Below are 57,671 nucleotides of genomic sequence, written 5' to 3'. Positions count from 1 at the left end.
ATGGGCAGACACCCTGAAGGACCCCGAGCGGCTGCGCCGCTTCCGCTCCTTCGTCAACGCCCCGGACCAGAAGGACGACTCCATCACCTTCGTCCCGGACGAGCGCGGCCAGATGCGCCCCGCAACCCCGGAGGAGAAGGGGAAAGTCCTGATCGGGGCCTCCATCCCGGTCCGGTCCGGCAACGGGAACGAGGCATAAGAATGCAGCTCACCATCGACCTCACCGGCCGCGACGTCCTGGTCGCCGGCTCGGACCACGCCGCGCGGCAGGCGGTGCGCCGCTACGAGGCCGCGGGCGCCGTCGTCCACCGCCTCAGCACCCCGCAGGGTGCCGGCCATAGCGGCCCCCTGCCCGAGCGCCCTTTCCTGGTGGCAGCGGTCGACGACGGCCAGCCGGGCTGGGATGCCCTGCTGGACAGGTTCCGCGCAGCGGGCATCCCCGTGGCAGCGGAACCTGCCGCCGGCCCCGTCGGCCACGTCACCCTGGTGGGCGGCGGCCCGGGAACCACCGAACTGCTCACTGTCGGTGCCGTCAAGGCGCTGCGCGATGCCGATGTCGTCTTTTACGACCGGCTGGCCCCGTGCCAGGACCTGCCGGCGCTGACCTCCGCCGAACTGGTGGACGTGGGCAAGAAGCCCGGGCACCACAAGGTCAGCCAAACCGACATCGAAAAGCTGATGGTGGAAAGTGCCCTCGCGGGCAACAACGTGGTCCGGCTCAAAGGCGGCGATCCATACGTCTTTGGCCGCGGCGGCGAGGAAGTTGCCTCCTGCGTGGCGGCGGGCGTCCCGGTGCGCGTCATCTCCGGCGTCACCAGCGCCATTTCCGTCCCCGCGGCTGCCGGCATCCCGGTCACACACCGTGAAGTCAGCCACATGTTCACCGTGGTCTCGGGCCACGCGCCCCTGACCGAAAAAGAGCACCGGCACCTGGCCGGCCTGGGCGGAACCATCGTTGTCCTGATGGGCATCGGCACCCTGCACCAGCTCGCAGCCGGCCTCCGCCGGGCAGGGATGCGCACCGACATGCCCATGGCCGTGGTGGAACGGGGCTACCGTCCCGGGCAGCGCACCACGATCGCCGACCTCGGCACCATCACCACCGCAGCCGCCGGCTGCAGCAACCCGGCTGTGCTGGTCATCGGTGAGGTGGTGCGGGTGGCGGAAGCCAACCGCGGGCACGCTGAGGCCGCCGCCGACCTCGACAGGCTGGCGGCCTCGCTGCTGGGCTCGTGAAAGGATTGACCTCCATGAATGCACTTGCACCGGCCGAAACACCACGGGTCGAAGAGACCTCAGACGCAACAGAAGCGCCGCTGGAGGGTTTCCGAATCGGTGTCACCTCGGACAGGCGGTCGCAGGACCTGATCGAGGCCCTTGAACGCCGCGGCGCTGAAGTGCTGCACGCCCCCGCCCTGAAAATCGCCCCGGTGCAGGAGGACATGCGCCTCATCGAGGACACCCGGGCCATCATCGCCGCCAAGCCGGATCTCTGCATCGCCACCACCGCCTACGGCATGCGCCGCTGGTGCGAGGCCGCAGATTCCTTCGGCATCGGCGATGAACTGCTGGAAACCCTGGGCGCCTGCCGGATGTTCGTCCGGGGCCCCAAAGCCCGCGGCGCCGTACGCGCGGCCGGCCTTGCCGACGTCGGAATCAGCAGCGACGAAACCACCGCCACACTGGTGGACATGCTGCTGGCTGAGGGCGTCCGCGGCAAAACCGTCGCCGTGCAGCTGCACGGCTACACCGACGTCCGGCAGCTGGAACGCCTGCGCATGTCCGGCGCCAACGTCCTGACGGTCACCCCGTACCGCTGGGTGAAGCCCGACGGCGAGGACAAGCTTCCCCGCCTCATCGAGGCTGTGGTTGGCGGAAACCTTGACGTACTCACCTTTACCAGCGCACCCGCCGTCGACGCCCTGTGGAGCACTGCGCACGAGATGGGTGTCTACAAGCAGCTGATCGCGAGCCTGAAGACCAATGTCACCACGGCCGTAGTGGGTCCGGTCACGGCACAGCCCCTGCTGGACGCCGGCATCACGCCACTGGTTCCGGAACGCTTCCGGATGGGCGCCCTGATCCGGCTGGTATGCGAGCACCTCGCGCTGAACCATGTCCGGCGGCTGGACACGAGGTCCGGCAACATCGAGCTGCGCGGCCGCAGCCTCCGGATCGACGGCCAGCCCGTGGAACTGGCACCGGCCCCGCTGCTGCTGCTCCGCGCGCTGTTGGGTGCCGGCGGCGCGGTCCTGTCCCGCGAATCCCTGTCCGACCTGCTGGAGCTGCGCGGTTCCGTCCACGCACTGGACATGACCGTCAGCCGGCTCCGCTCCTCGCTGCCGGACGGCCGCCTGGTGGAGACGGTGGTGAAGCGCGGGTACCGCATCCGCGTCTAGTGTGCCGCGGATCACCCTTGAGGGGGCCAGGGCACTCCCATTGTGTCCGTCCGCGACCGGATGAGAGGCACGTCACGGGTTCTGTTACCGGCCGGTAAACACTGGCGAACACGGGCCCGTTAAACGGCAACTGACGGGAAACACCCCGGAAAAAGCAGCACCCTACGCTGGGTTCCATCACGAACGTCCGGCCGCTCCGGCCGCCAGCGAAAGGGCCAGCACATGTCCGCTCCGGCACCCTCCACGTCCACCGCCCCTGCCACCCGCATCGTCATTGCGGGGGCGGGACCTGCCGCGCAGGCGCTGGTCAGCCAGCTTGACCGTGCCCGGTTCACCGGCAGCATCACCGTGCTGAGCAACCGGGACGATGCTCCCGGGGAACTGCTGGAGCTGGCGCTGCTCCCCCAGGTCTCGGTCCGGTTCGGCCAGCCTGCCAGCCACATCGACCCGGTGAACCAGACCGTCGCGACGGCGGACGGCATGGAATTCGGTTACGACCAGCTGGTCATCGCCACGGGATCAGCACCGGAGGCCAGCCCGGTGGAGGGCGCCGGCAAGTGCTTGAGCTACTCCACCATTGACGATGCCGCCCGCATCGGCGAGGCCGTCAGCGAAGTCACCAGGGAGCTGGGCCGGCGCCCGCTCGGGATCCTGGTGGGCACGGGCGCCGCCGCGGGCCAGGCCGAAGCCGTGCTCCGCGCCCGGGGTGTGCGCCCCATCCGCACCACCGCCAGGCCGGCGGCCGTCATGCCCGGGGCTTCAGCCAGCGGTCTCGCCGCCTCCGGGGTGGTCTTCGAGGACGGCAGCAGCATGTATGGCGACCTTGTGGTGCTTGCCGAGGAGCGCGTCTCCCGGGACGGGCTCGCCGCCAGCGCCGGCCTGCAGACGGCTGCCACGGGCGGCATTGTCATCACTGAGGACTTCCGCACCTCGGTTCCCGGGATCTGGGCCATCGGCGATGCGGCAGCGTTCGACGGCGTCCGGCTGGGGCTGCTCGTGGCAGCGGCTTCTGCGGCGGGCGCCTGCGCCACCCAGCTCCTGACGGCTGCTGCCCCGCCCGCTTCCTCCGCTCCGTCCGTCCTGCCGGTGGCTGCCTGACCAGCTCCCGGCCCAATAACCAGCCCGGACAGGGCGGAAACTGGCCCTCCCCACCCGCTCCCTGGCCTCGCAAGCTCGGCCAGGGAGCCCTGCGCGAACGGGCCCACGTTCCCGTTCGTCCGGCTGTGGCAAGATGGTTCCGAAACGAGTCAGGGGCGTCACCAACGCCCCTGCCCCACCGGCCCCTGCGAGAGGACCATCATGAGCAAGGAAGCCACCCCTTCCGTTGAAACAGCCGCTACCGGAGCCCCGGGACCAGGCAGCATCGCGTCATTCATCGACCACACGCTGTTGAAGCCCGAGGCGGGCGAGGCTGACATCCTCAAAGTCTGCGCCGAGGCGGCCGAATACCACTTCAAATCCGTGTGCGTGAACCCCGTCTGGGTCAAGACCGTGAAGAAGGCACTCAAGGGCTCTGGCGTACTCACCTGTTCCGTGGTGGGTTTCCCGCTGGGCGCCACGCCCACCGACGTCAAGGCCTTCGAGGCCCGCGGCGCGGTGCTGGACGGCGCGGACGAGGTGGACATGGTCATCAACATCGCGGCCGCCCGCGCCGGTGACAAGGGTGCGCTGGTGGAGGACATTACATCGGTGGCGGAGGCCGTCCACGCCAGCGGCGCCATCCTGAAAGTGATCATCGAAACGGCGCTGCTGGACGATCCGCAGAAGGTTCTCGCGTGTGAGGCCGCGGTGGAGGCGGGCGCCGACTTCGTCAAGACCTCCACCGGCTTCAACGGCGGGGGCGCCACGGCGGAGGACATCGCCCTGATGCGCCGGACCGTGGGCCCCGGGCTTGGTGTCAAGGCCTCCGGCGGCGTGCGTTCCCTGGAGGACGCGCAGGCTATGATTGCAGCAGGTGCAACACGTATTGGTGCCAGCTCCGGCATCGCCATTGTCAAGGGTGAACAGGGTTCATCCTCCTACTGACAGCTTCCGGAGCCGCCACAGATTGAGGCCCGCGCGGCCAAGGAGGAATGAATGTCCAGCAAGATCACGGCTTCCAGCCAGGGCCCGGCGTCCCACGAAGGGGCTATCCAGACCCCCCAGAACGAGAACAAGCTCGGCACCAGCATCGTCCTGTTTGTGGTCATGATGGCCCTGTTCCTCGGCGCGATCTACTCGCTGTCCTTCCTTACGCTCGGCAACCCGTGGCCCATGGCTGTGTGCATCCTGCTCTTCGGCCTGACCTACTGGATCCCGCAGACCATCCTGGGCCGTTCCGACTCCGCAGGCGAGCACTAACCCCAAATAAGTAGCGCCAAGTGTCGTTTTGAGCTTCAGAAGGACACTCAGCGCAATCCCGGCTGGGATCCCCAAACGGGAAGAGACCCCTTGGACGCTGTCCAGGGGGTCTCTTGCGTACCTTAGAACCAGAGGCTGGCCCACGCTTCGGCGGCCGCGGCCACGCGGGTCCAGTGGGTCTGGGCTATGGACCAGCCGGCCACGCACAGCCCCACCATCGCGTAGGCGCTGACAGGGATCAGCAGGAGCCATTCCCGCTTTGACCCTGCCCGGCCCAGCAGCGGCACGGACAGCGCGCCATTGGGCCGCCAGACGTTGCGCAGCAGCGGCAGCCGGCGCAGCACCTTGGGCGGCCGGATCACCAGCGGCCAGAGCAGGGGCACCCCGCCCACGGTCACGAGGTCGCCGATGATGTGGACGGTCACGCCGATCAGCATGGACATGGGCAGCCAGGTCCACTGGTCCGGGGCGTACCAGGTGACGAGCCCGGCCATCACCAGCCCGAAGATCCAGTTGGTCAGGAACCCGGACTTCGGGAAAAGCTTGAGCGCCTTGGCCGCGATGTTGATCATGAACATGCACAGCAGCCCGGCCCCCACGGACAGCAGCCCCCACTGGGTCTGTACCTGGACCTGCCCGGCCAGCGTCGCCAGCAGCACAAAGAAAGCAGCCCCGAGGACGGAGTGCGTGCCCTGCCGGTGCCCGCCGCTGGCATTTTCAATCCCGACGGCGATCACATTGGACAGCGGCGGGAGGGAGTTCGCTACGGTGCTGTGCCGGTGGTCCCAGTCGCACACCAGGGCGGTGCCCGCCGTCGCCATTCCGCCGATCAGGATTCCGGTGGCGTCCAGGGGGTACCAGCCCAGGGTGTACGGCCCCGTTGAGGCAACGGCTACCCACGCCGCGGCTCCCGACGCGGCGTGATGTCCTCCCATCAAGTCCTAACTCACCGCCAGCGGGGCATCGGAGAAGATGTTGCGGATGACGCCGTTGGCCCACTCCAGGATCTCGGCGTCCTGCAGGTCCCTGCCGCCGATCTTCGCCGTTTTCGGCTTGGGGATCAGCACGGCATCGAGGGCAGGCTTGGACTGGGATCCCGGGTACATCCGGTTCAGCCGCATCACCTTGGACTCGGGCAGGGTGGCGGGCGAGAACTTGATGAAGTTGCCTTGCAGCGCCACATCGGAAAGGCCGGCTTCCCGGGCTCCCACCCGGAAGCGGGCCACGGCCACCAGGTTCTGGGCGGGCAGGGGCGGCTCGCCGTACCTGTCCACCAGTTCGGCCAGGACTTCGTCGATGGCCTCGTTGGTGAGGGCTGCCGCCAGCTTGCGGTAAGCCTCCAGGCGAAGCCGCTCCCCCGGCACGTAATCGTGCGGGAGGTGCGCGTTCACGGGCAGTTCGATCTTCATCTCGGCGGCCTTCTCCTCGGCCTCGCCGCGGTAGTCGGCCACCGCCTCGCCCACCAGGCGGATGTACAGGTCGAAGCCCACGCCCTGGATATGCCCGGACTGTTCGCCGCCGAGCAGATTGCCGGCGCCACGGATTTCGAGGTCCTTCATGGCCAGCTGCATGCCGGCGCCCAGCTCGTTGTGCGTGGCCACAGCCTTAAGCCGCTCCAGCGCCACCTCACCCAGCGGTTTCTCGGACGGGTACAGGAAGTAGGCGTACGCCCGCTCGCGGCCGCGGCCCACACGCCCGCGCAGCTGGTGGAGCTGCGACAGGCCGTATTTGTCCGCGCCGTCCACGATCAGGGTGTTGGCGTTGGAGATGTCCAGGCCGGTTTCGATGATGGTGGTGCACACCAGCACGTCGAAGCGTTTCTCCCAGAAGTCCACGATGATCTGCTCCAGGCGGCTCTCGGACATCTGCCCGTGGGCCACCTCCACCCGTGCCTCCGGGACCAGTTCGCGGATCTTGGCCGCGGTGCGCTCAATGGTGGATACCCGATTGTGGACCAGGAACACCTGGCCTTCGCGCATCAGCTCACGCCGGATCGCGGCCGAGGTCTGCTTGTCGGTGTAAGGCCCCACGTAGGTCAGGACGGGGTGGCGCTCCTCCGGCGGGGTGGCCAGGGTGGAGGTTTCCCGGATGCCGGTGAGTGACATCTCCAGGGTGCGCGGAATCGGCGTGGCACTCATGGCCAGCACGTCCACGTTGGTGCGCATCTTCTTGAGCGCTTCCTTGTGCTCCACGCCGAAGCGCTGCTCCTCGTCCACGATCACCAGGCCCAGGTCCTTGAACTCAAAGTCCTTGGACAGCAGCCGGTGGGTGCCGATCACCACGTCCACGGTGCCGTTCTTGACACCCTCCTGGGTTTCCTTCGCCTCCTTGGCCGCCTGGAAGCGGGACAGGGGCTTCACGCGCAGGGGGAAGCCGGAGAACCGCTCTGTGAACGTCTCGTAGTGCTGCTGGGCCAGCAGGGTGGTGGGCACCAGCACCGCCACCTGTTTGCCGTCCTGGACGGCCTTGAACGCGGCGCGCACTGCGATCTCCGTCTTGCCGTACCCCACGTCGCCGGAGACCAGCCGGTCCATGGGGATCTCCCGCTCCATGTCCGCCTTGACCTCGTTGATGGTGGTCAGCTGGTCCGGTGTCTCAACGTACGGGAACGCTTCTTCCAGCTCGCGCTGCCAGGGGGTATCGGGGCCGAAGGCGTGCCCGCGGGAAGCCATCCGGGCCGAATACAGCCGGATCAGCTCGCCGGCGATCTCCTTGACTGCCTTCCGGGCCTTGGACTTGGTGCTGGCCCAGTCCGCGCCGCCCATCTTGCTCAGCACCGGGGTGTCGCCGCCCACGTACCGGGTCACCTGGTCCAGCTGGTCCGTGGGGACGAACAGCCGGTCACCCGGGGCACCGCGCTTGGACGGCGCGTACTCCAGGACCAGGTACTCGCGCACCCCGTCACCTCCGCCGGCAACCTTGCGCTGGATCAGCTCCACGAACTTGCCGATGCCGTGCTGTTCGTGGACCACGTGATCGCCCGCCACCAGCTGCAGCGGGTCCACTGCGTTACGCCGCTTGGAGGGCATCCGGCGCATGTCCTTGGTGGACCCGGCGGAGGTCCGGCCCAGCAGGTCCGCTTCGGTGAGCAGGCCCAGCTTCAGCCCGTCCAGGACAAAACCGCGTCCGACGGCGGCAGTGGTGACCTCGATGATGCCTGCCTGGGGCTCGTGGTCCAGGCTGTCCACCCTGGCGCAGGGGATGTCCGCGTCGTGGAACAGTTCTGCCAGCCGCTGGGCGGGCCCGGGACCCTCGGTGGCCACAACGATCCGCCACTGGTCACGGACATGGGAGCCGATGAAGTCCATCATTTCCGCCACGTCGCCCTGGTAGCCGCGGGGCTCGCGGGCGTGCAGGTTCAGGACGTCGATGTCCGGCAGCAGTTCCTCGTCCTGCGCCAACGAGGTAATGGACCACCACGACACACCATGCTCCAGGGCTGAGGTCCGGGTTTCCGTCAGTGAACGGAAACTGGCGGAATGGAGGGCGGCGCTGGCCTGCGAGCTGAGGTCCAGCGGGGCCGTCCCGCCGTCGGAGGCGGTGGACCAGGCCGCTTCGAGGAATTCCTCGTTGGTGGCGGCGAGGTCGTGGGCGCGGGTGCGGACCTTCTCGGGTTCGATAATCACCGAGATGGAACCTGCGGGGAGCTGGTCCACAAACGGGACCATGGCGTCCACCAGCACCGGTGCCAGGGACTCCATGCCCTCCACCGCGATGCCGCCGGCGATCTTTTCCAGCATGTCCGCTGCGGCGGGCAGCTGGGACTTCAACGTCGCTGCCCGTGACATCACGGACGGGGTGATGAGGATTTCCCGGCAGGGCGGTGCGTGCAGTTCGGTGGGATGGTGCAGCCCGGGCGAGGACAGCGAGCGCTGGTCCGCCACCGCGAACCAGCGCATCTGGTCCACTTCGTCGCCGAAGAACTCCACCCGGATGGGGTGGTCCTCGGTGGGCGGGAAGACGTCGATGATGCCGCCGCGGACGGCGAACTCGCCGCGGTGGGTCACCATGTCCACCCGGGCGTACGCGGCTTCGGCCAGGCTCCGCACCACGTCGGTGAACGGCTTCTCCTGGCCCACCTTCAGGGTGACGGGGACCAGCTCGCCCAATCCGGCCACAACGGGCTGGACCACGGCGCGGACGGGTGCCACCACCACGCGGAGGGGCCCCGTCGTCGAACTTTCCGGATGCGCGAGCCGTCGCAGGACGGACAGCCGCCGCCCCACGGTGTCCGAGCGCGGCGAGAGCCGCTCATGCGGGAGTGTCTCCCAGCTGGGGAACTCAGCCACCGCATCAGCCGGCAGGTACGCACGCAGCGCGGCGGTGAGGTCCTCCGCTTCCCGCCCGGTGGCGGTGACGGCCAGGACCACGCCCGGCCCGGCACCGTCTGATGCTCCGGCGGCGGCAGCCACGCCGTCGGCCATCTCGGCGAGCAGCACCGGCCGGAGGCCCGCGGGGGCACTGATCTGGTAGTCCTGGCCCCGAACGGCGAAGCCGCGGGCAGCCTCGGCGTGGACCCGGGCGAAGGTCCCGTCCGCGGCGAGGGCGCGGCGCAGTCCCTCCAGTGAAGGGCCTACGCTGGACTTGCCGGTGCTGGATTTACCGGTGCCGGACTTTCCAGTGCTGGATGGGCCGGCGGTGGACGGGCCGGGAAGGCTCATGGCAGAAGCTCCTGTGGTGTTACGGAAAAGCAGGCAACGCGAAAACCCGAAATTCGCTGCGAATCCCGGGTCATCCCAGCCTACCCCCAGCCGGCGACATGGCAGCCGTCCACAACGGCGGCCGCTCCGAACCCCTGCAGAGGGCAAAGGAAACAGGACGAGAGGGCACAGCATGAGCGGAACCAGCGGCACGCCGCATTCACCGAAGACCGTCCTGGTAACGGGAGCCACGGGCTATATCGGCGGCCGGCTGGTGCCCAGGCTCCTCGACGAGGGCCATACCGTCAAAGTCCTGGTGCGCTCCCCCGGCAAGATCGCCGGTGTCCCCTGGCGGGACAGGGTGGAGGTGGTGGAGAGCAGCCTGGACGACGGCGGGGCGTTGCGGGCGGCGCTGGCCGGCGTCGACGTTTTCTACTACCTGGTGCATTCCATGGCCGCCGGGGCAGGGTTCGAGGCCAAGGAGAAAGCCATGGCCCGGACCGCTGCCGATGCGGCCGCGGATGCCGGCGTGGACAGGATTGTCTACCTCGGCGGCCTCCACCCCAAGGGTGTGGAGCTTTCCACCCACATGCGTTCCCGGGAGGCTGTGGGCCAGGTGTTCCTGGACAGCCCGGTGGACGCGGTAGTGTTCCAGGCCGGCGTGGTGATCGGCTCGGGCTCGGCATCCTTCGAGATGATCCGCCACCTCGCCGAAACGCTGCCGCTGATGCCCGCTCCCAGCTGGGTCAGGAACCGCATCGAAGCCATCGCCGTGCGCGATGTGCTCTACTACCTCGTCTCCGCGGCGTTACTGGACAGCCCGCTCAACCGCACGTTCGACGTCGGCTGCCGCCAGGTCCTCACATACGCCGGCATGATGCAGGAGTACGCCGCGGAAGCCGGCCTGCCGTACCGGCCGGTGCTGGCCCTGCCGGTACCGGCCCCCAAGCTGGCCGGTATGTGGGTGGCCTTGACCACGCCCATCCCGCTGTCCATGGCAGTTCCGCTGGTCCAGTCCCTCCAGCACGACGCCGTCTCCAATGAGCATGACATCGACCGGTACATCCCGGAGCCCGACGGCGGCCTGACTGCCTACCGCACGGCTGTGGCCCTGGCCCTCGGCAAGGAGCGCGACGGCCAGGTGGAGACCACGTGGGCCAACGCCGGTGTGGCCGCCGATCCCCTGCCCAGCGACCCCGACTGGGCCGGGCACAAGGTGTACATCGATGAACGGACCTTCCACGGCGACGTCGATCCTGCGCACGTGTGGACGGTCATCGAGGGCGTAGGAGGGCGGAACGGCTGGTACTCCCTGCCGCTGGCCTGGCAGGTGCGCGGCTGGCTGGACAAGCTGACCGGCGGCGCGGGCCTCCTGCGGGGACGCCGGCATCCGCACACGCTGGCCAGCGGCGAGGTGGTGGACTGGTGGCGGGTGGAGCGGATCGACCACGGGAAACTGCTGCGGCTCCGGGCCGAGATGCGGGCCCCGGGACGTGCGTGGCTGGAGTTGTCCGTGGAGCCGGACGGCAGCGGCAGCCGCTACCGGCAGCGGGCCATTTTCTTCCCCAAAGGACTCAGCGGCCGGCTCTACTGGCTGGCGGTCCTGCCGTTCCACAGCCTGATCTTCCCGGCCATGGCCAGGAACATCACCGGCGCGGCACGGAAGCTGGCGGATGCGGAGCCCGGTGCCCGGACCCCGTAGGATGTTTGGAGCCTAATCCGACCCCCACGTCCCAGGAGGACCCATGGCCCTGAGCGCAACCACCACCCTTCCGCACTCCGTCCCCAGCGTTGCAGCTGTCCTGGTGAACGAGGACTTCCAGCGCCACGTCAGCCAGCTCGTCGGTGGCAGCCTCGAATCCTTCACCGTCGACGGCGACGTTGCCGGCGCGTTCAGCGCCACGTCCGTGCGCACCCTGCCCACCACCCGCCTGCCGGAAATCGCCCGCAAGTTCGTGGGCGAGCACTTGAAGGTCACCCAGGTGGAGAACTGGGACGCTCCCGCCGCTGACGGTTCGCGGCAGAGCAACATCTCGCTGAAGATCGCCGGCGCCCCCGTGGACGTCACTGCTGTCCAGCGGCTGGTGGCGGCCGACGGCGGCACCCGCGTGGAGCTCGAGGGTGCGGTTACGTCCTCGGTTCCGTTCCTGGGCGGCAAGATCGCCGATGCCGCCGAGCCCATGGTGGCCAAGGCATTGAACCTGCAGGCTGCGCAGGCACAGGCCTGGCTGGAAAGCCACTAGTCGCGTGGAACTGCCCGTCTTTGCCGCGCTTGTCCTGATCATCGCCGGCATCTGGTCACTGGTGGTCTGGCCGCAGTTCCTGCGCCGGGTTATGAAGGATCCGCGCGCCCGGGACAGCGCCGGCAAGGCCACCAGGTTCCTCACCGTGCATGTGGTGCTGGTGAGCATCTCGATGGTGCTTGGCGCGGCCACGGCAGTGATCGGAATTCTGGGGCTTCTTAGCTAGCGTCCGGCACAAAGAAACGTCCGGCCCTCTTCCCGCTGGGACGAGGGCCGGACGTTTTCTGCGTTGTTGGCTGGTGCGGTCAGGCCGCCTGGTTGAGCGCGTCCTCCGCGGCAACCCAGGAAATCATGGCGCACTTGACCCGCGCCGCATACCTGGCCACGCCCTCAAAGGCCGCTGCGTCGCCCAGCAGGTCCGGGTCTGCCTGGATCTTCCCCCGGGACCTCAGGACTTCCCGGAAGCTGTCAATCACCTCGTGAAGTTCCGCCACCGTCATTCCTTCCGCCAGGTCGGTCAGGACTGAGGCGGAGGCCATGGAGATGGAGCATCCCGCACCGTCCCAGGCAATCTGCGCCACTTTGCCGTCGCTGACGGCCAGGCGCAGGGTCACTTCGTCTCCGCAGACCGGGTTGAGCTGGTGGGACTGGCCGGTGGTGGCGCCGCCGGGCGCCTGGGTGCCGGCCAGTCCGCTGCCGTGCCGGGCTTTGGAGTGGTCCAGGATGATCTGCTGGTACAGCTGGTCAAGGCTCATGGTTCTACCTTCAGGTGTGGGGGTGTCTCAGGCGCGGAAGTAGGCACGCACGCCCGCGACGGCGTCGAGGAACTGGTCGACGTCGTCGGTGGTGTTGTATAGGTAGGCGCTGGCCCTGGTGGTGGCCGTCAGCCCCAGCCGGCGGTGCAGCGGCTGGGCGCAGTGGTGGCCTACCCGCACTGCGATTCCCCGCGCGTCAAGGAACTGCCCCACATCGTGGGCATGCACGCCCTCGACGTCGAACGCCGCCAGTCCAATGCGCTCCTGCCCCGCGGCGGGGCCCAGGACCCGGATGCCGGGGATGGACTCCAGGCCGGTGACCATCCGCTGGCCCAGCGCGGACTCCCACCGGTGGATCCGGTCCAGGCCGGTTTCGGTGAGGTAGTTCGCTGCTGCCGCCAGTGCCACTGCCTGCGAGATCCGCTGTGTCCCTGCTTCGAAGCGCTGGGGCGCCGGGAGGTACTCGGCCCGTTCCATGGTCACCGTTGTGATCATGGAACCGCCGGTCAGGAAAGGCGGGAGGATATCCAGCAGGTCCTGCTTTCCGTAAAACACACCGATGCCCGTGGGGGCAAGCATTTTGTGCCCGGAGAACGCTGCGAAGTCCACGTCCAGGGCTTTGACGTCCAGCGGCATGTGAGGGGCGGACTGGCAGGCGTCAAGCACCACCAGGGCTCCGGCTTCCCGGCCCAGCGCCACGAGATCCTTGACGGGATTGATGGTGCCCAGGACGTTGGAGGCGTGCGTGAAGGCCAGGACCTTCGTCCGCCGGTTCACGGTGTCGCGGGCCACGTCCATGCGGAGGGCGCCGGCGTCGTCCACGGGGATGTACCGCAGGGTGGCCCCGGTGCGGAAGGCGAGTTCCTGCCAGGGTATGAGGTTGGCGTGGTGTTCCATCTCGGTCACGACGATTTCGTCGCCCGGTTCCAGGGCGAGCTCTTTGAGCCTGGCATCGCCCCGCCCCTGTGCAGCCCACAGTCCGGCGTTGGAGAGGGCATAGCTGAGGAGGTTCAGGCCCTCGGTGGCGTTCGACGTCCAGATGACCTCGGCGTAGTCGGCGCCAATAAAGTCCGCTACCGTCTGCCGGGCGTCCTCGAAGGCTTCGGTGGCCTCGACCGCAAGGTGGTGGGCGCCGCGGTGCACAGCGGCGTTGCGCTGTTCGTAGAATTCCTGTTCGGCCTCGATGACACTGAGCGGATTCTGCGAGGTGGCCCCGGAGTCCAAATAGATGAGGGGGCGTCCGTTGACCAGTTGGTCCAGGACCGGGAAGTCGTTGCGGATGCGCCGGACTTCCGCGTTGTCCATGACCGGCAAAGCACGTTCCAGCGTGGCTGGCGTTGATACTACGGCCAAAACTAACTCCTTGAGATGCCAACGGATGACACTCAATTGTCCCACAGCACGGCTGTGGCGGCCGCCCGGAGGGGCAGCCGCCACAGTCGCTCCGGGCTTCAGCCCGCGGAGTGGAGGGCCGGCGACGGCTGGGGGGAGAGTCTCGGTCTCAGAAGACTCTGACGTCGCCGGCCCCGTACAGCCCGGTCCCGCAAGGGACCGGAAGTTTGGTGTATACGAGGCCATGTTCGGTTCGCGCAGCTTCGGTTTTTGTGCCGTTTGCCTTGCTTCCATAAGTAAATACTCCGGCGCCACCCGGCACACGAGTAGGGTGTACTCGAATTCGCCTGTGTGGGACTACCTGTGGGGCACTGATACCCGGAAGGCGTTTGAAACGGGGCGGACAGTGCTGCCAGGGCTTGCAGTAAGGGGGCATGCAGCAGCGCCCGCCGGCCGGCGGGCGCTGCTGCAGGTGCCAGGTTGAAGGCCTACTTGGGCAGCGCTGACTCCAGCTCATCCCGGCTGCGGACGCCGAGCTTGACGTACGTGCGGTAGAGGTGGCCCTCCACGGTGCGCACTGACACCATCAGCCGCTGGGCGATTTCGCGGTCCGTGAGGCCCTGGACGGCGAGTCCCACAATGTCCTGTTCACGCCGGGTGAGGTGGACGGCGGGCGCCGCGGCAATAAAGCGGCCTTCCCGGAACCTCTCCCCCAGTTCATGGTCGCATTTCTCGCGCAGGGCCACGGCCTGCCGGGAGCGCCGGCGTTCCCCTGCCTGCTCCAGCAGGGTGCTGGACCGGGCATAGGCCTCCCGGGCCAGGTTGACGAATCCGGCTTCCTCCAGTGCTGCTGCCGTTTCCATCAAGGCATCCCCGTCAGCCTCTTCCCAGCGGGTGGCCAGGGTCAGCATCGATTGAGCCCACCGGCCCTCCACGGACTGCGCCACCGCCTGCACCATGGGGATGACCGAAGGGTCTCCCAGGTCCCAGCAGATGGCCAGGAGTTCGAGCAGGGTCCCTGTCCTGGCGGTGGCGTCAGGCGTGGTGGCCAGGGTATGCAGCGAGGCAAGGCCCTTGCCGTCCCGGGAGAGGTACTCGGCGGCAGCGGCACTGTAGGCAGCGGCCAGCAGCTCGTGGGCCGGGCCTCCGGCCACGGCGTCGCTGTAATCCTGTTCCAGGCGCTGCCCCTGGGCCGTGTCGCCCAGCCTTGCGGCAACGTAGAAACCCAGGGCCGAACCGAAGCGGAACAGTTGCAGCGGATCGTTCAGCCGGAGTGCCTCCACGGCCGGCAGCAACACCTGGTAGGCGCGCTCCATCCGGCCCTGCCGAAGCAGCGAGTATCCGCGCAGCACCTGGAGGCTGCCGTTGAAGGTGGAGGCCCCGGCCGCATGGCTGGCCGCGTAATTGTTGAGTTCACGCTCGGCCGATTCCCACTCACCCATGGCGAGGTAGTCGGTCACCAGCCGGCCCAGTACGAATTCCCGAAAGAAGAACAGGCTCGCGTCCAGCGGAGGCAGCTCGGAGGCAGCAAGGAGTGCGGCGTCCAGCCCCTCGGCGGCGCGGCCGGCGGCAGCCATGGCATGCGCGAGAAGCGCCTCCCCCAACGCCCGGACCGGTTCGCCGTCAGCCTCGGCGGAGGTGCTGTTCCTGACCTCCCGGACTTCAGCGGCGAGTGCTTCGGCGTCCACTTCCGCGCCCAGCTCCAGGAGGTGCAGTACGCGCGCGAGCTGATCCTGCCGGGACGGGTCCCCTTCCCGCGGCTGCCCGGCGTATTCGCGCATGTCCTCGCCCAAGGCCTTCAACGATGTGCCTTTTGCCTGGTGGGCGGCTGCCCGGAGCAGGACGACGGCGGGACCCTCCGCAGTGGCGGACAGCTGCTGCCAGCAGGCGTCCAGGAGGTCGGCAGCTGCGCTGTAGGCGCCCTCGTTGTAAAGTGCCCGCGCCTGGATCGCCTTGGCGCGGGGCAGCAGTTCAGGATCCTGGATTTTCGCGGCGATGGTGCGGGCGCTGTCGTTGCGGAACCGCCGCAAGGCCTCGCTGGCCGCGTCCAGCATGTGGGGGTCGGGGATCCCCAATCCCACTTCAAACGCCCACTCGACGGAACGCAGCATCCCTTCGCCGCGCAGGGCAGTGGCGTCCTGGTGGTCCCGGACTTTTTCCAGCAATTGCAGGCTCCGGGACACCGAAAGGGTGCTCCTGATCGCCTTGGCGAAGAGGGCGTTCCACATGGAGAGCTCAGACGGGATGCCCGAGTTTTCGGACACCATCTGCTGGTCCAGGAGGGACCTGACCACGGCGGCGCCGCTGATGTCCTCGATCACCTTCCGGCCCACCGGCCCGGCGAGGGCGATCAGCTTCAGCGCTTCCTGTTCCTCCGGCGGCCGCCGAAGGTGGTCCTTGGTCACCACGGCGGTGAGCTGGGGACCGTCGGCCGGAAGTGGGCCGAGCAGTATCCAGATGCCGTTGCGCTTTGCCAGTACCCCCGTTTCGGCGGCATCGTGGAGCAGGGCATCCAGAATCCGCGGGTTGCCACCGGACGCATGCCAGATGGAGTCCACTGTGGCAGGCGGGACGGTTCCATCGAGGACGTGGGCAAGGACCTCTTCGATCTGCTCCCGGTTCAGCGGGCGGAGGTCCACACGCTCGGCGAGGCCGTCGTACCAGAGCTGGTCCAGCGGCTGCGGAAGGCCGGGCCGGGGCCGGGCAGCAGCCACCACCGATGCCCAGCCGGCGGAAATCAGGTCCGCCACAACGCCCGCGGAGGCTTCGTCCAGGTGGTGGGCGTCATCCAGCACCAGCAGGACGGGGGCGCCGCGGCCGGCCTTCAATTTTTCGAAATAGGTCCACATTGAACGCAGGACCGCTACCGGCGATACAGATTCCTCAGCAGTCAGGTCACCGGTGTAAGGGGTGAGGACACCGAAAGGCACGGCTGCCAGGGCGGAGCTGCCGTGGATCTGCAGGATGTTCAGCTCCCCGGCGAGGCGCTCGGCGATTGCCTCGGTCAGGGACGTTTTGCCAATGCCGGGCCCTGCCATCAGGAAAACCGCCTGGCTGGTACCGTTCCGCACGATGTTGCAGATCCGTTCCAGCGGCTCCCGCCTCCCGGTGAGGGCGCGGTGCGCGGCTGCCGGCTTGTGGCCGTTAGACGAGTCCAGTCAAATCACCCCTGGAAGTTACGCCGAGCTTGGTAAAGACCTGGTACAAATGGCCTTCCACTGTTCGGACTGATACTCCCATTTCCAGGGCAATATCACGGTTTGAGGCACCCCGCCCGGCGAGCCGCGCGATCTGGCGCTCCCGGGCGGTGAGCAGCGGGCTGCCGCTGCTGGGCACGATGGGAAGGTTTGCCACGGTGGCAGCCAGGATGTCCAGCCGGGCCTGGGCGGTGCGGGAGGAGACCGCGTCCCCGTCCTGCCGGGCGAAGTCCACCGCCAGGGCCATGCACCGGGCTTCCACGGCATCAAGCTCCAGCGTGGCGGCCAGTTCCCCGGCAGCGAGGAGGGTTTTGGCGTCCTTGGTCCTGCTGCCCACCGCGATGAGCCGGGAAACCTCCGCCAGCGGACCCTGCCGATGCCCGGCGATGTCCTCCAGAAGACGGAAGTCGGCGTCGCTGCCGTTGACGGTGGCGGCGAGCAGGCTGATCCCCGCCACTGTGTAGAGGCCGGTCTTGAGGCTCCGCTGAGCCGACTGCTTCAGGCCGGCAACGGATTCGGAGTCACCGAGCCAGCGTCCGGCCACCAGCGAGCAGAACTCAATGATGTTCTCGGCGGAAAAACTGGATTTACCGGGTGTCCTTTGCAGTTTGGCCAGGTACTTACGGGCCTGCGGCGCGTTGCCCGTCTGGGCGTACGCCAGGGCGGTTGCGGCATAGGCCATGCGAAGGGCGCTCTGGGCAGGCTGGAGCTCCAGCTGCGCCACCGCCGAAATCAACGGGTCCAGGGCAGCGCCGCCCCGGCCGGAGTAGACGTACGCCAGCCCGGCCGCAAGTTCAGAGGCGGCGCTCCGGTACGGCAAAGGGTTTGCTTCGGCGTCGGTGGGTGCTCCCACAAGGTCGATGCAGCGCCGCCACTGCCCCGCCGTCAGCAGCACCAGGAACGCCTCCCGGGTGTACTGCTCCCGCAGCCCCACCACGTGCGAGGCATCCGAAATCTGGCCGCCCAGCCGCCGCATCAGGCCCAGTGCGTCCATTTCCCGACCGGTCAGGGACAGCGCGGTCATCAGGATGACTGCAGCCTGCATCCGGTAGGAGGTGTCGGGGTTGCCGGCCGGATCCGCTGCTGCCTCAAGCTCCGGAATCATGGCTGCGTAGTCACCGGCGAACGCGCGGTATTCGAACGCGCTCAGCGCCACACGGTTGGCGGCCGCAACGGCCGGGTGTGGCCACACGGCATGGCTCCTGGCGTCTTCCAGCCGTTCCCGGGCGGCGGCGAGAACGTCGGGAACCTTGCCGGCCTGCTCCGGCAGCCACAGCATCACCCGGACCCTGGACGCAACGACGTTGGCATATTCTTCGACGCCAACGCCGTCCAGCTCGGGCTGCGAGATGTCATCCAGGGCAGCCAGCGCCTGGACGGGCAGGTCCAGCTGAAGGTACGCGGCGGCCTTGTGCCGCTGGGCCGGAACCCACTCCCGGTCCGTCCTCCTGAGCATGTCCGCGTAGGCCAGGGCGAAGCGGGGGTCAAAAAGCTGCACGGCAGCTTCGGCGGCTGCGAGGGCCAGGGCGGGGCTGAGTTCGGCCTCGCATTCATGGGTCCAGGCTGCGAAGGCCATCAGCTCTTCGACGGTCATGTCCGACGGATCAGGTTCCGTCCCGCCAAGGAGCACGCCCCGCAATTCACGGCGGCGGGCAATGCTCAGCCAGGAGCGCACCACGTCGCCGATGTATTTCTCCCGCAACGAGACCCAGCGGTGATCCGATTCGTCGATTTCCAGCAGGCCGCCGTCCTCCATGTCGGCCACGACGTCCGCACTGTAGATGGCAGTCAGCCTGGCCAGTTCCACGCGGCGGGCGCAGGAGAGCATCTCGATGACTTCCCGGGTTCCCGGCGTCTCCCTGGACCAGCGGGAGCGGACGATGTCATCAAGGCTGGCGGCGCCGTCGAGCACCACTTTGTCGCGGAGGGTCCAGACGGAGTCGGAGAGGACGAGGTTTCCCGAAAGCTTCTGTTCAGTAACCAGTGCCTTCAGCAGCAGCGGGTTGCCGCCCACGATGTGGTGGAACGTGTTGACCAGGGAAGCGGAAACGCGGTGGCCGAGTTGGGACAGCAGCACCTGGCGGGTCTGCAGCTCATTGAGGTTGCTCAGCCTGACCTCGGTGAGGCGCCGGTCCGTGAGGAGCCAGTGGAAATCAGCGGGCAGGTCGCTGATTTTTGGTGCGACGGCGATGATCCTCGCCGTGCCCGTCAGGAGGACGTTCAGGAGCACGCCGGCGCTCATGTCGTCGATGCTGCCTGACGTATCGAGGGTGATGACGCACGGCCGCCCGGCGGAATCGCTGCGGATCAGCGACGTGATGCCCCGCAGGATGGCTGTAGGAGAACCCATATAGGCCTGGGGAAGGCGGGCCAGGAGGAAGGAGAGGCAGCCGTAGGGGGTGTTGGCGCCGGAGGGACCGTTCCGGAGTTGAAGTGACCAGACATCGGGGCCGAGATCGGCCACTGCGGCCCGGGCCAGCGACGATTTACCCACACCGCGGCCGCCGGTGATCACCACGCCCAGCGAATTTTCGGGAGTCAGTGCCGCCCGGACGGATTCAAGGTTTGCGCTGCGGGCAGGTGCAGACCACTGTTGCCCCCCTGGCGCCCCGGAGGTCTCGGTCTGTAGCCCAGCGTGCTGGGGCGTTGACCCACGTCCCCAGCTGAGTGGCTCGATTGACATGAACTTATCCCCTACGTCCCCGATTAGCGGGATGTAGCCCCATTGCTCCCCCGCCTACGAGACAGAGTACCTCGTGGTGCAGACATGGAAACAGGTTCAGGCGACTTTTAAGTTTTTTGTGTCTATTGCTCAGACTTGGCCGGATGGAACTTCTGCTGCGCCGCCAGCAACCCGTCCCGCAACAGCAGCTCCACGGCATCGGCCGATTCGTCCAGCAGGAAAGGCAGCTCCTTGAGTTCGGCAGTACCGAAATCCCTCAGGACGTAGTCCGCGGTGTCCATCCGGCCCGGTGGCCGGCCTACCCCCACCCGGACCCGGAGGTAGTCCTTGGTGCCGAGCGCCTTGGAAATATCCCGCAGCCCGTTGTGGCCGCCTTCGCCACCTCCGAGCTTGAGCTTCACTGTGTTAAAGGGAATGTCGATTTCATCATGCACGGCGACAACGTGCCCGGCCTCGATGCCGTAGAAGTTGGCCAGGGCCGAGACGGGGCCGCCGGAGACGTTCATGTAGCTCATCGGTTTGGCGAGCACTACGCGGGGACCACCGATGCCGAGCCGCCCTTCCACCACTTGGGCACGTGCCTTGTGGGTCCTAAACCCGGCCCCCACCCTGCCGGCAAGCTCATCAAGCACCATCTGGCCGACGTTGTGCCTGTTCCCCTGGTACTGCGCCCCGGGGTTTCCGAGTCCAACGATCAGCCAGGTGTCAGTCATGAGTCAATCCTAAGGTGGCGGTTTGTGCGCACATGGCGCCGGCTGTAGTGCGGACATGCCAATGGCCGGACCCCTGGGGATCCGGCCACTGTCACAATGTGAAGCGGAATTACTCGGCGGCAGCTTCGGAAGCTTCTTCAGCCTCTTCCTCATTGGACTCGGTGGACTCCGAGATGTTCACCACGAGTGCGTCAGCGTCAGCCAGCAGGACGGAGCCCTTGGGCAGGACCAGGTCCGAAGCGTGGATGTGCTCGCCGGCCGCGCGGCCTTCGATGCTGACCGTGACGGACTCGGGCAGGTGGGTGGCCTCGGCTTCGAGGGACACAACGGTCAGTTCCAGGTTGTGGACGGTGCCGGGAGCGGATTCGCCTTCAACGTGGACCGGAACGTCAACGGTGACCTTCTCGCCCTGGCGGACGGTCAGCAGGTCGATGTGCTCGATGATCTGCTTGATGGGGTCGCGCTGGACGTCCTTGACCAGGGCCAGGTGGCCTTCGCCGTTGATGTCCAGGGACAGCAGTGCGTTGGCGGTGCGGACGGCCAGGGTGGTTGCCTTGGCGGGGAGGGTGATGTGGATGGGCTCTGCGCCGTGGCCGTAGATGACGGCGGGGATCAGGTTGGCCATCCGGGCGCGGCGGGCGTAGCCCTTGCCGAATTCGGTACGAAGTTCTGCTGCAAGCTTCTGCTCAGACATGGGTATCTCCTTGATAACTAAACGGTGTTCAGCAAGGGCGGAGGTCTGTTGCGACCTTCAACGCCGGGCGGCCCGGAGGCGGCCCACTTTCGAAGGGAGATTCAGACCCAGTCGATAACGGAGACTGCGGACCGGCCCCCGCAGGTGCGGTGACCGGCGCTCTCCCTCGCCAAGGTATCGCTGGACAGTCTACCAGCGGTGTGCCGGGATCCCGAAAACGGGCCCACGTCCAGGCTGCAGACCCGGCGGTTGAGCCTGCCGGAACCGGCCGGCCCAACCACCGGACCGGTCAGGCTTTGCCGTCGAAGAGGCTGGTGACGGAGCCGTCGTCGAACACTTCACGGACGGCGCGGGCGATCAGCGGTGCGATGGACAGCACCGTCAGCTGCGGGAAACGCTGCGAGGCGTTCAGCGGCAAGGTGTTGGTAACCACTACTTCCCGGGCGCCGGACTCCGAGAGGCGCTTCGCAGCCGGCTCGGAGAAGACCGCGTGCGTGGCCGCGATGATGACGTCCTTGGCCCCGGCGTTCTTCAGCACGGTGACGGCACCGGAGATGGTTCCGCCGGTGTCGATCATGTCGTCGATCAGGACGCAGGTGCGGCCTTCGATCTGGCCCACCACGGTCTTGGAAACAGCCTGGTTGGGAACGGTCAGGTCGCGGCTCTTGTGCACAAAAGCGAGCGGGGCGCCGCCCAGGCGTTCGGCCCACTGCTCCGCAACACGGACGCGGCCGGTGTCCGGAGACACCACAGTGATGTTGTCGGCGTCCACGCGGGTGCGGATGTAATCCGCCAGCAGCGGGATGGCCATCAGGTGGTCCACGGGGCCGTCGAAGAAGCCCTGGATCTGGGAGGTGTGCAGGTCCACGCTCATGATGCGGTCGGCACCGGCGGTCTTGTACATGTCAGCCACCAGGCGGGCGGAGATCGGTTCGCGGCCCCGGCCCTTCTTGTCCTGACGGGAATACGGGTAGAACGGTGACACCACGGTGATGCGCTTGGCGGAGGCACGCTTCAGCGAATCGATCATGATCAGCTGTTCCATGAGGTGGTTGTTCAGCGGGGCGGGGTGCGCCTGGATGACGAAGGCGTCCGTTCCGCGGACGCTCTCGCCGGCACGCACGTAGATCTCGCCGTTGGCGAAGTCGTAGGCGTCCACCGGCAGCAGTTCAGTGCCCAGCTCCTTGGCGATCTCCCGGGCCAGCTCGGGGTGGGCACGGCCGGTGGCCAGCACCAGTTTCTTTTCGCCGCGCGCCGTAATTTCGCTCATTATTGCTTGCCCTCTTCTGTAGATGCCGGGGTACTTGAGGAATCTGTGGTGGCCGCCTGGGCCAGTTCGGCGGAGCGGGTTCCGGGCCGGTTGGCCACCACCCAGCCTTCGGTGTTGCGTTGTGCCGCCACCGTGAGGGCGAGCGCGCCCGCCGGAACGTCCTTGCGGATCACCGCGCCGGCGCCGCTGTAGGCACCGTCCTCCACGGTGACCGGGGCAACAAAGACCGTGTTGGAACCTGTGCGGACACCGGAGCCGATGACCGTGCGGTGCTTCTTCTCGCCGTCGTAATTGGCCGTGATGTTGCCGCAGCCGATGTTGGTGTCCTCACCGATCTCGGCGTCGCCGGCGTAGCCAAGGTGTGACAGCTTGGAGCCGCGGCCGATGGTGACGTTCTTGGTCTCGTAGAACGCGCCGATCTTGCCGCTCTCGCCGAGTACGGTGCCAGGGCGGAGGTAGGTGAAGGGGCCGACGGCGGCATCCGGACCGATGAAGGCGCCGGAACCATGGGTGCGGACCACTTTGGCGCCTTCGCCGACAGTGACGTCGGTGAGGGTGGTGTCGGGGCCCACGACGGCGTCCCGCGCCACGCTGGTGGCGCCGTGCAGCTGCGTGTTGGGCAGGATCCGGACGTCCTCGTCGAGGGTCACGGAGGAATCGATCCAGGTGGTGGACGGGTCCACCACCGTGACGCCGGCACGCATCCAGGCTTCCACGGTGCGGCGGTTCAGCTCCGCGCCCAGGGCGGCGAGCTGGACGCGGTCGTTCGCGCCCTCCACCTGCCAGCGGTCGGCGGTGACGACGGCGGCCACGCGGCCGCCTGCCTGCCGGGCCAGTGCCAGCACATCGGTCAGGTACTTTTCGCCCTGCGAGTTATCGGTGGTGACGTGGACCAGCGCATCGCGGAGGACGGCGGAGTCGAAAGCATAGATACCGGAGTTGACCTCACGGATCAGCCGCTCGGCGTCGGAGGCGTCCTTATGTTCGCGGATGCCCGTCACCGTGCCGTCGTCGCCGCGCAGGATCCGGCCGTAGCCGTTGGCGTCGTCCAGGACCGCCGTGAGGACGGTGACCGCGTTGCCTTCGCGTTCGTGCGTTGCCACGAGCTCGGCCAGCAGCTCACCGGAGAGCAGCGGCACATCCCCGTAGGTCACCACAACGGTGCCGGCGAGGTCCTGCCCGGCGTCGAGGGCCTGCAAAGCTACTTCCACCGCGCGCCCGGTGCCGGGAATATCGTCCTGGTCCACGATCACGGCAGACGGGTCCGTGTCGGCAAGGTGGCGTGCCACCAGATCGCGCTCGTGGCGCACCACCACGGCAAGCTGGCGGGGGTTGATGCTGCGTGCGGCCAGGAGGGCGTGGCCCACCATGGACCTGCCGCCGATCTCGTGCAGGATCTTCGGGGTACGCGATTTCATCCGGGTACCGGCGCCTGCCGCCAGAACGATGACTGCTGCCGGGCCGGTTTTCTCGGGGATCACGTACTGGCTCTCCTTGCTTGGTTACGCTGGCGCTTGCGGTGACCGGCCACGCCGGGCGGCACCGGTGGTTTTGCTACTGAACGCTCCTCGCACAGCAGTTCCGCCCATAGGATTCGAACCTATACTCCACGGCTCCAAAGGCCGGGGTGCTGCCGTTACACCAGAGCGGACCGTGCCGTAGGCGCAAGGCCCGGGCACAAGTCCCTATTTTGCCACGGGTTCGGGGCACCGCGCGACACGGGCCTCCACTCCCGGTTCCGCAGCGGTTCTTCTCCGGTTGCGCGGAGGCAATCCCGCCGGAAACCGGTAGGGCATGATGGAAACGTGAGCAGCAACCCTCCGCGGACACGAATGACCGGCCTTCAGCGGCGAAGCCAGTTGATCGACGTCGGTCGGGCCCTTTTCGCAGTCCGGGGGCTCGACGGCACCACCATCGAGGAAATCGCGGCGTGCGCCGGCGTGTCCAAACCCGTGATCTACGAGCACTTCGGATCCAAGGAAGGGCTGTACACCCAGGTGGTGGACTCCGAGTTCCGGCTCCTCCTGGATTCCATCAACGCCGCCCTCACGGCCGAGGCGAAGCCGCGCGTCCTCGTGGAACGTGCCGCCCTGGCCCTGCTCACCTACATCGAGGACCGCACCGAAGGGTTCCGGATCCTCATGCGCGACGCCCCGGCGTCGCAACCGGAGGGCGCCTTCTCCACTCTGCTTTCCCACGTCACCGCCAAAGTGGAACACATCCTCTCGGACGAGTTCGACCGCCGCGGCTTCAGCGCACAGGACGGCGCAATGTATGCCCAGATGCTCGTGGGCATGGTGGCCATGACCGGCCAATGGTGGCAGGACGCCCGCCAGCCCGACAAACACACTGTTGCGGCACACCTTGTCAACCTCGCATGGAACGGCCTGACCGGCCTCAAGAAGGACCCGGAGCTCCGCGTGGCCGAGTGACCACCGTGGTCCCGTCCGCGGTGCAGGGCCCTTGTGCCTAGTCGCCCAGGAGTTCTGAGGCTTCCAGCCACTCCATTTCGAGGGCGTCCTTTTCGTCGGCGAGGTCTTTGAGTTGCCTGTTTTGTTCGGCCAGGGCGTCGAAATCGGACTGTTCGGTGCTCTTGACCATCTGGTCGTGCAGTTTCTTCTCCTGCTGGTCAAGCTTCTTGATCTGGCGCTCGATCCGGTTGAGTGCCTTGCGGGCATCGCGCTTCTCGGCTTCGGACGGGCCGGACATTCCGGGACCTGCCGGTGCCTGGCCCGCGCTGGTGACGGGGTTGCCGCCGCCGGTGATGGTGGATCCGGCCAGGGCGGACTCGCGCAGTTCCAGGTACTGGTCCACGCCGCCGGGCAGGCCGCGGATCTTGCCGTCGCCGAGGAGCGCCATCTGGTGGTCGGTGACGCGTTCCAGGAGGTACCGGTCGTGGCTGACCACTACCAGGGTCCCGGGCCAGCCGTCCAGCACGTCCTCCACCGCGGCGAGCGTATCGGTGTCGAGGTCGTTGGTGGGCTCGTCGAGCATCAGCACGTTGGGCTCCCCCACGAGCAGCCGGAGCAGTTGGAGGCGTCGCCGCTCACCGCCGGAGAGGTCCCTCACCGGTGTCCACTGCTTCTGGTTGGTGAAACCGAGCTGCTCCACCAGCTGGCCAGCCGTGAATTCCTTGCCGCCCACGTTGAAGGACCGCTTCTCGCGCTCGATGACCTCGATGACGCGCAGGTCGGCGACGTCGTCGAGCTCCTTCACCTCCTGGGTGAGCACGGCGGTGACTACGGTCTTGCCGCGCTTGACCTTGCCGGCGTCGGGCGTGATCTCACCGTTGAGCAGCTTCAGGAGCGTGGTCTTGCCGGCTCCGTTGACGCCCACCAGGCCGAGGCGTTCGCCGGGGGCCAGCCGGAGGGTGATGTTGTCGAAGAGCTTCCGGCCGTGGTCGCTTCCCTGGAAGTTCAAGGAGACATTTTCCAGGTCCAGCACGTCCTTGCCGAGGCGGGCGGTAGCCATCTTGCTCAGGGCAGTCGAGTCCCTGGGCTCGGGGACGTCGGCGATGAGGGCGTTGGCGGCTTCGATGCGGAACTTCGGCTTGGACGTGCGCGCAGGGGCGCCGCGGCGCAGCCAGGCGAGTTCCTTCTTCACCAGCTGCTGGCGCTTGCCTTCCACCACGGACGCCATCCGGTCCCGTTCGGCGCGGGCCAGGACGTATGCCGCGTAGCCGCCCTCGAAGGGGTCCACGATGCCGTCGTGGACTTCCCAGGTCTTGTTGCAGACTTCGTCCAGGAACCAGCGGTCGTGGGTGACTACCAGGAACGCGCCCTGGTTGGCCCGCCACCGGCTCTTCAGGTGCCGGGACAGCCAGGCCACACCCTCCACGTCCAGGTGGTTGGTGGGCTCGTCCAGCATGATGACGTCGTGATCCTCGATCAGGAGCTTGGCCAGCGCCACGCGCCGCTTCTGACCGCCGGACAGGGCGTGCACGTTGGCATGCCAGTCGACGTCGGACACCAGCCCGCCCATGATCTCGCGGATCTGCGGGTTGCGCGCCCATTCGTAGTCCGCCTGGTCCCCCACAATCGCGGCACCGACTGTCAGGTCGCCGTCGAGCACATCACTCTGGTCCAGGTACCCCACGTTGACGTCGCCGCGTTTGGTGACCCGCCCGTTGTCAGGGGTTGAGCGCAGCGCCAGCAGGCGCATCAGGGTGGACTTGCCGTCACCGTTCCGTCCCACCATGCCGATCCGGTCACCCTCCTCCAGCCCGAGGGTGACGCCGTCCAGGACGGTGCGGGTTGCGTAGGAGACGGTGAGGTTCTCGCCGCCAAGAAGGTGTGCCAAAGGGAGCTGCTTTCTGCTGCTGGGAACTACGTCTTACAGGACGGTGTCGGAGATGATGCGGGCCCCGGGAACGGGGCCGTGGACGGCGAGGGCTGTCAGGCCGTAGCGCCGCAGGGTCTCCGCCAGGCCTTCGGCGGCGACAGGGTCATCGGCCAGCAGCGCCACGGTGGGCCCCGATCCGGAGACGATTCCCGCAATGGCACCATGTGATTCGCCGATTCCCAGCGTATCGCGCAATGACGGCGCCAGCTCGATGGAGGCGCGCTGGAGGTCGTTGACCAGGACCCTGCTCAGCGCTTCGGCGTCGCCGCTGCGGAGGGCGGTGAGGATCTGCGGGTCCACACCGGTGGGCTCGGCAACGTCGATGCCTTCCGCCGCCCGCAGCCGGTCCAGCGTCCGGTAGACCTCCGGCGTGGGGAGGCCGAAGTCGGCGGTGACCAGGACCCAGTCCGTCTGCGCCTTGGCCAGGGCCGGGGAGAGTTCGTCGCCCAAACCCAGGCCGACGGCGGTTCCGCCCAGCAAGGAAAAGGGAACGTCTGCGCCGAGTTCGGCAGCCAGGTGGGCGAGTTCCTCACGGGAGAGGCCGCTGTTCCAGAGTGCGTCGCAGGCCAGGAGCGTAGCGGCGGCGTCCGCCGAGCCGCCGCCCATGCCGCCGGCCACGGGCACGCGTTTGGTGATCTCCAGGTGGACGCCGGTTGTGCGCTCGGAGACGTCGGCCATGATGGCTGCCGCCTTGTAGGCCAGGTTGTTTTCGTCAAGGGGAATGTCCACGGCGTCCAGGTCCAGTGTGCTGTCCGCGCTCAGGCTGACGGTGATCCCCGGCGTCTCGGTGCTGGTGGCCGCCACCTCCTCGTACAGGGACACGGCCAGATAGACGCTGGCCACGGAATGGTAGCCGTCCGGACGGAGCGGGCCGACGTCGAGTGAGACGTTGACCTTCCCGGGCGCCTTGGCCCGGACGGTCCTGGCGGCAAAGCGCCCGGGAAGGGCGTTCACAGGCGGGCCTCACGGGCTTCGGCGATCCGTGCGAAGGCGGCGATGTCTATGACTTCACCGCGGGCGGTGGGGTCCACTCCGGCGGCAACCAGGCAGCGTTCCGCTTCCGTGGCGCTGCCTGCCCAACCGGCAAGGGCTGCGCGCAGGGTCTTGCGGCGCTGCGCGAAGGCGGCGTCAATCACGGCGAAAACCTGTTCGCGGGTGGCGGTGGTGACCGGCGGTTCGCGCCGCGTGAAGGACACCAGCCCGGAATGGATCTTGGGGGCCGGCCAGAACACGTTCATGCCGATGACGCCGGCTTTGCGCATGTGGCTGTACCAGGCAGCCTTCACGGATGGCACACCGTAAATCTTGGATCCCGGCACTGCGGCCAGCCGGTCGGCCACTTCGTCCTGCACCATCACCAGGCCGTGCCGGAGGCTGGGGAAATGCTGCAGGAGGTGCAGCACAACGGGCACGGCCACGTTGTACGGGAGGTTGGCCACCAGGGCAGTGGGCTGGACCGGAAGTTCCGTGACCTTCATCGCGTCGGCCTGCACCAGGTGGAAGCTTCCGACGGCGGCGGGGCGCCATTCCTTGACGGTTTCGGGGAGCTTCGCGGCGAGTATAGGGTCTATCTCCACTGCCACGACGCCGGCGGCCGCGTCCAGCAGGCCCAGGGTCAGCGATCCGAGGCCGGGACCCACTTCGAGGACTGTTTCATCCGGCCCAACCCCCGCCGCAGCCACGATCCTGCGGATGGTGTTGCCGTCAATGACAAAGTTCTGGCCCAGGGTCTTGGTGGGGCGGACGCCGATCTCTTCCGCCAGCCGGCGTATGTCGGAGGCACCGAACAGCGGTGCGGGCGCGGCGGGGATGGGTTCAGTCACCTAGGTATCCTATCCCGCATGCCAGCCACCGCCCGCCCGGGGCTGCGCTGGTAATGCAGCGGTTAAATGCCGCGGCCGGGCCCCGAAGATCAGGGCCCGGCCGCAGTGCGTTGTGGTGCAGTTTCGTCAGCTGCCGGCAGCCCAGCCGCAGCCCCAAGGCTGCAGGCCGCGCTGTGCGTAGACGCGGTTGGCAATGTCGATCTGCTGGGCCTTGCTGGCGAGGCTGGCATTCGGGGCGTAAGCGCCTCCGCCGGAGCCGATCCAGGTCCGGATGTCGAACTGCAGGCCGCCGTAGTAGCCGTTGCCGCTGTTGATGGACCAGTTTCCGCCTGACTCACACTGGGCGATCTTGTCCCACATGGCCTCGTTCATCATGGCCGGGGCCGCGGCACCGGTGTTGGCACCGGCTGCGGGAACCGCCGGGGCCACGGGCTTGGCCTTGGTGCCCACCGTGACCTTCTCTGTCACGGGGTGGGCGGTGACAGATTCAGCGACCAGGGTGCGGGAGGCTTCGCGGCCGTCGACCAGCACCAGCTTGTAGGTCTTCTCCACCTTGCCCGCCGTGCCGGCCTGGGTGACTTCCTTTTCACCCTTGAGCAGGTCGGCGCTTTCCTTGGTCTCAGTGGTGAAGGGGACGTCCTCGGTGGTAACTGCGGTCTGGCCGGTGTCCACGCGTGACACCTTGATCACCATGTTGTTGACCACGTGGGCGTTGGCAGGCTGGGAGGAGCGGTCGTTGGCTCCGAGCGTCAGCCCGGCGTCCTCCAGAACCTTGCCTACGGTAGCGGCCGTGGTGGTGGCCGTCTCGACCTTGCCGTCGGCAACGATGCTCACGGACTTCGGCGTGGAGATGGAAACGAAGGATCCTGCCACGGAAAGCTGGGCATCCTTGGGAACGGAGACCGAGGACGCGCTCGCCACACCGAGTTCAGTGACCAGTCCTTCGACGTCCTGGGCGGTGGTGTTCACCGTTTTTTCGGAGCCGTCCAGGCTGACCTTGACTTCCTTGGCCTGGTTGACGTTGATGACCGTGCCGTTCTGGACGGTGGAGTCGATGGCCGGGGAAACCCGGTCCGCCGGCTTCAGTTCAAGGTTGGCGCTCTTGACGACCTGCCCCACTGTGCCACCGAAGGTTTGAACGGAAGTAACCTTGCCATCGACGTTGAGCGTGATGGTTTTGTTATTGCCCACGAAGGCTACGAGCCCCACCACCAGCGCGCAGAGCACCAGAAGCTGGGTTCCAACCTTGAAAACGCTGAACTTGCCGTCCGTTGTGAAGAACTTGACCACGATTGCCCGTAACTTTAGGTCCATCCGGGCACGGGGATAGCGCAATAAAATGCCCGGCACTTCCCTACAGGAGGGGCAGTCCGGGCACCGTCGCGCCGCCAAACTCCATGCAGCGGGCAGGCGGGAACAAGCCCGGCAATTCCTGCTGCGAACGGAGTGAACTTACCCGGTGGCCTTCCCCGACCCCGGCTAATAGTTTTCCACTGTAACCGTAGCGTTATAAACCGGCCAAGAAATTTGCATACCCGGTATTGGTTCTACCGGCTGAGCGCAATGTGTTCTTAATCCCATTTTCCGTATGCCCGCACCGTATTCGCGCTGATTCCGGCACACAGCCCGGCGAGGTCGCGGCTTGTCAATTCAGCCATCGCCCGGACGGTATACGGCACCATGTAGCTGGCGTTGGGCCGGCCCCGGTGGGGATGCGGGGTCAGGAAGGGAGCATCCGTTTCCACCAGCAGGAGCTCCGGGTCCGCGACCGCAAGCGCGGCCCGCAGGTTGGTTGCGTTCTTGAACGTCAGCGTTCCGGCAAAGGACATCCACCAGCCTTCCCGGTTGCACGTCGCTGCCAGTTCTTCATCCCCGGAAAAACAGTGGAAGACCACCCGCTCCGGGGCTCCTTCCTCCTTGAGTACCTGCACCACATCATCGTGCGCGTCGCGGTCATGAATCTGCAGGGTCAGGTCCAGCCGCTTGGCGATGTCGATGTGGCGGCGGAAGGAGTACCGCTGATGTGCCAGGCCCTCGCCCTCGGTCCGGAAGAAATCGAGCCCGGTTTCGCCGATGGCCCGGACCCGCGGGTGGGACGCGAGCTGTTCGATTTCCGCCAGTGCCTCCTCCAGCTGGCCTCGGGCAGCGTACCGGGGAGCATCGTTCGGGTGCAGTGCCACGGCACCCAGCAGCCGCTCATCCAGGTCCACTGCCTGGACAGTGAACCGGGACGATTCCAGGTCGCAGCCCACCTGGACGGCACCCTGGACACCGACGGCGGACGCGGCGTCCAGCGCTTCCTTGATCCCCACCGGCGCCTTTCCGTCCGGAAAGTCAAGGTGGGTGTGGTTGTCCATCACCGGCACCGGCAGGGGTTCAGGGGCGGGGGGAAATTCCCGCTGCGGGGACGTTCCGGCTTCCGGGTCACCGCCAGTGGCGGGAGCACGGTAGGCGGCGGGGATCAGCGGATTGCACATCGCCCAAGCCTAAACCGACAGCGTGGCCCCACATTTGTTGGAACTCTCTGTCTGCTGCGGCAGTTGTGTTAGTAGTCTGGAGACATGCGGACGTCCACCGAGGGGCGTAGGCAGGGCGAGCTGTCCCGTCCAGGCGGACCCCGGGCTGAAAGGTTGCCGATGGAATCCCACCGACGCACTGCCGACGATGTGAGCGCTGCGAACCGCAATTTCGCGGGGGTCGCAGAGCCCGTGAGCCACCTGAACGGCCACCGGCCAGCTGCCATGGATGCCGCGTCCTTCCACGACGCAAGCCAGCGGATCCTGACCACCGTAAATACGGTGATCGACGGGAAGTCTGACGCCGCGAAGCTCGCATTGACGGTGTTGCTCGCCCAGGGCCACCTGCTGCTGGAGGATGTCCCGGGCGTGGGCAAGACGCTCCTGGCCAAAACGCTCGCCCGCACCATCGACTGCACAGTGAACCGGATCCAGTTCACCCCTGACCTGCTCCCCTCCGACGTCACCGGTGTGTCCATCTATAACCAGTCCTCCAGGCTCTTCGAGTTCCGGCCGGGCGCTGTCTTCGCGAACATCGTCATCGGCGACGAAATCAACCGGGCGTCGGCGAAAACCCAGTCGGCGCTGCTCGAGTGCATGGAGGAGCACCAGGTCACGGTGGACGGCAAGTCCTACCGGCTCGATGAGCCCTTTATGGTGGTGGCGACGCAGAACCCCATCGAGATGGAAGGCACGTACCCGCTGCCGGAGGCGCAGCGCGACCGCTTTATGGCCCGCATCTCCATGGGCTATCCGGACAAGGACTCCGAGATCGAAATGCTGGAAACCCACCAGTCCGCATCACCGCTGGCCAACGTCTCGCGGGTGGTGACCGCCGCGGACGTGGCCGCCATGATCGCCACGGTCCAGCAGGTCTACGTCTCGCAGGCAGTCAAGGAATATACGGTGTCGCTGGGCCGGGCCACCCGCGAGAGCCCGCTGCTGCGCCTCGGGGCCAGCCCGCGGTCCATGCTGCAGCTGCTGCGCGCCGCCAAGGCCACCGCGGCTTTGGACGGCCGTGACTTCGTCCTCCCGGACGATGTTGTGGGTGTTGCCGAAGCCGTCCTGGCGCACCGGATCATCCTGGACAGGAAAGCCGCCGGCGCAGGGGAAACCGCGCACAGCGTCCTGCGCGGCCTCCTGTCCCGGCTGCCTGTCACGCACAAGCCTGCGGAGACCGGAGCCAGGGCCGGCGCTTCGGCCGGCCGGAGCGCACCGGTGGCAGGCCTGAGCAGGAATCACTAAGGCGGAGTGCCATGGCGCTGCTGGACCGACTGCCCCGACACCTGTTCACCCAGCGCGGCTGGGGAATGCTGGCCGCAGGGGCCGCAGCGCTTGCCGCCGCGTACGTGATGGGCCGCCGGGATCTGTTGAGCCTGGCAATGCTCCTGTTTGTCCTTCCGCTCGTTTCGCTCGCCGGGATCCGCCTGGTGAAACCCCGCTTCCAGGTGTACCGCGAATTCAATCCCTCCCCGGTGGAGACGTCCGCGCCCACTGCCGTCCGGCTTGCCGTGGCACGGACCGGAGCAGCAACCGGACGGGCCACCATGGAGGAACGGCTTCCGCCCAGGTTCGGCGAATCGCCTGCCTTCCGGTTCCCGTCCCGCTCAGCCAGCGGCGGCACCAGCAGGTATGAGTACCACCTGCGCTCCGCCCAGCGCGGCCAGTTCGTGATGGGACCGGTGACGGCGGAGTTCACCGACCCGTTCGGCCTGTCCCTGCACAGGCAGGCAATCGACCACGGCGACACACTCACCGTGACGCCGGCCGCCGTCGTCCTTCCCTTGACAGGGCTGGCCGGAGCAAGGGGCAACGACGGCGTGACGGCCACAAGGATCCGGGCGAACCCCAGCGACGACGATGTGATGACCCGCGAATACCGCCACGGGGACCCGATGCGCCGCGTTCACTGGGCGGCCACCGCACGCCACGGTGAACTGATGGTCCGGCAGGAGGAGTCCGTCACCACGCCGGAGGCCACAATCATCCTGGACCATCGATTCGGCGCCTTTTCCGGGGGCCCGGGCTCAGCGCCGACAGGGAACGCGGCCCAGGACGGCCACACGATGGTCAGCAGCGAAACGTTCGAGTGGGCAGTGGTTGCCGCCATGTCCATCAGCGCCCACCTCGCCGAGCGCAACTACGCGCTGCGCCTCCTGGATGCGCGGGGGGAACCGGCATTCCTGCGCTCGCCGTCGGCTCCGGAGCCTGAACTGGAGGAGTACAGCGGCGCGTCCGGGCTCCAGTCCATCGCCGAAAGCCTCGCCGCGATCCAGCTCACCGGGCCCCACCACCTGCGCGCCGAGGCCGCGCGCAGGGAATTCTTCGGTGCCAGGGAATCCCACGGCCACCAGGAGGCCGGCCCCCCGCCCTTTGATGACAATCTGATGGACAAGCTCTCCGCCCACCGGATGCGGGGACCGGTGATTGCCGTCCTGGGCCGGATCTCGGCCTTGGAGGCTCTCTCCCTGGCCCCGGCCGCAGGCTACGGTACCAACGCCTTTGCCATTGTTGTGGCGGAGCGGCCGGCAGAGTTCGAGGACGCCCTTGAAAAGCTTCGGCAGGGCGGCTGGCGGGCGGCGGCAGTGTCGCCCGGCGTCTCCGTGGCAGCGGCGTGGAACCAGTTCGACCAGGAACCCGACGTGCCCGAACCACCGGCGTCGGAGGTCCGGCGCGGAGCGGGGGTGGCCCGATGACCATGGCACCGGCCAGGGATCCCGGGACGGGCCGGCAGCCGCCGCCGTCCGCTGCAGCCCCGGCGGGACGCAGCCGGGTGGGCGCGTACCCGTGGGTGATGGCCGGCTCCATCGCAGTGGCCGTGGCCGGGGCCGCTTTGTCGCTGAACGGTGTAATGCGGGGCTGGGCCTGGTATTGGCCGGTTTTCACCACCGTGCTGGTGGTCAGCCTCACGCTCGCCGCCTTGCGGGCCGTCCGCGCCCAGCCGCTGCTGGTCACTGCCGGGGGATTTCTTTCGCTGGGCGCCATCCTGACGCTGACGTTCTTCCGCAGCACCAGTTTCGCGGGCCTCTTTCCTACCGCGGCCAGCCTGGGCGAGCTGGACCGGCTGATCCGCCGCGCCAGCGAAACAGTGCTCTCCGAGACCGCCCCCGTCGCGCCGAACGTGGGCATCGTGATGGTGACCTGCGCCGTCCTGGGCCTGGCGGTCATCCTCGTGGACGCGCTGGCCGTTCCGCTCGGCATGCCGGCAGCCACCGGGGTGGGGCTGCTGGCCATCCTGGCGGTCCCGGCGATGATCAAGCCTCAAAGCGTGGGCTTTTGGGGCTTCACCGCCGCTGTTGCCGGATACCTGTTGATCCTGGCCTGCAGCCAATGGTACGTCCCGGATGCCCGTACACAGGCCGATTCCGCGCGCAGTCCCGGCCAGGGGCGAAGGGCTGTCCTGACCGGGGCCGTGGCGGTGGCCGCGACCATGGTGCTGCCGCTGGCCATCCCGGGATTCGACCAGGGCACCTTCCCTCAGGGTTCCCGGATCAATCCATGGGGCACCTCCACCGGGCTGAACCCCATGATCACGCTGGGCAACAGCCTGCGGACCCCTGCCGGGAGCGGCCGCATCTCGTATGCCACCAACTCCCCCACACCGTTGTACCTGCGCTCTGTCACCGTGGACAATTTCGACGGCGACTCCTGGGGCCCTGATGACCGCAACGCCTCCCGGCGCCCGCTGGGCAACCAGATCGACCCCGGTTATGCAGTGGCCGAAGAACAGCAGCTGGTAACGGCCGTCGACGCCGGAACATTCACCAGCCCCTACCTGCCGGTTCCCTATGCCCCCGAGTCGGTGCGTGGCCTGGAGGGCCGGTGGACCTGGGATCCGGCCACGTTGAGCATCAAGGGGACCGACACCACCTCGCGCCGGCAGGAGTACCTGGTCACGTCCACCGTTCCGAAGCTGACGGCCGCGCTCCTGGCCCGGTCTTCGGGACCGGTACAGGGCATCGCCGACGACTTCACCAGGATTCCGGGCAACGTGCCGGACATCGTGCGGACCACCGCGGACAGGGTGGCCGGTTCCAGCGCCACGCCTTACGACAAAGCGATGGCCATCCAGAAGTACCTGCGTTCAGCGGAGTTCACCTATTCGCTGCAGTCCCCCGTCCAGGGCGGTTACGACGGCAACGGGCTCTCGGTCCTTGCCGACTTCCTGAACCAGAAGAGCGGCTACTGCATCCACTACGCGTCGGCCATGGCGGTGATGGCCAGGCTCGAAGGAATCCCCAGCCGGATCGCCGTGGGATATGCCCCCGGCAGGTTGACCGGCGCCACGGTCACCGTGGCCGGCCAGGGCGCGCTGCCCGAATATGAGGTGGACGCCCGGGATGCCCACGCCTGGCCGGAGCTCTACTTCCAGGGGCTGGGCTGGGTTCCCTTTGAGCCGACGCCGTCCCGCGGCGTAGTGCCTGATTATGCCACCGAGGGTTCGGCCTTCTCAGCCCCGGGCTCGCTCGAGAACAACGACGACCTGGTCCCGGATGCAACACGGGCTCCGGCACCGGCACCGAGCGCGGCGCCGCTGCCCCTTCCTGGAGCGGGCGGACCCGCGGACACCGGAAGCCCGTTCCTCCCCTGGTTGCTCGGTACTGCGGCGCTTCTGGGGGCCGCTCTGCTGGCCGCGTCACCGCGGCTCGTCAGGACCGGGATCCGGGCGCGCCGGCTGAGGCCGGCCGGCACCGCCGCAGCCGTGCCGCTGGCATGGAGCGAAATGGTGGACCTGGGCACCGACTACGGCCTGCCCCCGGAGCCGAGCGAGACACCGCGTGCCTACTCCGCCCGCCTCCGCGGCTCAGCTCTTCTGGGGGAACCGGGCGGGATGGACGAAGCCGCCCACCAGGCCGCGGCCGCACTGACTGCAGAATTCGAACGGCAGAAGTACGGGCCGCCGGCCGAGGTGCCTGACGGGGACCAGTCCCGAACCGGACGGGCCGGCTCCCGGGCCACCGAGCTTGCCGGCACCCGCATCACAGCGATTGAAACAGCGTTGCGCGCCAACGCCCGCACTTTGCGGCGTCTCCGCGCGCTGTGGCTGCCTCCGTCCGTGATTGGACGGTTGGGACGCCTTCTCGCTACGCCGTTCAAGGTGGTGTACGGGGCGGCGCGGGCAGGCCTGGGCAAAGCAGCAAAAGCCGCCGCCCGCACCTGGTCAACCCGCTGAGAAGGTCTTCCATGGCAGGCGGCGGCTTTCGCCAGTGTCGCTACCCGGCGTAGGGGTCGGCGATGCCGATGTACTGGGTGTAAAGGTATTCCTCGATGCCTTCCAGGCCTCCCTCGCGGCCCAGGCCGGACTGCTTGACTCCGCCGAAGGGAGCCGCGGCGTTGGAAATGACGCCGGCGTTCAGGCCGAGCATGCCGGTTTCGAGTTTTTCGCCCATCCGGATGCCGCGGTTCAGGTCCTTGGTGAAGACGTAGGCCACCAGCCCGTATTCGGTGTTGTTCGCCAGCCGCACCGCGTCATCTTCGCTGCTGAAGGTGATGATCGGCGCCACCGGCCCGAAGATCTCCTCGGACAGGATCCGGGTGCCTTCGGTGACGCCGGAGAGGATGGTGGGCTGGTAGAAGTAGCCTGGGCCGTCCACCGGGCCGCCGCCCAGGACAGCCTTCGCGCCGGAGGAAATGGCGTCGGACACCAGTTCGTGGACCTTGTCGCGGCTCTTGGCGTCGATCAGCGGGCCCACTTTGGACTCGGGTTCGGTGCCGCGGGCGGTGGTCATGTCCTTCATCTTCGCGGCGAATTTCTCCGCGAATTCGGCAGCGACGGACTCGTGCACGATGAACCGGTTCGCGGCGGTGCAGGCCTCGCCCATGTTCCGCAGCTTGGCGAGCATGGCCCCGGCCACCGCGGCGTCGAGGTCGGCGTCCTCAAAAACCACAAACGGGGCGTTTCCGCCGAGCTCCATGGACGTGCGCAGGACCGTTTCGGAGGCGTCGGACAGCAGGCGGCGTCCCACTTCCGTGGAGCCGGTGAACGAGAGCTTGCGCAGCCGGGAATCCTTGATCAGCGGGCCCGTGGTGGCACCTGCCGTGGACGTGGGGATGAGGTTCAGGACCCCGGCGGGCAGGCCTGCCTCCAGCATCACGGCCGCGAACAGCTGGGAGGTCAGCGGCGTAAGGTTCGCGGACTTCAACACCATGGTGCAGCCCGCGGCGACGGCAGGGGCGACCTTCCGCGTGGCCATGGCGAGCGGGAAGTTCCACGGCGTGATCAGCAGGCACGGGCCCACCGGCTTCTTGGTGACCAGCAGCCGGGACTTTCCATCCGGGGAAACGGAGTAACGGCCGAACGCACGGACGGCTTCCTCGGAGAACCAGCGCAGGAACTCGGCGCCGTACGTAACCTCGCCCCGCGCTTCGGTCAGGGGCTTGCCCATCTCCAGGGTCATCAGCAGCGCGAAGTCCTCGGCCCTCTCAGTGACCAGGTCGAACGCCCGGCGCAGGATCTCGCCGCGTTCGCGGGGCGGGACTTTCGCCCACGACTCCTGCGCCGCAGCGGCCGCATCCAGCGCGGCGGCACCGTCTTCGGGACCGGCGTCGGCAATGCTCAACAGCACCTTGCCCGTAGCCGGGTCCTCGACGTCGAACGTCTTGCCCGAAGCGGCAGCCCGCCACTCACCATTGATAAGCAGGCCGGTGGGAACAGAGGCCAAAAGGGCGCTTTCGCGTTCTGCGGAAACGGCCGGCTGTGCAGTGACAGTCACGATGACTCCCTCGTCAGTAGGGTTGTGGCAGCCCGCCGGCGGCGGCCGGGATGGCCGCGGTGGTACGGGCTGATTAGTTGCCAGACTACTGCGGGGGCACCAGCCGGTCTACGCCTTTACGCACTACCGAAAGAACGTAGGGCTGTGCACCTGCACAGCCCTTCCCGCGGGGTGGCAGGCCTTCTTACCGGGCCGCGAGAACCGCTGAATAGAGTTCCCTTTTGCTCACCCTGACGTCCTCTGCAACGGCCGCAACCGCCTCCTTGAGCCGAATCCCCTGGGCCATGAGTTCATTGACGGCAGCCACGTGGTCCTCCGGCGTCCCGGCGGCTTGCTCGGGTGCGCCCGCCAGGACAACCGCGATCTCGCCGCGGACCTCGTTGCCCTCGGCCCACTGCAGGAGTTCGCCCAGGGAGCCGCGGACCACTTCCTCATATGTTTTGGTCAGTTCGCGGCACACGGCCACCCGGCGGTCCGCACCGAAGCGTTCCCGCAGGGCCCGCAGCATGGCCTCAAGCCGGTGCGGCGCTTCGAAGAACACCATGGTCCGCCGCTCTCCCGCGAGATCCGCCAGGCGGGATGCCCTTTCACCGGCTTTCCGCGGCAGGAACCCTTCAAAGCAGAAGCGGTCGGTGGGCAGGCCGGACAGCGCAAGGGCCGTCAGGACCGCCGATGGTCCGGGAACGGCGGTGACAGCAAGGCCGGCGGCCACAGCGCCTTCCACCAGCCGGAAGCCCGGATCCGATACCGCCGGCATGCCGGCGTCGGTGACCATGACCAGGGTCTTGCCAGCCCTGACCTGGTCGAGGAGTTCGGCCGTCTTCGCGGCTTCATTGTGCTCGTGGTAGCTGATGACCCTGCCGGCCACCGTGATGCCCAGGCTCTGCACCAGGCGGTGCAGCCGGCGGGTGTCCTCGGCAGCGACAATGTCCGCCGTTGCCAGCAGTTCCACCAGGCGGGCCGAGGCGTCACCGGTATTGCCGATGGGAGTGGCCGCAAGGACGATCCGCCCGGGCCCCTGGGCTGCAGCCGCCGCTTCCGCTGCGGGCCCGCCACCGGCCTGGCTGGAGGTTGCAGTGCCGGATTCAGGGAAGGGGCTGGGGTTAAGATCCACGCCACCAGCCTACTGCTGCGGGCGCTGCCAGCCGCAAAAGGTAGCATGGGGCTCGTGACGCAGACCTCGACGCGGCCAGCCGGGGCCGCAAACGCCACACCTGCGGCGTCCAGTGGGTCTCCCCCGCTGGCCGCGGGCCGGACCGGGAACCCGGCCGGCCGCCCCTGGATCAGCCGGCCGGCCGACGCGTATACCGCCGGGTCCCTCCGGAGCCGGCTGCTGGGCCACCGGCAGCGGTGGCGCGACTACCCGCCGTCGCTGCGGCTCTGGTACGTGCTGGTGCCGGTCCTGACTGCTGTGGTAGGCGGGGTCCTGCGGTTCATGCGGCTGGACACGCCGCACAAGCTGGTCTTCGACGAGACGTACTACGTCAAGGACGCCTACTCTTACCTGGTCAGCGGCTACGAGCGCGCCTGGCCGGACAAGGCCAACGACTCCTTCAACGCCGGCAACCCGGGCGTGCTCCTGAACACCCCCGAATACGTGGTCCATCCCCCGGTGGGAAAGTGGATGATCGCCGCGGGAATGTGGCTCTTCGGAGCGGACAGCTCCTTCGGCTGGCGCTTCTCCGCAGCGCTGACGGGCACCCTGTCCATCCTGCTCCTGTCGCTGATCGCGCTGAAGCTGTTCGGTTCCCTTCCGCTGGCGGGAGCCGCCGGGCTCCTGCTGGCCGTGGACGGCCATCACCTGGTCATGTCCCGGACATCGCTGCTGGACATCTTCCTGATGTTCTGGGTCTTGGCGGCGTTCGGCGCCCTGCTCCTGGACCGGGATGACGGACGACGCAGGCTGGCCGCCAGGCTTGCCCGGGCTGCGGAATCGAGTGGCGGACGTCCCATCCCGGCCCGGCTCCTCGCCGGGCCCTGGCTCGGGATCCGCTGGTGGCGGATCGCGGCAGGTGCGTGCCTCGGCCTCGCCGTGGGCACCAAGTGGTCCGGTCTGTTCTTCCTGGCCGGGTTCGGCATCCTCACGGTGCTGTGGGACCTGAGCGCCCGCCGGATTGCCGGCATCCGGGGCTGGATCAGCGGCGGCATCATCAAGGACGGCGTTCCGGCGTTCCTCAGCATGGTTCCGGTGGCCGCAGTGGTCTACGCGGTGAGCTGGACCGGCTGGTTCCTTTCGGCGGACGCCTACTTCCGCCGCTGGGCGCAAAGCAATCCTTCCGCCGAGTGGGGATGGCTGCCGGATTCGGTCCGGTCCTTGGCGCATTACCACCTCGAGGCCTATCAGTTCCACCAGGGACTGGGCTCGGAACATCCCTACGAGGCAAGTGCCTGGAGCTGGCTGGTGATGGGACGGCCGACGTCGTTCTTCTATGAATCCCCCGAGCGCGGCACCCCCGGGTGCGACTTTGACCGGTGCACCTCCGCGATCCTGTCCGTGGGCAACCCGCTGATCTGGTGGGGGGCCGCCATTTCGCTGGCAGTGCTCTTGTTCTGGTGGGCCGGGCGGCGCGACTGGCGGGCCGGGGCGGTCCTCGCAGGTGTGGCCTCCGGATACCTTCCGTGGTTCATGTACCCCGAACGGACCATGTTCTACTTTTACGCGGTATCCTTCGAGCCGTTCCTGGTGCTCGCGCTGGTCTACTGCTTGGGACTGGTCCTGGGGAAGGCCACCGACCCGCCATGGCGCCGAAGGTCAGGGTTGTACCTGGTGGTGGTGTTCGTGGCGGCGGCGATGCTGCTCTCGGCGTTCTTCTATCCGGTGTGGGCTGCCGAGATCATCCCGTACCAGCAGTGGAGGCTTCGGATGTGGATGCCGTCCTGGATCTAGGGCAGGATGGCAGGTGACCCCCGAAGGAGCCGCTGCCGCGGCGTGGCAGCGGAACGGAGACCTGCTGTGAGAGAAGCAAGCACGGAACTGCTGGTTGAGCTTGACGCTGACAGCAACGTCACTGACCTGCTGCTGGAGCGGCAGGCGGCCAACCCCGCCCACGCCCTGTACCGGCGCAAGGGCCGCAACGGCTGGGTGGACGTACCGGCGCAGAAATTCGTCCAGGACGTCAGTGCCCTCGCCAAGGGCCTCATCGCGGGCGGCCTGGAGCCCGGCGACACGGTGGCCGTGATGTCGGCCACCTCATATGAGTGGACCCTGGTGGACTTCGCCATCTGGTTTGCCGGCGGAATCACCGTGCCCATCTACGAAACATCCTCCGCCAGCCAAGTGGAATGGATCCTCCACGACGCCGGAGTCCGGCGTGTGTTTGCGGAGGACCACACCAAGGTGGAGCTCGTTATGCGTGTCCTGGCCGGTTCGCCCCTGTTGCGGGACCGCCTGGTCAACGTAGTCCGGATGGATTCCGACGGCGATGCCCCCAACCTTTCGAGCCTCGCCGCCGCGGGGGCGGGAGTCACCGACGCCGAGCTGGAACGGCACCGGAGCCGTGCGGGGCTGGACGACGCTGCCTCCCTGGTATACACCTCCGGAACCACCGGCAAGCCCACGGGCTGCGAAATCACCCACGGCAACTTCGCCCTGGTCGCCAAGAACATTGTGGCCTTCCTCCCTGAACTGCTGCTCCAGGAGCAGGCCAGGACCCTGATGTTCCTGCCCCTGGCCCACGTCCTGGCCCGCGCCGTACAGGTGGTGTGCCTGACTGCGGGAGCCACGCTGGGACACTCACCGGGCGCGGCCCGGCTCCTGGAGGACCTGGGCTCCTTCCGCCCCACTTTCCTGCTGGTGGTTCCGCGCATCTTCGAAAAGGTCCGTTCCACTGCGGCGCACAAGGCTGCCGTCGCAGGCAAATCCCGGCTGTTCAGTGCCGCGTCAGCCACAGCTGTCGAGTACTCCCGTGCCCAGGACCTGAAGAGCCGCGGTGAGGGCGGGGGCCCCGGCCTGTTCTGCCGGATCCGCCACGGAATCTTCGACAAACTGCTCTACGCGCGGCTCCGGCAGGCCATGGGCGGCCACGTCGGGTATACCGTTTCCGGGGCCAGCCCGTTGAACCCGGAGGACGCTCATTTCTTTCGCGGCGCCGGGATCCCGGTATTGGAAGGATACGGCCTGACCGAAACGACCGCCCCGTGCACGGCAAACACCCCGTCCCGCACCAGGGTGGGATCAGTGGGCATCCCCATTCCGGGCACCACCATCCGGGTGGCCGAAGACGGCGAGATCCTGGTGAAGGGGATCGGCGTATTCCGGGGTTACCACGGGAACCAGGCCGCAAACGCCGAAGCCTTCGTGGATGGTTTCTTCCGCACCGGCGACCTCGGCGAACTGGACCCGGAGGGCTTCCTCACCATCACGGGGCGCAAGAAGGACCTGCTGGTCACGGCGGGCGGCAAGAACGTGGCCCCCGGCCCGCTCGAGGAGAAAATCCGGGCCCACCAACTGGTGGGCCACGCCGTTGTGGTGGGTGATGGCAAGCCGTTCATCTCAGCCCTGGTGACCCTCGATCCCGAGGGCGTGGCGGACTGGCACTCGGAGCGCGGCCTGCCGCCCCGGTCCATCAGCGAGGCGGCCGCGGATCCGGAGGTGGCGGCTGCACTGCAGGAAGCGGTGGACCAGGCGAACCTGCTGGTCTCCACAGCGGAGTCTGTCCGCAAGTTCACCGTCCTGGACACCGGGTTCACGGTGGAATCAGGTCACCTGACGCCGTCCCTCAAAGTGAAGCGGAACGCCGTGGTGAGCGATTTCGAGGCCGAAATCGCCAAGCTTTACTCCTGACCGGCAGGCTCCACCGCTGCCGCGCCGGCTCGGTCCTTCACCAGGCCACGACGCCGGCGGGTAGGCCAGGTAAGGACCAGCGTCACGAGCGACGCCACCAGGACCAGGCCCGCGATCACGATTCCGGCGTCTATCCAGAACTGGCCGGGGAACAGCCGGATCAGCGTGTCATCCATGCTGAACGTCCAGGAGCCTTCCGCGAAGAAGATCCGGTGGAACTCCGTAAAGAACTGCTGCCATCCCAGCGCCGCCAGCGTTCCCAGGCCCAGGATCAGCACCAGGGTGATGATGGATCCGGCGAACAGGCCCCGCCGGACACCCCCGGAGCTGCGCCTGCGCAGGTAGAGGATGGCGATAAGGCTGACCAGGACCAGCAGCACGCCCGCGCCGAAGGTGGACAGGATGACCAGCTTCACGTCCGCCATATGGCTGACTTCGCCGTCCTTGAACAGCTTGTCGCCGCTGCGGTGCACCAGGTCCCCCAGGTAGCGCGGGCCCGCCCAGTTGCTGAGGTAGTCCACGGCGTAGGAGCCGTAGGTCATCCTGTCGTCGGTGCTGAAGCCGTAGCCGTCGCCGGGGAATCCGGGACGGTTGTATTCCACCCACAGGAACAGCGGGCTGGTAACCGCCCGGACCGCGAGGATCAGCAGGACGAACGGGAAGAAGATGGCGAGCAGGACCTGCATCACGCGGGGCGCTACCGGCTTGGCGTTGGCCGCGCTCTCCCGTTCGGCGTTACGGCGCTCCACTTCCTCCCGGGGCGGGCGCACCTGCAGGGCGGAGGTAGGGTGTTGCTCCCGGAAGACGGGGGAGTTTTCGCGGGTGGAGACGGGTTCCGGCTCTTCGACGGCGGCCTCAGCGGCTTTGCGGCCGGCCCGGCTTTCCGGCTGGTCAAAGCTGCCCGGCTGGTTAAGGCTGCCCGAAGGCGGGGCAGCTGCTGCCATTGCGGCCGTAGCCCCTGCAGCCGGGGAACCCGCGGTGCTCCCGGTTCCGGGGCTGCCCGCTTCGGTGCGGTCAGCTTCGGTGCTGTCAGGTTCGGTGCTGTCAGCTTCGTTGCGGACGCCGCGGGCCGTGCCATGACCCTCGCCTGCGCCGTCCTCGCCTGTGCCGTCCGGGGCCGGGCTTTTGTGTGTGCCGGTTTCGGTCAGCCAGGAGAACGCCGGCTCGTCAGAGTCCTCTGATGTGTCCAGGATCGGGTCCGGCTGCGGCTCGGCACGCCGGGCGCGGGCAGGAGTTTCGTCTTTCACAGCAGCGTCACTTCCGTTGGGCCTTCGCACCAGGTTCGGGGGGTCACCGGTGCGTTTTCTCTGCTCACGAGCCTACCGTCCGGCATTCCGGCTGGGCGAGGAACCACCCCGGACGGATTACAACGATTCAGGCAGCGATTTCGGAATGGCCCGCATCCTCGCGGCGCAGGTCGCCCCGCTCGCCTGCAAGGAAGGCGGGCCGGCCCAACGCCACGACATAGATCCAGTACCCCGCCAGTACCGAGGCGCCGATACCGATCTTGGCCCACACCGGCAGGGCACTGGGAGTCACAAACCCTTCCACCAGCCCGGAGACAAAGAGCACCAGCACCAGTCCCAGGGCCACGGTGATCAATGACCGGCCTTCCTCGGCCACCGCCCTGCCGCGGGTGCGCGGGCCCGGCGAAACCATGGCCCAGAAAATCCGCAGGCCGGCGGCGCAGGCGATGAACACCGCCGTCAGCTCCATCAGGCCGTGCGGCAGGATGTAGCTGAAGAAGACCTCCGGCTTGCCGGCCGCCGCGAAGATGCCGGCCGCAATGCCTACCCCTTGGGCATTGGCGAACAGGATCATGGGTACCCACACGCCGGTAATCCCCAGGGCTACTGCCTGCGCGCTGATCCAGGCGTTGTTGGTCCAGACGGCGCCGGCGAAGGATGCCGCCGGGTTCTCCGAGTAGTAGCTGATGAAGTCTTCCTCGACGTACTGCCGGGCAGCCGCTTCGGATGCCACAGCCCGCAATGCCTCGGGGTTCCCGCCGATCCACAGCGCGTACGCCGTACCGATGAGGACAAACGCTGCACCGCACGCAAGGGTGAGCCAGGTGAGCCGGTAGAAAGCGGCAGGAAGGGCAACCACAAAGAAGCGTGCCAGGTCCGCCATAGGGTTGGAGCGCGCTCCGGTGAACCGGGTGCGGGCCTGCGCCAGCGTGGCCGAAAGCGACGCCGACAGGCCGCTTTCCGGAGCCACGGACCTGATGAGGGACAGGTGCGAGGACGTGGACTGGTACAGGGCCAGCAGTTCGTCTGCTTCGGCCCCGGTGAGCCGGGCCTTGTAGGCGAGTTCGTGCAGCCGGGACCATCTGTCCGAATTAACGGCGGAGAACGCATCCATATCCACGGCATCAGCCTAACGGCCGGCACTAGACTGGCTGCATCATCCGACGCCAGAACAGGAACCAGTGTGAGTCCAATCGTCACGGGCGAGGCAGTTGTGCTGGAATTGCGTCCTGCCTCCTTCGCGGCACGCGCCCTCGGCCTGCTCCTGGACATGGCCTTGAGCATCGTGCTGCTGGTGGTGATCCTGATGGGGCTGTCGGCGGCTGGCGGGGACCTGGACGAAGCCGCCCTGCGCGCATTGATGATTGCCAGCGTGGTGTTCTGCCTGGTGGTTGTTCCGGTGGCGATCGAGACCCTGAGCCGCGGACTGTCGCTGGGCAAACTTGCCGCCGGCCTCCGGGTGGTCCGGGAGGACGGCGGAGCCATCCGGTTCCGCCACGCCCTCATCCGCGGCCTGACCGGTTTCCTCGAAATCTATGTGACCTTCGGCGGCCTGGCCATCGCCGTAGCCCTCTTCAATGAAAGGTCCCGCCGGCTGGGTGACCTGATGGCCGGGACCTACGCCATCCGCAGCCGGGTACCGGTGGAGCGGCCGGCCCCGGTGTTCGTCCCGCCTCGGCTGCAGGCGTGGGGGGCTGCGGCGGATATCGGGCGGATCCCGGATGCAGCGGCGCGGCGGGCGTCGCAGTTCATGCGGCAGGCCGGCCGCATGGCTCCGCTGTCCAGGGCAGGGCTGGCCGAGTCAATTGCCACCGAACTCGCGGCCCACGTGGCCCCTCCCCCGCCTCCCGGAACAAGCCCTGACGACTACCTTGCCGCCGTCGTTGCGGAACGGCGCAGCAGGGAGCTGGCCAGGCTTGGCAAGGCACGGCGCAGGAGCGCTGAGACGGGCGAGCGGCTGCACCGGCTGCCGTTCAGCACGTAGCCCGCGCCAGCCCGGCGCTAGTTGTTGTATTCGCCCCAGGGGATGTTCCAGTCGCCGAACCCGTCCGTGTGGGCTGCGTAGTCACCCTCGGTGTTGATGATCTGGACCACGTCGCCGGTGCCCATGTTGTCAAAGACCCAGGCAGCGCCGTCGGGGGCGAATCCAATGCAGCCGTGCGAGACGTTGGTATTGCCGATAAAAGGGAACGCGGACGGCAGTGCCTGGTGGATGTAGGCGCCGCTGAGGGTCAGCCGGATGGTGTACTCGACGTCCACGTCACCGTAATAGGCGGGATCGTCAGGCTTGAGTCCGATGCTTGAGGCGCGGAAGTGGTCATAGCGCTTCTTCTCCATCAGCACGCCGTAGCCCCGGGCGGACGGAAACCGCTTATCCCCCATGCTGACCGGCAGCGTCTTGACCACCTGGTCATTGACGCTCAGCGTGAAGGTGTGGGCCGCCGCGTCCGCCACGGCCACCTTCTTGTCGCCAATGGCGACGTTCGCCTTCTTGTTGAAGTTAGCGATCTGCCCGTTGCCGAGGTCCACGCCGAAGAGCTTCATGTCCATGGTGATGGTGGAATTCGCGGCCCAGAAGTTCTCCGCCCGGTACCGCACCATCGTGTCGCTGTACCAGTGGAAGGCGCCCACCTGTCCGGCACTGCTGGTGATGGTGATGGCCTTCTCCACGGCGTCGCGGTTGAGGACCGGTTCACTGAAGATGATCTGCAGGGGCTGTCCCACCCCCACCTTCATCCCATCGAGGGGGTAGATGGCGGCATCCGCTTCGTGGGAGCTGGAAACGGTGCTGAACGTCTGCGTGGTGCTTGTCTCGCGTCCGGCGCTGTCCTTGACTACGTAGGTGTAGCTGTAGTCCGTGTTGAACTTCAACGCCCCGGCTGCGGTCCACGCGGTGCCCCCGGCGTCGATGCTGCCTTCGACGGTTTCGCCGGCGGTGCTGGTGAGGGTGACCCGTTCGATGGTGCCGTTGGCCACCTTCAGGGACACCGGGGCGGCCGGGTTGACCTGCTTGGCACCGTTGGCGGGTGCTGCGTCCAGTTTCACGGGGGCGATTACCGGCAAGGCGACGCCGGGAGAGGACCTGACGGCGGAGCCGGCCTCGGATTCGATGGCACCGCGGGCGATTCCGGGTGCTACCGCGGCGAACACACCACCGACGGCGGCGAGGAGGCATACGGCCACCACCACAAGAATCGTCTTGGTGCGGCCCGGACGGCGGGGCTTGACTTCAGGCTCCATACTTTGATCCTAGGTGCAAAAAGTAACAGCCCGGGTGCCGAGGGCACCCGGGCGCTTTACTTCTTAGTAACGATAGTGCTCGGGCTTGTAGGGGCCGGCGACGTCGAGGTCCAGGTACTCAGCCTGGTCCTTGGTGAGTTCGGTCAGTTCCACGCCCAGGGCGTCGAGGTGCAAGCGAGCCACCTTTTCGTCCAGGACCTTCGGCAGCACGTAGACCTGGTTTTCATACTCGCGCTGGCCCGCGGGCTGGTCCTTCTTGGTCCACAGCTCGATTTGGGCGATGGTCTGGTTGGCGAACGAGTTGCTCATCACGAAGGACGGGTGCCCGGTGGCGTTGCCAAGGTTCAGCAGCCGGCCTTCGGACAGGACGATGATGGAACGCTCGGCCGCGGTCCCGGCGTCGAAGACCCACTCGTGGACCTGCGGCTTGATCTCCACTTTTTCGATGCCGGGGACTTTCGCGAGCCCGGCCATGTCGATCTCGTTGTCGAAGTGGCCGATGTTGCCCACGATGGCCTTGTTCTTCATGCCCGCCATGTGCTCGGCCATGATGACGTCCTTGTTGCCCGTGGTGGTGATGAAGATGTCGCCCTGGGGCAGGACGGATTCAAGCTTTGCCACCTGGTAGCCGTCCATGGCCGCCTGCAGCGCGCAGATGGGGTCGATTTCGGTGACGATGACGCGGGAACCCTGGCCGCGGAGCGCCTCGGCGGCACCCTTGCCGACGTCGCCGTAGCCGCAGACAACCGCGACCTTGCCGCCCATCAATACGTCGGTGGCGCGGTTGATGCCATCCGGTAGGGAGTGCCTGATCCCGTACTTGTTGTCGAACTTGCTCTTGGTAACGGAGTCGTTGACGTTGATTGCGGGGAACAGCAGCTTGCCCTGCTCGGCCAGCTGGTACAGGCGGTGCACGCCGGTGGTGGTTTCCTCGCTGACGCCCTTGATGGTGGCGGCCGTCCGGGTCCACTTCTTCGGGTCCGCGGCGAGGGAACGGCGCAGGACCTCCAGGAAGATGCCGTATTCCTCGGAATCGGTGGGGTCGGCGGAGGGAACGTTGCCTGCTGCTTCGAACTCCACGCCCTTGTGCACCAGCATGGTGGCGTCGCCGCCGTCGTCCAGGATCATGTTGGGGCCGAGGTCCGGGTTGGAATCGGCGCCGGGCCAAGTGAGGATCTGCTCGGCGGTCCACCAGTATTCCTCGAGGGTTTCGCCCTTCCAGGCGAACACCGGCACACCCTGCGGGTCCTCGACGGTGCCCTTGCCCACCACAACGGCGGCAGCGGCCTCGTCCTGGGTGGAGAAGATGTTGCAGGAGGCCCAGCGGACCTCGGCACCGAGGGCCGTCAGGGTCTCAATCAGCACGGCGGTCTGCACCGTCATGTGCAGCGACCCGGCGATCCGGGCACCCTGGAGCGGCTGGCTGGCGCCGAACTCCTCGCGCAGGGACATCAGGCCGGGCATCTCGTGCTCGGCCAGGCGGATCTGGTGCCGGCCGGCCTCTGCCAGCGAGATGTCGGCAACCTTGTAATCAAAAGCCATGGGTAAATCCTTTACTTATCCGGCGGTGTGGCCGGTACTGGGTCCCGGGAACAGCGGCACGGTGCGGGAACCGGGACCGGGCGGGCTTGGATGGAACGTCGAGAGGGCTACTGTGCGGCGGTGGAAGCGTCATGCTGGTCTGAACCGGCGGAGGCCGCGGCTGCCAGCAGTTCGGGCGGCAGCAGGAGCGGAATCCCGTCCTCGATGGCGTAGCGGGGGTTCACTCCGGACCCGTCCGCAGCGGTGGCCACGAGTTCCTCGCCTTCCTGTACCAGGGGTGAACCGGTCACGGGGCAACGCAGGACGGACAGCAGTTCAGGACTGATCTTTGGCATTGATACATGCTCCCTGGCGGGCGCGCTGGCGCCGGTAGCGGACGGAATTGCAGCTTCCAGCGTACCGCCAGATGCGCTCAGGACGGTTCCCGCAGGACGCGCAAGTGTCCCCTTCGGGTACCTTCCGTCCCGGCCGGAGCTTCCAGGGCTGAATGCGGCCCGCGGTTGGCGGTGCCGGGCTGCGGCTGGGCCGGCAACGCGGCGGCGTCCCGGACAGCGTTGGCCAGGGCCAGCAGGTCATCCGGGCCGGGCTGCTGCGGGGCGGTGGGCATCGCAAGGCGCAGGACTTCCCAGCCGCGGGGAACGGTGAGCGAATCTGCGTGCTGTTCGCACAGATCGTAACAATGTGGTTCGGCGTAGGTTGCCAGCGGACCGAGGACTGCGGTGGAGTCGGCATACACGTACGTCAGAGTGGCCACCGCTGACTGGCGGCACGCAGATCTTGAACACTGACGGATAGCTCCCACGACATCCCAGACTACTCGCTGTCGCCGGCAAAACGGCGCATTCCAGCTGCGGGTCGACGCGCCCACGAAGTCGGCAGACTATGTGTCGCGTAATTGTTCGCCCGGGTTTACAGTCAATGTATGCAGTCATCGAACCATGAATCAGGGTTTACGGTCCGGTTGGCTGACCCGGATACCCGCAGGGACCCGGGTACGGCATCGCCCCGTAGAAGCTTTATGGCCCGCCGCCGCAACCGGCATGGACGCGGCCTCCGCGGCGAGGTCATGCTCCCCACGCATCCGGGCTACCGCACGCGCTCGGACCGGTTCGATGACATGGTGCTCGATTCCGCGCAGCGGCTCCACGATATCTGGGGCAAGACCCTCGACGGCGTACGGTTCGGCGTGGACGAGATCCCGCCCGACCTCGAACAGCTTGCGGCCACGTCGGCGACGGTCCCCATGGGCGCCTACACCCCGGCCACGGCTGAGGACGGTCCGATGATCACCGTCTACCGCCGCGTGGTTGAACAGGCCTCGGGCGGTATGGACGACCTCCAGGACCTGGTCCACGACGTGGTGGTGGAACATACCGCGGAAATGCTCGGAGTTGCCCCCGAAACCCTGGACCCCGTTTACCGGCGCAGGTACTGAACGCCCGTCAGTAACTGATCGTGACCGGGACTGTTTCCTGACCTGCCGCTGCCGGCAGGAGGGCCAATGACGAGACGTCGTTCCTGCCGTCCTGCTGGAGCAGCAGTGCACCATAGGCTGCATCTCCAGACGCCGAAACCACGTAGCCAACGACGTCGGATTCGTCGGCTTTGTCCGGAATGGTGACGGACGCGGTGGTTCCGCCGGCGATATCTGCCGTGGACGGGGCCCGGACTTTGCCGTCCGCAGTGATGGCCGCATACGTAATGGTGGCACGGTTCTCCAAGGCACCAAACACCAGCTGGCGCTGGCCTCCCCTGGGCACCGCGACGATGTGCTGGCTGCCAAGCCTCACTCCTGATGCCGACCACGCAACATCCAGCGCCTGGCTGTCCTGGACACCCCGTGTCACCCGCGCGGCGGCCACGAATGTGACGTCGGACGATGCCGCCACGGTGTAGTGGCCGGCCGGGACCCCTGCGAGTGGAATCTCCGTGACCGCGCCCGCCTTCGCGGTGATGACTCCGCCGGAGGGCAGGGTCTTCTGGCCGTCCCGTCCGTACAGCTTGACCTCCACCACGGCGTCAGAGGGTCCAGGCACGGTGAGCTGAAGGGCCGGCCCTGCGTCCCCGTACCCGGACTTTGCCGTGAGCGACGCAACCTGTCCCGCGTCCTGGATGTCGATACCGGTCATGACCTGCCGGACGGCGGGCGCCGCGCCGGGGGCGATGAAGTCGATTCCTCCCGGCATGAGTCCCCGCAGGACACTCTGCTGGATGACTGCTGCCACAGGGCCGCCCGCGCTGCGGACGTGCACGCTTAGCTGTTCTTCACCGGGTGCCAGGCCGGCGAGTACCACCGGCCGCGATGTGCCGGGTGCCACGAGCAGGCCGCGGCTCCCCGGTGCTTGGATCTGTCCGCCGGAACCGAACAGCTCCAGGCTCACGGTGGCCGGGGTGGTGGAAGCATTGGTCAGCATCAGCACGGACGTACGGCCCACCGTTGTGGAAGCACCGGCGAGCCATTGGTCGTTGGAGGGCTGCTGGCAGTTGGCAGCCGCGGTTCCCTGGAGGTCGCCGTCGGTTGCGGTGAACTTCATGGCCGCGGCAGCGGAGGCCTTCTGGTTGGCTGTGGCATCGGCGCTGAGCACACTCACCTGGTCCACGGAGCGGGACGCCACAATCCCGGCCAGGAGTTCCTGGGGAGCACCTGCGGCAGCGGACTGGCCGGGTTCTTTGGCGATTTCGACGGCGGTCCTGCCGGTGAGCTCCGAGAGCCGGCTTGCTGGCAGCACACCGCCGGCGCCGAGCACGGCCGCGGTGACGGAGCTCGCCGCGGTTTCCGACTCCGGGCTGAACTGCGGGTCAGTGCCGGCTTCAGCGCCTTCGAGCAGGCGCGCGGGGCCGGGGCAGACCCCCACGCTGGTTCCGGCGGGAACCGCTGCCACCCCTGCCGGTACGCTGCGGCTGGACTCAGCCTGCGGAAGAAGGGAGCCGGCTGTCACCACGGCGCCCGCACAGGCAATAATGACTGCCGCGGAGGCCAGGCCGGCCACCATGGCTTTCCGCCCGTTTTCCGGACGCTTCGCCGGGACCGGGTTTTCCCGGTCACCTTCTCCGCCGGCTTGCCCGGCCAGCGGGGCTGCCGGGGAAACGGAGCTGTTACGCATTCTGGTGTTCCTTACGCAGGGAGCCTTCATCCCGTGACAGGCCGGTGCGCTGGCGCCGTGCCGGCATGGGGATGGCCAGCATCACGGTGAGGCCGATGACAGTGGCCTGGCCAATTCCGCTCCACACGGCCCATGGGTTTTCATACCGCACGGTCAAGTGGCCCGCCGTGGGCGGAAGGGTGAAGGCCTGTGACCATCCGGACGTGGTTGATGTCAGCTTCCGGCCGTCCAGCCAGGCGGTCCAGCCAGGATCCGCCCGTTCCGCAAGGACCACAAGGCGGCCCTCAGGTCCGGCAGGAACTGCTGCGTCGACGTTGTCGTAGCCCGAAGGTACCAGGCCGATCGCAGCACCGTCCGCATCCACGATCCGCACCCGGTGCGTGATGTCCGCCGGCTGCAGCGCAGGCTGGTTCAGCGGGGCGATTCGCCAGAGCCACCCGACATCCGTCTGCCCCACGGCAATAAGCCCCGGCACGGCGTCCATCCGGCTGGCGGTCAGCTGCGCGGCTGTGTCGGCGGCCCGGAGCACCACAAAGCCGGCGCCCAACTGCTCAAGATCGGTCCTGGGATCCACACCCTGCCCCGCAACCAGGGTGGCGACCACCCGGCGGACCGCGGCGGTGACCTCGTCGTCGTCGCGCACTGTTTCCACTCCCGGGGCACCCAGGATGTTGCGCGCAGATGCAATGCCGGACAGGCTGTCCAACGTGGTGCCGGCGCCGCGCATCAACGAGGCGTCATATGTTCCGTCGTCGCGGGTGCTGATCAGGAGCGTGCGTGTCTGCTCCGGCCCGGTCCCCCGGTCGATGGCCGTGGCGGGCAGGATCCGCTGGCCGGCCGCTTCCACCAGGCGGGGTGTACCCAGGGGTCCGGCCTCGTCCGCGGGCTCTTGGGCGGTCACGGCGGATGTCCGCAGCAGGTTCTGCGCCGACCAAGCGGCCATCCCGGCCAAGGGTCCGGCGACCAGGAGCACCACGCCCAGCGAAGCCGCTGACCTCAGCGCGAGCTTGTGCTTCGCGCTGGCTGCCAGCGCCCTGTCCGCATTTCCCAGGAGCTGTTCCGCCCCCAGCAGCGCGGCGCCAAGGAGAGCGAAGGCCGCGGCAGAAACCGCCGGACCGGGGAAGGCTGAGACCATGGTGTTCGCATTGCTGCCGGCAGCCACATGTCCGGCGAGCCAGCCGCCGGCCAGGGCGATGGTGGCAACAACCCACAACGATCTGGCAATGGCGGTCCGGCGGCCCGGTAGCCAGATTCCCGCGAGGGCCAGGAGCAGGACGGGACCGGCCACCAGGTAAGCCAGCAGCCCCGCCCAGGGTATGCCGGCAGCGAAATGGGGCAGTCCGGACAGGCCTGCGCCCTGGCCAAATTCAAGCGGCTGGCCGAGGAGCTGCTGCCACAACGGAGCGGCGTTGAAGGCCAGCGGGACGCCGGGATCGGCCAGCAGCGCCCGCGGCCTGTCGAGGGTGGACAGTGCGAAGGGAATGAACAGGGCCGCAGTGGGCAGCAGGGCCCACCAGACGGTGCGGCCGCGGCGGCCCAGGATGAGCCCGCAGAGCACGGTCACCACGATCGCCGGAACCAGCAGGGACGGCGCGGAGGCCGTCACCACGGCCATCGCCAGCCCCGCCGCTGCGGCCGCGGTCCAGGACGGCATTCCGTTGATCCCGGGTTTGACCGGCGGCTTGTCGGTAAAACGGCGGTCGCCGGGAACCGGTGCCTCGAAGCGGCCCTGGCCCACGACGGCGCCGGTGGCCCGGAGCAGGGCAAGGGCCAGCAGGGGAATCATGATGTGGGCGATCAGGGCCCCGGCCCGGCCCTGGTTCAGGGCCACCTGCAGGGCGGGGGCGGCGGCCCAGGAAAGCGCCGCAGCGAACCGCAGGCGGCGGCGGACTGTCAGCCCGCCGGCAGCAAACCAGGCTGTCAGGCCGGACAGCGGGGTGCTGAGCAGGAGCAGCCAGGCCAGGGCGGCATTGGTGTCACCGCCGCCGAGCACACCCAGGATCCAGAGGATGTAGCCGAAGGGGTCTCCGCGGCCCGGGAGCCCGGCGCCGAGGGAGATCCACCAGCTGGAGGCGTGGTGCCAGATGTCCCCCAGCCCGCTGGCTGCGGGAATGAGTGCCCCGCCGGATACCGCGGGGGCACCAAAAATTCCGGTTAGTCCCAGCAGCGACGTGACGGATCCGGCGATGACGGCGGCCAGGGCCCCGTTACCCACCCAGCCGCGCTTGCTGGTGGCCAAGGCAGCGAAGTCGTCTGAGGCGTCACCACTGGGCTGGTGTGCCAGGGGGTCCTGCACGAGGTCGTCCCCGCCGTTGTCAGAACCCAGGGCTTCCATCAGGGAACGCCGGTGGCTCCATACTTCCCGCCGCGGTGTCTGCAGCTTGCGGATGACGGACCGCCTGATCCGGCGGGTCCGCCGGGCGGTCCGCCGGGCCTTGACGACTGCACGAGGCCGGCCCAACGCGGCGAAGGTGGCCACGAGCTGCGTGATGCCGTGGCCGGGATCCTTGACGGCGATACTCACCACGAGTTTGAAGATGCTGCCCAGCAGGGCCGCCGCCGCGTGGACAGGCACTATCCACAGCGGTGCATGCTTCAGGCGCAGGTGGACCTGCGCCTTGCGGGCTGCGGCCGCATTGCCCAGCGCATGCGGGCGGTGGGCAACGTGGAACATCCGGGCTGCGGGGACAACCACCACACGATGTCCGGCCAGGCGGTTGCGCCAGCAGAAATCGACGTCGTCGCCGCTGCCCGGCAACGCGGGATCGAAGCCGCCAAGATGCTCCCAGACGTCGCGGCGGACCAGCATGCCGGCTGAATTCACGGCAAAGGTATCAGTACGGCCGTCGTACTGGCCCTGGTCGAGCTCATCGGCATCGATCAGGGACAGCCGCTCGGCCCAGCGGCTTGTTGAAAGGCCGACGTCGATCAACTGGCGTTCGGCGTGCCAATCCAGTTGTTTGCAGCCTGCCACTGTGACAGAGGGAGCGCGTTCAACGGCGGTGAGCAATTCGGCCAGGGCCTCGGGTGCGGGTGCGGCGTCGTCATGGAGCAGCCAGATCCACTCCGAACTGCCACCGCCCGCCCCGCCAGGCAAGGGTGCGAGCTTGGCGAGGCCGGCGGATACCGCGGCGCCCATGCCGTTCTTTCCCCGGTGGCTGACAACGTGGGCCACACCCAGGGCCTGCTGGAGGAGGGCTTCCGAATCATCGCGGGAACCGGTGTCGACCCCTATGACGTAGTCCGCGGGCCGGGTCTGGTCCGCCAGTGCTGCCAGGGTTCTGGGTAGATAGGCACTGCCGTTGTGGGCAACCACAACGGCAGTGACATGGACATCCTGGTGAATCAGATCGCTCGCTTCCTTAGCCGCCGGCGCTCACGCTCGGAAAGGCCTCCCCAGATGCCGAACCGTTCGTCGTTGGCCAGTGCGTACTCAAGGCATTGGGACCGCACATTGCAGGCACCGCACACTTTTTTCGCATCGCGGGTGGAGCCGCCCTTTTCGGGGAAGAAGGCCTCGGGATCCGTCTGGGCGCACAGGGCGTCCGTCTGCCAGCCAAGCTCGCCTTCGTCAGCAAAGTCCTGCTGGAACGGCAGGCCGATCCAGACCGGCTGGGTTGTCCCGGCCGCCGCCAGTTCCATGGGCGGGTCCAGCTCGTCCTCGGGGTCTTCCCCGCCGTCCAGGAGGGCTTCGTGCGCGGCCAGGAATGCCGTGGCCTGGTCCTGGAGAAAGTCTTTGTTATTCCTGTTGTACCGCTCCGCTGCATCGGGGTCGGCCGGGTCAACGTACCAATCGCTCGGCACCCCCCGTGCACGGTATTTCGCCGTTGCCTGACCGGCCACGACGGCATCTTCCTGGATACGCTCTGCTTGCCCCATGGCGACCCTCCTGATGTTGCAGCCACTGCCTGGATACGTGGACACTCGGTTGTGTGCCGGTATTTACGCAGTTGCCTTTAGTTATCTAATTACACGCGTGTAACTAGGGCGAGTCAAGCCGCTGCCCGGATAATAATCATCACTGGCCTCCAAAATGCTGTACGCCACGCCCGAAAATTTTGGCCACTACCCGCGGCCGCCGGAATTATGCACTCCGGCCTGTGGGAAATCACAGTAATTCACGGGCTGGGCAGGAGGCACACAGCCACCCTCCCCCGGACGCTGAGACGAACGTCACGCGTAACATACCCTGCGACACCGCGATGCACCATCTTTCCCGCCCGTGACCGGGGAAGGGCTCAATGGCAGGATTGAGCCATGACTACCCCCGCAATCGATCTGATGACCAGTCTTCGTTCCGGCAACTCCACTGCCCCGCGGCTCACGTGGTACGGCCCCGGTGGGGAGCGCGTGGAATTGTCCGGAAAAGTGCTGGATAACTGGGTGGCGAAAACCAGCAACCTCCTCCAGGATGAGCTGGATGCCGAACCGGGCATGCGGCTCGCGCTGGACCTTCCAGCCCACTGGAAGGCCATGGTGTGGGCCCTTGCCGGCTGGCAGCTCGGCCTGGAGACCGTCCTGAACGGGGACGGGGCGGACTTGCTGGCCACCGCCGAGCCTGATGCAGTGGCGGGAAAATACGACGCCGTTGTGGCCGTTGCGCTGCCGGCCCTGGCCATGCGCTGGGAGGGCGGACTTCCGGCCGGGTGCCTCGATTACGCTGCGGAAGTGCGCTCCCACGGGGATGTTTTCATGCAGCATGCCGACGCCGATCCGTCGGCCTGTGCCATCGTCGCCTCTGACGGGCGCCGGCACCTGCACCAGGATCTCCTGGATGGTTTCGCTGTGCGCCACGAGGACGGTGTCCGGCTGCACGTGCCGGGCAGCGGCGGGCTTGAGGCTGCCCTGGCCAATGCGCTGGGAGCGTGGCGGAGCGGAGGTTCAGTAGTGCTCACGCACCCTGACATTGCGGACACCGGGAAACTGCTGGCCGCGGAACGCATCCACGGCAGCTGAACAGCCGGGTCCCGCCTGCGCCGGCCCTACTTCGAGGGCTGGGCCGGGTCACCGGCGAACGGCTCGGGCTCCGCCACACCGGTGCCGGCAACGGAACCTTTGGCATGGTGGAGTTCGATGAGTTCGTGGTCGTGCGAGAACTCGGGATCCTGGTCCAGTTCCTGGTTGAACACGAGGAACCGGTAAGCGAAGAACCGGACTACTGTGGCCACGAGGATGCCCACCACTCCGGCGAAGAACAGCATGTTTTTGTCCGTGACGCCAAGGCCGTACTTGGCCAGGGCGGTGAACCCGGTGGAAATCCCGATGCCGATGCCGTTAATGAGGATGAACATCAGGAACTCGCGCAGCACGTTGGCCTGCCGGCGGTGCCGGAAGGTCCAGAGGCGGTTCGCAACCCAGGAAAAGATGGTTGCCACGGACGCCCCCACGAACCTGGCCTTGGCTTCGCTGTCGGACATGGGGCCGTGCATGAGGTAGTAGGTGAGGCCGTTGTCGATGACGAATGCCACACCACCCACGGCACCAAACTTGGCCACCTCACGCCAAAAAAGCGAGGCAAGCCCCCGGATGCGATCTGCAAGTGCGCTAAACATGACCCTCCATGGCCGTTGAAACATAGGGCCACACGGCCAGACCGCCATTTTAGCCCCCGAACCTGTACGGCAGGCCCCCTAACTTGCGTCACCGGACGGCCCGCGGAGTGAAAGACTCGATGCCCGCCGCGTCCCGAAGGCGGGATACCGGGCGGTTTTCGGTAGGCTGGCCCATGTGACTTTTCCAGTAATAGGTGTGGTTGGCGGCGGCCAGCTTGCCCGAATGATGGCCCCGGCCGCAACAGCACTCGGCTTCGAACTGCGCGTCCTTGCCGAAAGTGACGACGTTTCGGCAGTCTCGGCAGTGTCCACCTCACCGGTGGGCGACTACAAGGACTTTCAGACGCTCCTGGAGTTCTCCAAGGGCCTGGACGTGATGACGTTTGACCACGAGCATGTTCCCACAGCCCATCTCCGGGCCCTGCAGGAGGCCGGCGTCAACGTCCAGCCGGGGCCGGACGCCCTCGTCCATGCCCAGGACAAACTCGTGATGCGCGCGGCCATAGACCGCCTGGAACTGCCGAACCCCGCCTGGGCCTCCGTT

The 57,671-nt window shown here is 67.4% G+C and carries 46 protein-coding genes and 1 tRNA gene (2 of these 47 only partly in view); 19 read left to right on the top strand and 28 right to left on the bottom strand.

All coding sequences use genetic code 11. The features are described from left to right. From nirB to BACI348_RS07265, 6 genes are all read left to right on the top strand, one after another. On the top strand, window positions 1-199 hold the end of the coding sequence (nirB, locus tag BACI348_RS07290) for a nitrite reductase large subunit NirB (RefSeq protein WP_159824609.1). The gene continues 2,432 nt to the left of window position 1, outside the view; the window shows 199 of its 2,631 coding nt (coding positions 2,433-2,631); its start codon lies off the left edge, out of view; its stop codon occupies window positions 197-199. A gap of 2 nt (window positions 200-201) precedes the next feature. Further along, on the top strand, window positions 202-1,236 hold the full coding sequence (cobA, locus tag BACI348_RS07285; protein ID WP_159824608.1) for a uroporphyrinogen-III C-methyltransferase: 1,035 nt from the start codon (window positions 202-204) through the stop codon (window positions 1,234-1,236). A 14-nt stretch (window positions 1,237-1,250) separates the two neighbouring features. Next, window positions 1,251-2,399, top strand: coding sequence for a uroporphyrinogen-III synthase (locus BACI348_RS07280; RefSeq protein WP_159824607.1), 1,149 nt, complete (start codon window positions 1,251-1,253; stop codon window positions 2,397-2,399). A 222-nt stretch (window positions 2,400-2,621) separates the two neighbouring features. Next, on the top strand, window positions 2,622-3,497 hold the full coding sequence (locus tag BACI348_RS07275; protein WP_159824606.1) for an FAD-dependent oxidoreductase: 876 nt from the start codon (window positions 2,622-2,624) through the stop codon (window positions 3,495-3,497). Window positions 3,498-3,698: 201 nt separating this feature from the next. Beyond that, window positions 3,699-4,424, top strand: a complete 726-nt coding sequence (gene deoC / locus BACI348_RS07270) for a deoxyribose-phosphate aldolase (RefSeq protein ID WP_159824605.1) — start codon at window positions 3,699-3,701, stop codon at window positions 4,422-4,424. A 51-nt stretch (window positions 4,425-4,475) separates the two neighbouring features. Beyond that, entirely contained in the window at window positions 4,476-4,739 is a 264-nt protein-coding gene (locus BACI348_RS07265; protein ID WP_159824604.1) for a hypothetical protein, read from the top strand. A 122-nt stretch (window positions 4,740-4,861) separates the two neighbouring features. Here the strand turns inward: BACI348_RS07265 and BACI348_RS07260 are convergent, their stop codons facing one another. Beyond that, window positions 4,862-5,674, bottom strand: coding sequence for a metal-dependent hydrolase (locus tag BACI348_RS07260; protein WP_159824603.1), 813 nt, complete (start codon window positions 5,672-5,674; stop codon window positions 4,862-4,864). A gap of 6 nt (window positions 5,675-5,680) precedes the next feature. After that, complete coding sequence (gene mfd, locus BACI348_RS07255) at window positions 5,681-9,400, bottom strand: transcription-repair coupling factor (protein ID WP_236557486.1); 3,720 nt, start codon at window positions 9,398-9,400, stop codon at window positions 5,681-5,683. A gap of 172 nt (window positions 9,401-9,572) precedes the next feature. Between mfd and BACI348_RS07250 the strand changes: the two genes are divergently transcribed. From BACI348_RS07250 to BACI348_RS07240, 3 genes are read left to right on the top strand one after another with little or no spacing between them, the layout of a single operon-like run. Beyond that, a complete protein-coding gene (locus BACI348_RS07250) occupies window positions 9,573-11,081 on the top strand; it encodes an SDR family oxidoreductase (protein ID WP_159824602.1) in 1,509 nt (502 codons plus the stop codon). 43 nt (window positions 11,082-11,124) lie between these two features. Further along, window positions 11,125-11,622 carry a DUF2505 domain-containing protein gene (locus BACI348_RS07245; protein WP_159824601.1) on the top strand — a complete coding sequence of 166 codons (498 nt, stop codon included), beginning with the start codon at window positions 11,125-11,127 and terminating at the stop codon, window positions 11,620-11,622. A gap of 4 nt (window positions 11,623-11,626) precedes the next feature. Beyond that, a complete protein-coding gene (locus BACI348_RS07240; RefSeq protein WP_159824600.1) occupies window positions 11,627-11,848 on the top strand; it encodes an SCO4848 family membrane protein in 222 nt (73 codons plus the stop codon). 79 nt (window positions 11,849-11,927) lie between these two features. On the opposite strand, the gene sufU is transcribed toward BACI348_RS07240, so the two are convergent. The 9 genes from sufU to BACI348_RS07195 form a co-directional block, all read right to left on the bottom strand. Then, window positions 11,928-12,377, bottom strand: coding sequence for a Fe-S cluster assembly sulfur transfer protein SufU (gene sufU / locus BACI348_RS07235; protein WP_159824599.1), 450 nt, complete (start codon window positions 12,375-12,377; stop codon window positions 11,928-11,930). Window positions 12,378-12,404: 27 nt separating this feature from the next. Next, window positions 12,405-13,730 (bottom strand): SufS family cysteine desulfurase, encoded by a 1,326-nt coding sequence (locus BACI348_RS07230; protein ID WP_159824598.1) that lies wholly within the window; start codon window positions 13,728-13,730, stop codon window positions 12,405-12,407. Window positions 13,731-14,197: 467 nt separating this feature from the next. Next, window positions 14,198-16,780, bottom strand: a complete 2,583-nt coding sequence (locus BACI348_RS07225) for a LuxR C-terminal-related transcriptional regulator (protein WP_236557485.1) — start codon at window positions 16,778-16,780, stop codon at window positions 14,198-14,200. Window positions 16,781-16,853: 73 nt separating this feature from the next. Next, window positions 16,854-19,589 carry a helix-turn-helix transcriptional regulator gene (locus tag BACI348_RS07220; protein WP_159824597.1) on the bottom strand — a complete coding sequence of 912 codons (2,736 nt, stop codon included), beginning with the start codon at window positions 19,587-19,589 and terminating at the stop codon, window positions 16,854-16,856. 122 nt (window positions 19,590-19,711) lie between these two features. Further along, on the bottom strand, window positions 19,712-20,302 hold the full coding sequence (gene pth / locus BACI348_RS07215) for an aminoacyl-tRNA hydrolase (protein WP_159824596.1): 591 nt from the start codon (window positions 20,300-20,302) through the stop codon (window positions 19,712-19,714). Window positions 20,303-20,411: 109 nt separating this feature from the next. Continuing rightward, a complete protein-coding gene (locus BACI348_RS07210) occupies window positions 20,412-20,996 on the bottom strand; it encodes a 50S ribosomal protein L25/general stress protein Ctc (protein WP_159824595.1) in 585 nt (194 codons plus the stop codon). A 289-nt stretch (window positions 20,997-21,285) separates the two neighbouring features. Continuing rightward, window positions 21,286-22,266: a ribose-phosphate diphosphokinase gene (locus tag BACI348_RS07205; protein WP_159824594.1), complete on the bottom strand. Its 981-nt coding sequence runs from the start codon at window positions 22,264-22,266 to the stop codon at window positions 21,286-21,288. Further along, complete coding sequence (gene glmU / locus BACI348_RS07200) at window positions 22,266-23,747, bottom strand: bifunctional UDP-N-acetylglucosamine diphosphorylase/glucosamine-1-phosphate N-acetyltransferase GlmU (protein WP_159824593.1); 1,482 nt, start codon at window positions 23,745-23,747, stop codon at window positions 22,266-22,268. Before glmU ends, BACI348_RS07205 begins: the two co-directional genes overlap by 1 nt. Window positions 23,748-23,845: 98 nt before the next feature. After that, window positions 23,846-23,917, bottom strand: a tRNA-Gln gene (locus BACI348_RS07195). Window positions 23,918-24,071: 154 nt separating this feature from the next. Here BACI348_RS07195 and BACI348_RS07190 point away from each other — a divergent pair. Beyond that, window positions 24,072-24,698 (top strand): TetR/AcrR family transcriptional regulator, encoded by a 627-nt coding sequence (locus BACI348_RS07190; RefSeq protein ID WP_159824592.1) that lies wholly within the window; start codon window positions 24,072-24,074, stop codon window positions 24,696-24,698. A 37-nt stretch (window positions 24,699-24,735) separates the two neighbouring features. On the opposite strand, the gene BACI348_RS07185 is transcribed toward BACI348_RS07190, so the two are convergent. From BACI348_RS07185 to BACI348_RS07165, 5 genes are all read right to left on the bottom strand, one after another. Continuing rightward, entirely contained in the window at window positions 24,736-26,565 is a 1,830-nt protein-coding gene (locus BACI348_RS07185) for an ABC-F family ATP-binding cassette domain-containing protein (protein WP_159824591.1), read from the bottom strand. Window positions 26,566-26,598: 33 nt separating this feature from the next. Beyond that, on the bottom strand, window positions 26,599-27,561 hold the full coding sequence (locus BACI348_RS07180) for a 4-(cytidine 5'-diphospho)-2-C-methyl-D-erythritol kinase (protein WP_159824590.1): 963 nt from the start codon (window positions 27,559-27,561) through the stop codon (window positions 26,599-26,601). Then, complete coding sequence (rsmA, locus tag BACI348_RS07175) at window positions 27,558-28,430, bottom strand: 16S rRNA (adenine(1518)-N(6)/adenine(1519)-N(6))-dimethyltransferase RsmA (protein WP_159824589.1); 873 nt, start codon at window positions 28,428-28,430, stop codon at window positions 27,558-27,560. The genes BACI348_RS07180 and rsmA overlap by 4 nt, the downstream gene beginning before the upstream one ends. A 126-nt stretch (window positions 28,431-28,556) precedes the next feature. Continuing rightward, on the bottom strand, window positions 28,557-29,744 hold the full coding sequence (locus BACI348_RS07170) for a resuscitation-promoting factor (RefSeq protein ID WP_201298394.1): 1,188 nt from the start codon (window positions 29,742-29,744) through the stop codon (window positions 28,557-28,559). A gap of 257 nt (window positions 29,745-30,001) precedes the next feature. After that, a complete protein-coding gene (locus BACI348_RS07165) occupies window positions 30,002-30,907 on the bottom strand; it encodes a TatD family hydrolase (protein ID WP_159824588.1) in 906 nt (301 codons plus the stop codon). 159 nt (window positions 30,908-31,066) lie between these two features. Here BACI348_RS07165 and BACI348_RS07160 point away from each other — a divergent pair, with 159 nt between their 5' ends. Genes BACI348_RS07160 through BACI348_RS07150 form a run of 3 tightly spaced genes read left to right on the top strand, consistent with a single transcriptional unit; the run spans window position 31,067 to window position 36,119 of the window. Continuing rightward, a complete protein-coding gene (locus BACI348_RS07160) occupies window positions 31,067-32,191 on the top strand; it encodes an AAA family ATPase (protein ID WP_159824587.1) in 1,125 nt (374 codons plus the stop codon). A gap of 11 nt (window positions 32,192-32,202) precedes the next feature. Beyond that, entirely contained in the window at window positions 32,203-33,642 is a 1,440-nt protein-coding gene (locus BACI348_RS07155) for a DUF58 domain-containing protein (protein ID WP_159824586.1), read from the top strand. Next, complete coding sequence (locus tag BACI348_RS07150) at window positions 33,639-36,119, top strand: transglutaminase TgpA family protein (RefSeq protein ID WP_159824585.1); 2,481 nt, start codon at window positions 33,639-33,641, stop codon at window positions 36,117-36,119. Before BACI348_RS07155 ends, BACI348_RS07150 begins: the two co-directional genes overlap by 4 nt. Before the next feature lie 40 nt (window positions 36,120-36,159). Here the strand turns inward: BACI348_RS07150 and BACI348_RS07145 are convergent, their stop codons facing one another. Continuing rightward, entirely contained in the window at window positions 36,160-37,659 is a 1,500-nt protein-coding gene (locus BACI348_RS07145) for an NAD-dependent succinate-semialdehyde dehydrogenase (RefSeq protein ID WP_159824584.1), read from the bottom strand. 184 nt (window positions 37,660-37,843) lie between these two features. Then, the gene (rsmI, locus tag BACI348_RS07140) at window positions 37,844-38,773 is read right to left on the bottom strand and encodes a 16S rRNA (cytidine(1402)-2'-O)-methyltransferase (protein WP_159824583.1); all 930 of its coding nucleotides are present in this window, start codon (window positions 38,771-38,773) and stop codon (window positions 37,844-37,846) included. A 45-nt stretch (window positions 38,774-38,818) separates the two neighbouring features. Between rsmI and BACI348_RS07135 the strand changes: the two genes are divergently transcribed. Further along, window positions 38,819-40,546: a dolichyl-phosphate-mannose--protein mannosyltransferase gene (locus tag BACI348_RS07135; RefSeq protein ID WP_159824582.1), complete on the top strand. Its 1,728-nt coding sequence runs from the start codon at window positions 38,819-38,821 to the stop codon at window positions 40,544-40,546. A gap of 66 nt (window positions 40,547-40,612) precedes the next feature. Further along, on the top strand, window positions 40,613-42,442 hold the full coding sequence (locus tag BACI348_RS07130; protein ID WP_159824581.1) for an AMP-dependent synthetase/ligase: 1,830 nt from the start codon (window positions 40,613-40,615) through the stop codon (window positions 42,440-42,442). Here the strand turns inward: BACI348_RS07130 and BACI348_RS07125 are convergent. Both BACI348_RS07125 and BACI348_RS07120 read right to left on the bottom strand, forming a co-directional pair. After that, window positions 42,433-43,689: a TIGR01906 family membrane protein gene (locus BACI348_RS07125; protein ID WP_159824580.1), complete on the bottom strand. Its 1,257-nt coding sequence runs from the start codon at window positions 43,687-43,689 to the stop codon at window positions 42,433-42,435. The genes BACI348_RS07130 and BACI348_RS07125 overlap by 10 nt on opposite strands. 127 nt (window positions 43,690-43,816) lie before the next feature. Continuing rightward, the gene (locus BACI348_RS07120; protein WP_201298393.1) at window positions 43,817-44,809 is read right to left on the bottom strand and encodes a stage II sporulation protein M; all 993 of its coding nucleotides are present in this window, start codon (window positions 44,807-44,809) and stop codon (window positions 43,817-43,819) included. A 63-nt stretch (window positions 44,810-44,872) separates the two neighbouring features. Between BACI348_RS07120 and BACI348_RS07115 the strand changes: the two genes are divergently transcribed. Continuing rightward, window positions 44,873-45,673, top strand: a complete 801-nt coding sequence (locus BACI348_RS07115; protein ID WP_159824579.1) for an RDD family protein — start codon at window positions 44,873-44,875, stop codon at window positions 45,671-45,673. A gap of 17 nt (window positions 45,674-45,690) precedes the next feature. Here the strand turns inward: BACI348_RS07115 and BACI348_RS07110 are convergent, their stop codons facing one another. The 4 genes from BACI348_RS07110 to BACI348_RS07095 all read right to left on the bottom strand — a co-directional run bounded on the left by BACI348_RS07110 (window position 45,691) and on the right by BACI348_RS07095 (window position 49,273). Next, window positions 45,691-46,929, bottom strand: a complete 1,239-nt coding sequence (locus BACI348_RS07110; protein ID WP_159824578.1) for a L,D-transpeptidase — start codon at window positions 46,927-46,929, stop codon at window positions 45,691-45,693. A gap of 63 nt (window positions 46,930-46,992) precedes the next feature. Continuing rightward, window positions 46,993-48,471 carry an adenosylhomocysteinase gene (gene ahcY, locus BACI348_RS07105; RefSeq protein WP_159824577.1) on the bottom strand — a complete coding sequence of 493 codons (1,479 nt, stop codon included), beginning with the start codon at window positions 48,469-48,471 and terminating at the stop codon, window positions 46,993-46,995. A gap of 107 nt (window positions 48,472-48,578) precedes the next feature. Further along, entirely contained in the window at window positions 48,579-48,806 is a 228-nt protein-coding gene (locus BACI348_RS07100) for a Trm112 family protein (RefSeq protein ID WP_159824576.1), read from the bottom strand. A 77-nt stretch (window positions 48,807-48,883) separates the two neighbouring features. Then, window positions 48,884-49,273 carry a DUF3499 domain-containing protein gene (locus BACI348_RS07095; RefSeq protein ID WP_159824575.1) on the bottom strand — a complete coding sequence of 130 codons (390 nt, stop codon included), beginning with the start codon at window positions 49,271-49,273 and terminating at the stop codon, window positions 48,884-48,886. Between the two features lie 120 nt (window positions 49,274-49,393). Between BACI348_RS07095 and BACI348_RS07090 the strand changes: the two genes are divergently transcribed. Then, on the top strand, window positions 49,394-49,906 hold the full coding sequence (locus tag BACI348_RS07090) for a metallopeptidase family protein (protein WP_159824574.1): 513 nt from the start codon (window positions 49,394-49,396) through the stop codon (window positions 49,904-49,906). 7 nt (window positions 49,907-49,913) lie between these two features. Here the strand turns inward: BACI348_RS07090 and BACI348_RS07085 are convergent, their stop codons facing one another. The 3 genes from BACI348_RS07085 to BACI348_RS07075 are packed head-to-tail and all read right to left on the bottom strand — an operon-like array spanning window position 49,914 to window position 55,454. Continuing rightward, window positions 49,914-51,575: a DUF5719 family protein gene (locus BACI348_RS07085; protein WP_236557484.1), complete on the bottom strand. Its 1,662-nt coding sequence runs from the start codon at window positions 51,573-51,575 to the stop codon at window positions 49,914-49,916. Then, on the bottom strand, window positions 51,568-54,891 hold the full coding sequence (locus BACI348_RS07080; RefSeq protein ID WP_159824573.1) for a glycosyltransferase family 2 protein: 3,324 nt from the start codon (window positions 54,889-54,891) through the stop codon (window positions 51,568-51,570). Before BACI348_RS07080 ends, BACI348_RS07085 begins: the two co-directional genes overlap by 8 nt. Window positions 54,892-54,920: 29 nt before the next feature. Beyond that, complete coding sequence (locus BACI348_RS07075) at window positions 54,921-55,454, bottom strand: WhiB family transcriptional regulator (RefSeq protein ID WP_159824572.1); 534 nt, start codon at window positions 55,452-55,454, stop codon at window positions 54,921-54,923. A 378-nt stretch (window positions 55,455-55,832) separates the two neighbouring features. On the opposite strand from BACI348_RS07075, the gene BACI348_RS07070 reads away from it, so the two are divergent. Beyond that, window positions 55,833-56,531 (top strand): TIGR03089 family protein, encoded by a 699-nt coding sequence (locus BACI348_RS07070; protein WP_159824571.1) that lies wholly within the window; start codon window positions 55,833-55,835, stop codon window positions 56,529-56,531. 26 nt (window positions 56,532-56,557) lie between these two features. Here the strand turns inward: BACI348_RS07070 and BACI348_RS07065 are convergent, their stop codons facing one another. Further along, window positions 56,558-57,127 (bottom strand): GtrA family protein, encoded by a 570-nt coding sequence (locus BACI348_RS07065; RefSeq protein ID WP_236557483.1) that lies wholly within the window; start codon window positions 57,125-57,127, stop codon window positions 56,558-56,560. A 175-nt stretch (window positions 57,128-57,302) separates the two neighbouring features. On the opposite strand from BACI348_RS07065, the gene BACI348_RS07060 reads away from it, so the two are divergent. Further along, window positions 57,303-57,671, top strand: partial view of a 5-(carboxyamino)imidazole ribonucleotide synthase gene (locus BACI348_RS07060; RefSeq protein ID WP_159824570.1) — the 5' end (the start) only. The gene runs 828 nt beyond the window's last position; only the first 369 of its 1,197 coding nucleotides appear in the window; its start codon is at window positions 57,303-57,305; its stop codon lies off the right edge, out of view.

The organism is Arthrobacter sp. 9AX (assembly GCF_902506095.1).
Lineage (GTDB): Bacteria > Actinomycetota > Actinomycetes > Actinomycetales > Micrococcaceae > Arthrobacter.
The sequence above is the reverse complement of the archived record's forward strand: the minus strand, read 5'-3'. Positions and strand labels throughout refer to the sequence as shown.

Excerpts from the sequence above, each read along its gene's own strand:
- cobA (WP_159824608.1), top strand. The coding sequence starts at position 202 with ATGCAGCTCACCATCGACCTCACCGGCCGCGACGTCCTGGTCGCCGGC.
- BACI348_RS07280 (WP_159824607.1), top strand. The coding sequence starts at position 1,251 with ATGAATGCACTTGCACCGGCCGAAACACCACGGGTCGAAGAGACCTCA.
- BACI348_RS07275 (WP_159824606.1), top strand. The coding sequence starts at position 2,622 with ATGTCCGCTCCGGCACCCTCCACGTCCACCGCCCCTGCCACCCGCATC.
- deoC (WP_159824605.1), top strand. The coding sequence starts at position 3,699 with ATGAGCAAGGAAGCCACCCCTTCCGTTGAAACAGCCGCTACCGGAGCC.
- BACI348_RS07265 (WP_159824604.1), top strand. The coding sequence starts at position 4,476 with ATGTCCAGCAAGATCACGGCTTCCAGCCAGGGCCCGGCGTCCCACGAA.
- BACI348_RS07260 (WP_159824603.1), bottom strand. The coding sequence starts at position 5,674 with ATGGGAGGACATCACGCCGCGTCGGGAGCCGCGGCGTGGGTAGCCGTT.
- mfd (WP_236557486.1), bottom strand. The coding sequence starts at position 9,400 with ATGAGCCTTCCCGGCCCGTCCACCGCCGGCCCATCCAGCACTGGAAAG.
- BACI348_RS07250 (WP_159824602.1), top strand. The coding sequence starts at position 9,573 with ATGAGCGGAACCAGCGGCACGCCGCATTCACCGAAGACCGTCCTGGTA.
- BACI348_RS07245 (WP_159824601.1), top strand. The coding sequence starts at position 11,125 with ATGGCCCTGAGCGCAACCACCACCCTTCCGCACTCCGTCCCCAGCGTT.
- sufU (WP_159824599.1), bottom strand. The coding sequence starts at position 12,377 with ATGAGCCTTGACCAGCTGTACCAGCAGATCATCCTGGACCACTCCAAA.
- BACI348_RS07220 (WP_159824597.1), bottom strand. The coding sequence starts at position 19,589 with ATGTCAATCGAGCCACTCAGCTGGGGACGTGGGTCAACGCCCCAGCAC.
- pth (WP_159824596.1), bottom strand. The coding sequence starts at position 20,302 with ATGACTGACACCTGGCTGATCGTTGGACTCGGAAACCCCGGGGCGCAG.
- BACI348_RS07210 (WP_159824595.1), bottom strand. The coding sequence starts at position 20,996 with ATGTCTGAGCAGAAGCTTGCAGCAGAACTTCGTACCGAATTCGGCAAG.
- BACI348_RS07205 (WP_159824594.1), bottom strand. The coding sequence starts at position 22,266 with ATGAGCGAAATTACGGCGCGCGGCGAAAAGAAACTGGTGCTGGCCACC.
- BACI348_RS07170 (WP_201298394.1), bottom strand. The coding sequence starts at position 29,744 with ATGGACCTAAAGTTACGGGCAATCGTGGTCAAGTTCTTCACAACGGAC.
- BACI348_RS07165 (WP_159824588.1), bottom strand. The coding sequence starts at position 30,907 with ATGTGCAATCCGCTGATCCCCGCCGCCTACCGTGCTCCCGCCACTGGC.
- BACI348_RS07160 (WP_159824587.1), top strand. The coding sequence starts at position 31,067 with ATGGAATCCCACCGACGCACTGCCGACGATGTGAGCGCTGCGAACCGC.
- BACI348_RS07155 (WP_159824586.1), top strand. The coding sequence starts at position 32,203 with ATGGCGCTGCTGGACCGACTGCCCCGACACCTGTTCACCCAGCGCGGC.
- BACI348_RS07150 (WP_159824585.1), top strand. The coding sequence starts at position 33,639 with ATGACCATGGCACCGGCCAGGGATCCCGGGACGGGCCGGCAGCCGCCG.
- BACI348_RS07135 (WP_159824582.1), top strand. The coding sequence starts at position 38,819 with ATGGGGCTCGTGACGCAGACCTCGACGCGGCCAGCCGGGGCCGCAAAC.
- BACI348_RS07110 (WP_159824578.1), bottom strand. The coding sequence starts at position 46,929 with ATGGAGCCTGAAGTCAAGCCCCGCCGTCCGGGCCGCACCAAGACGATT.
- ahcY (WP_159824577.1), bottom strand. The coding sequence starts at position 48,471 with ATGGCTTTTGATTACAAGGTTGCCGACATCTCGCTGGCAGAGGCCGGC.
- BACI348_RS07100 (WP_159824576.1), bottom strand. The coding sequence starts at position 48,806 with ATGCCAAAGATCAGTCCTGAACTGCTGTCCGTCCTGCGTTGCCCCGTG.
- BACI348_RS07090 (WP_159824574.1), top strand. The coding sequence starts at position 49,394 with ATGCAGTCATCGAACCATGAATCAGGGTTTACGGTCCGGTTGGCTGAC.
- BACI348_RS07085 (WP_236557484.1), bottom strand. The coding sequence starts at position 51,575 with ATGCGTAACAGCTCCGTTTCCCCGGCAGCCCCGCTGGCCGGGCAAGCC.
- BACI348_RS07075 (WP_159824572.1), bottom strand. The coding sequence starts at position 55,454 with ATGGGGCAAGCAGAGCGTATCCAGGAAGATGCCGTCGTGGCCGGTCAG.
- BACI348_RS07070 (WP_159824571.1), top strand. The coding sequence starts at position 55,833 with ATGACTACCCCCGCAATCGATCTGATGACCAGTCTTCGTTCCGGCAAC.
- BACI348_RS07065 (WP_236557483.1), bottom strand. The coding sequence starts at position 57,127 with ATGTTTAGCGCACTTGCAGATCGCATCCGGGGGCTTGCCTCGCTTTTT.